The 57,671-nt window shown below is 53.5% G+C and carries 46 protein-coding genes and 1 tRNA gene; 29 read left to right on the top strand and 18 right to left on the bottom strand.

Annotation, left to right across the window (positions count from 1 at the left end; translation table 11 throughout):
• Nucleotides 1-636: 636 nt before the first annotated feature.
• From Q1A69_RS20365 to Q1A69_RS10755, 3 genes are all read right to left on the bottom strand, one after another.
• Nucleotides 637-963: a YceK/YidQ family lipoprotein gene (locus Q1A69_RS20365; protein ID WP_366525572.1), complete on the bottom strand. Its 327-nt coding sequence runs from the start codon at nucleotides 961-963 to the stop codon at nucleotides 637-639.
• A gap of 781 nt (nucleotides 964-1,744) precedes the next feature.
• Nucleotides 1,745-3,217, bottom strand: coding sequence for an aminoacyl-histidine dipeptidase (locus tag Q1A69_RS10760; RefSeq protein ID WP_299585051.1), 1,473 nt, complete (start codon nucleotides 3,215-3,217; stop codon nucleotides 1,745-1,747).
• A 118-nt stretch (nucleotides 3,218-3,335) separates the two neighbouring features.
• Nucleotides 3,336-5,303, bottom strand: a complete 1,968-nt coding sequence (locus tag Q1A69_RS10755; protein WP_299585049.1) for a VacB/RNase II family 3'-5' exoribonuclease — start codon at nucleotides 5,301-5,303, stop codon at nucleotides 3,336-3,338.
• Between the two features lie 348 nt (nucleotides 5,304-5,651).
• Here Q1A69_RS10755 and Q1A69_RS10750 point away from each other — a divergent pair, with 348 nt between their 5' ends.
• Together Q1A69_RS10750 and Q1A69_RS10745 are read left to right on the top strand one after the other, a co-directional pair.
• Nucleotides 5,652-6,740 carry a Glu/Leu/Phe/Val dehydrogenase dimerization domain-containing protein gene (locus Q1A69_RS10750; RefSeq protein ID WP_299585047.1) on the top strand — a complete coding sequence of 363 codons (1,089 nt, stop codon included), beginning with the start codon at nucleotides 5,652-5,654 and terminating at the stop codon, nucleotides 6,738-6,740.
• Nucleotides 6,741-6,992: 252 nt separating this feature from the next.
• Nucleotides 6,993-9,809, top strand: a complete 2,817-nt coding sequence (locus Q1A69_RS10745) for a pitrilysin family protein (RefSeq protein ID WP_299585045.1) — start codon at nucleotides 6,993-6,995, stop codon at nucleotides 9,807-9,809.
• Between the two features lie 131 nt (nucleotides 9,810-9,940).
• On the opposite strand, the gene Q1A69_RS10740 is transcribed toward Q1A69_RS10745, so the two are convergent.
• Nucleotides 9,941-10,552 carry a glutathione S-transferase family protein gene (locus Q1A69_RS10740; RefSeq protein ID WP_299585043.1) on the bottom strand — a complete coding sequence of 204 codons (612 nt, stop codon included), beginning with the start codon at nucleotides 10,550-10,552 and terminating at the stop codon, nucleotides 9,941-9,943.
• 90 nt (nucleotides 10,553-10,642) lie between these two features.
• Between Q1A69_RS10740 and Q1A69_RS10735 the strand changes: the two genes are divergently transcribed.
• The gene (locus tag Q1A69_RS10735; RefSeq protein ID WP_299585041.1) at nucleotides 10,643-12,004 is read left to right on the top strand and encodes an amidohydrolase family protein; all 1,362 of its coding nucleotides are present in this window, start codon (nucleotides 10,643-10,645) and stop codon (nucleotides 12,002-12,004) included.
• A 95-nt stretch (nucleotides 12,005-12,099) separates the two neighbouring features.
• Here the strand turns inward: Q1A69_RS10735 and Q1A69_RS10730 are convergent, their stop codons facing one another.
• Nucleotides 12,100-12,813 carry an SIMPL domain-containing protein gene (locus Q1A69_RS10730; protein WP_299585039.1) on the bottom strand — a complete coding sequence of 238 codons (714 nt, stop codon included), beginning with the start codon at nucleotides 12,811-12,813 and terminating at the stop codon, nucleotides 12,100-12,102.
• Nucleotides 12,814-13,018: 205 nt separating this feature from the next.
• On the bottom strand, nucleotides 13,019-14,188 hold the full coding sequence (locus Q1A69_RS10725; RefSeq protein ID WP_299585037.1) for a hypothetical protein: 1,170 nt from the start codon (nucleotides 14,186-14,188) through the stop codon (nucleotides 13,019-13,021).
• A gap of 75 nt (nucleotides 14,189-14,263) precedes the next feature.
• Between Q1A69_RS10725 and Q1A69_RS10720 the strand changes: the two genes are divergently transcribed.
• The 8 genes from Q1A69_RS10720 (at nucleotide 14,264) to Q1A69_RS10685 (ending at nucleotide 23,540) form a co-directional block, all read left to right on the top strand.
• The gene (locus Q1A69_RS10720) at nucleotides 14,264-14,704 is read left to right on the top strand and encodes a VOC family protein (protein WP_299585035.1); all 441 of its coding nucleotides are present in this window, start codon (nucleotides 14,264-14,266) and stop codon (nucleotides 14,702-14,704) included.
• 65 nt (nucleotides 14,705-14,769) lie between these two features.
• Nucleotides 14,770-15,876, top strand: a complete 1,107-nt coding sequence (locus Q1A69_RS10715; RefSeq protein WP_299585033.1) for a hypothetical protein — start codon at nucleotides 14,770-14,772, stop codon at nucleotides 15,874-15,876.
• Between the two features lie 2 nt (nucleotides 15,877-15,878).
• Nucleotides 15,879-16,544 carry a GntR family transcriptional regulator gene (locus Q1A69_RS10710; RefSeq protein WP_299585118.1) on the top strand — a complete coding sequence of 222 codons (666 nt, stop codon included), beginning with the start codon at nucleotides 15,879-15,881 and terminating at the stop codon, nucleotides 16,542-16,544.
• Between the two features lie 288 nt (nucleotides 16,545-16,832).
• Nucleotides 16,833-18,239 carry an aspartate aminotransferase family protein gene (locus Q1A69_RS10705; RefSeq protein WP_299585031.1) on the top strand — a complete coding sequence of 469 codons (1,407 nt, stop codon included), beginning with the start codon at nucleotides 16,833-16,835 and terminating at the stop codon, nucleotides 18,237-18,239.
• 122 nt (nucleotides 18,240-18,361) lie between these two features.
• Nucleotides 18,362-19,747: a glutamine synthetase family protein gene (locus Q1A69_RS10700; protein ID WP_299585029.1), complete on the top strand. Its 1,386-nt coding sequence runs from the start codon at nucleotides 18,362-18,364 to the stop codon at nucleotides 19,745-19,747.
• 583 nt (nucleotides 19,748-20,330) lie between these two features.
• The gene (locus Q1A69_RS10695; protein ID WP_299585027.1) at nucleotides 20,331-21,674 is read left to right on the top strand and encodes a glycosyltransferase family 4 protein; all 1,344 of its coding nucleotides are present in this window, start codon (nucleotides 20,331-20,333) and stop codon (nucleotides 21,672-21,674) included.
• 1 nt (nucleotide 21,675) lies between these two features.
• Nucleotides 21,676-22,428, top strand: a complete 753-nt coding sequence (locus tag Q1A69_RS10690; RefSeq protein WP_299585025.1) for a class I SAM-dependent methyltransferase — start codon at nucleotides 21,676-21,678, stop codon at nucleotides 22,426-22,428.
• Nucleotides 22,425-23,540, top strand: coding sequence for a prenyltransferase/squalene oxidase repeat-containing protein (locus Q1A69_RS10685; RefSeq protein ID WP_299585023.1), 1,116 nt, complete (start codon nucleotides 22,425-22,427; stop codon nucleotides 23,538-23,540). The genes Q1A69_RS10690 and Q1A69_RS10685 overlap by 4 nt, the downstream gene beginning before the upstream one ends.
• On the opposite strand, the gene Q1A69_RS10680 is transcribed toward Q1A69_RS10685, so the two are convergent.
• Nucleotides 23,469-24,086 (bottom strand): class I SAM-dependent methyltransferase, encoded by a 618-nt coding sequence (locus tag Q1A69_RS10680; protein ID WP_299585021.1) that lies wholly within the window; start codon nucleotides 24,084-24,086, stop codon nucleotides 23,469-23,471. The genes Q1A69_RS10685 and Q1A69_RS10680 overlap by 72 nt on opposite strands.
• A gap of 106 nt (nucleotides 24,087-24,192) precedes the next feature.
• Between Q1A69_RS10680 and Q1A69_RS10675 the strand changes: the two genes are divergently transcribed.
• Both Q1A69_RS10675 and Q1A69_RS10670 read left to right on the top strand, forming a co-directional pair.
• Complete coding sequence (locus Q1A69_RS10675; protein ID WP_299585019.1) at nucleotides 24,193-24,915, top strand: acyltransferase; 723 nt, start codon at nucleotides 24,193-24,195, stop codon at nucleotides 24,913-24,915.
• A 35-nt stretch (nucleotides 24,916-24,950) separates the two neighbouring features.
• Nucleotides 24,951-25,457, top strand: coding sequence for a shikimate kinase (locus tag Q1A69_RS10670; RefSeq protein ID WP_299585017.1), 507 nt, complete (start codon nucleotides 24,951-24,953; stop codon nucleotides 25,455-25,457).
• 50 nt (nucleotides 25,458-25,507) lie between these two features.
• On the opposite strand, the gene Q1A69_RS10665 is transcribed toward Q1A69_RS10670, so the two are convergent.
• Entirely contained in the window at nucleotides 25,508-25,978 is a 471-nt protein-coding gene (locus tag Q1A69_RS10665; RefSeq protein ID WP_299585015.1) for an Lrp/AsnC family transcriptional regulator, read from the bottom strand.
• Nucleotides 25,979-26,255: 277 nt separating this feature from the next.
• Here Q1A69_RS10665 and Q1A69_RS10660 point away from each other — a divergent pair, with 277 nt between their 5' ends.
• Nucleotides 26,256-29,813: an indolepyruvate ferredoxin oxidoreductase family protein gene (locus tag Q1A69_RS10660; protein WP_299585013.1), complete on the top strand. Its 3,558-nt coding sequence runs from the start codon at nucleotides 26,256-26,258 to the stop codon at nucleotides 29,811-29,813.
• 72 nt (nucleotides 29,814-29,885) lie between these two features.
• Here Q1A69_RS10660 and Q1A69_RS10655 read toward each other — a convergent pair whose 3' ends face one another.
• Nucleotides 29,886-31,196, bottom strand: a complete 1,311-nt coding sequence (locus Q1A69_RS10655) for a porin (protein WP_299585011.1) — start codon at nucleotides 31,194-31,196, stop codon at nucleotides 29,886-29,888.
• A gap of 330 nt (nucleotides 31,197-31,526) precedes the next feature.
• Nucleotides 31,527-32,417, bottom strand: a complete 891-nt coding sequence (locus tag Q1A69_RS10650; RefSeq protein ID WP_299585009.1) for a TraB/GumN family protein — start codon at nucleotides 32,415-32,417, stop codon at nucleotides 31,527-31,529.
• Nucleotides 32,418-32,604: 187 nt separating this feature from the next.
• Here Q1A69_RS10650 and Q1A69_RS10645 point away from each other — a divergent pair, with 187 nt between their 5' ends.
• Nucleotides 32,605-33,723 carry a glycosyltransferase family 4 protein gene (locus Q1A69_RS10645; protein ID WP_299585007.1) on the top strand — a complete coding sequence of 373 codons (1,119 nt, stop codon included), beginning with the start codon at nucleotides 32,605-32,607 and terminating at the stop codon, nucleotides 33,721-33,723.
• A 10-nt stretch (nucleotides 33,724-33,733) separates the two neighbouring features.
• On the opposite strand, the gene Q1A69_RS10640 is transcribed toward Q1A69_RS10645, so the two are convergent.
• The 3 genes from Q1A69_RS10640 to Q1A69_RS10630 form a co-directional block, all read right to left on the bottom strand.
• The gene (locus Q1A69_RS10640; RefSeq protein ID WP_299585116.1) at nucleotides 33,734-34,171 is read right to left on the bottom strand and encodes an acyloxyacyl hydrolase; all 438 of its coding nucleotides are present in this window, start codon (nucleotides 34,169-34,171) and stop codon (nucleotides 33,734-33,736) included.
• A 592-nt stretch (nucleotides 34,172-34,763) separates the two neighbouring features.
• Nucleotides 34,764-35,912: a sigma-70 family RNA polymerase sigma factor gene (locus tag Q1A69_RS10635; protein WP_299585004.1), complete on the bottom strand. Its 1,149-nt coding sequence runs from the start codon at nucleotides 35,910-35,912 to the stop codon at nucleotides 34,764-34,766.
• 209 nt (nucleotides 35,913-36,121) lie between these two features.
• Nucleotides 36,122-36,541 (bottom strand): hypothetical protein, encoded by a 420-nt coding sequence (locus Q1A69_RS10630; RefSeq protein WP_299585003.1) that lies wholly within the window; start codon nucleotides 36,539-36,541, stop codon nucleotides 36,122-36,124.
• A gap of 260 nt (nucleotides 36,542-36,801) precedes the next feature.
• Between Q1A69_RS10630 and Q1A69_RS10625 the strand changes: the two genes are divergently transcribed.
• Nucleotides 36,802-37,125 (top strand): hypothetical protein, encoded by a 324-nt coding sequence (locus Q1A69_RS10625; RefSeq protein WP_299585001.1) that lies wholly within the window; start codon nucleotides 36,802-36,804, stop codon nucleotides 37,123-37,125.
• A 64-nt stretch (nucleotides 37,126-37,189) separates the two neighbouring features.
• On the opposite strand, the gene Q1A69_RS10620 is transcribed toward Q1A69_RS10625, so the two are convergent.
• From Q1A69_RS10620 to Q1A69_RS10605, 4 genes are all read right to left on the bottom strand, one after another.
• A complete protein-coding gene (locus Q1A69_RS10620; protein ID WP_299584999.1) occupies nucleotides 37,190-37,948 on the bottom strand; it encodes a YciK family oxidoreductase in 759 nt (252 codons plus the stop codon).
• 51 nt (nucleotides 37,949-37,999) lie between these two features.
• A complete protein-coding gene (locus Q1A69_RS10615; RefSeq protein WP_299584998.1) occupies nucleotides 38,000-38,659 on the bottom strand; it encodes an HAD-IA family hydrolase in 660 nt (219 codons plus the stop codon).
• A gap of 17 nt (nucleotides 38,660-38,676) precedes the next feature.
• The gene (gene ubiG, locus Q1A69_RS10610) at nucleotides 38,677-39,378 is read right to left on the bottom strand and encodes a bifunctional 2-polyprenyl-6-hydroxyphenol methylase/3-demethylubiquinol 3-O-methyltransferase UbiG (RefSeq protein ID WP_299584996.1); all 702 of its coding nucleotides are present in this window, start codon (nucleotides 39,376-39,378) and stop codon (nucleotides 38,677-38,679) included.
• Nucleotides 39,379-39,620: 242 nt separating this feature from the next.
• On the bottom strand, nucleotides 39,621-40,946 hold the full coding sequence (locus tag Q1A69_RS10605) for a TRZ/ATZ family hydrolase (RefSeq protein ID WP_299584994.1): 1,326 nt from the start codon (nucleotides 40,944-40,946) through the stop codon (nucleotides 39,621-39,623).
• Nucleotides 40,947-41,134: 188 nt separating this feature from the next.
• Here Q1A69_RS10605 and gyrA point away from each other — a divergent pair, with 188 nt between their 5' ends.
• The 13 genes from gyrA to Q1A69_RS10540 all read left to right on the top strand — a co-directional run bounded on the left by gyrA (nucleotide 41,135) and on the right by Q1A69_RS10540 (nucleotide 57,320).
• A complete protein-coding gene (gene gyrA / locus Q1A69_RS10600) occupies nucleotides 41,135-43,696 on the top strand; it encodes a DNA gyrase subunit A (protein WP_299584992.1) in 2,562 nt (853 codons plus the stop codon).
• A gap of 167 nt (nucleotides 43,697-43,863) precedes the next feature.
• Nucleotides 43,864-44,943 (top strand): 3-phosphoserine/phosphohydroxythreonine transaminase, encoded by a 1,080-nt coding sequence (gene serC / locus Q1A69_RS10595; RefSeq protein ID WP_299584990.1) that lies wholly within the window; start codon nucleotides 43,864-43,866, stop codon nucleotides 44,941-44,943.
• Between the two features lie 42 nt (nucleotides 44,944-44,985).
• Nucleotides 44,986-46,089: a prephenate dehydratase gene (gene pheA / locus Q1A69_RS10590; RefSeq protein ID WP_299584988.1), complete on the top strand. Its 1,104-nt coding sequence runs from the start codon at nucleotides 44,986-44,988 to the stop codon at nucleotides 46,087-46,089.
• Nucleotides 46,089-48,320 (top strand): bifunctional prephenate dehydrogenase/3-phosphoshikimate 1-carboxyvinyltransferase, encoded by a 2,232-nt coding sequence (locus tag Q1A69_RS10585; RefSeq protein ID WP_299584986.1) that lies wholly within the window; start codon nucleotides 46,089-46,091, stop codon nucleotides 48,318-48,320. The genes pheA and Q1A69_RS10585 overlap by 1 nt, the downstream gene beginning before the upstream one ends.
• 71 nt (nucleotides 48,321-48,391) lie before the next feature.
• Entirely contained in the window at nucleotides 48,392-49,081 is a 690-nt protein-coding gene (gene cmk / locus Q1A69_RS10580; RefSeq protein WP_299584984.1) for a (d)CMP kinase, read from the top strand.
• Nucleotides 49,082-49,254: 173 nt separating this feature from the next.
• The gene (gene rpsA / locus Q1A69_RS10575; RefSeq protein WP_299584982.1) at nucleotides 49,255-50,934 is read left to right on the top strand and encodes a 30S ribosomal protein S1; all 1,680 of its coding nucleotides are present in this window, start codon (nucleotides 49,255-49,257) and stop codon (nucleotides 50,932-50,934) included.
• 141 nt (nucleotides 50,935-51,075) lie between these two features.
• Nucleotides 51,076-51,384: an integration host factor subunit beta gene (ihfB, locus tag Q1A69_RS10570; protein ID WP_299584980.1), complete on the top strand. Its 309-nt coding sequence runs from the start codon at nucleotides 51,076-51,078 to the stop codon at nucleotides 51,382-51,384.
• A 112-nt stretch (nucleotides 51,385-51,496) separates the two neighbouring features.
• On the top strand, nucleotides 51,497-51,805 hold the full coding sequence (locus tag Q1A69_RS10565) for a lipopolysaccharide assembly protein LapA domain-containing protein (RefSeq protein WP_299584978.1): 309 nt from the start codon (nucleotides 51,497-51,499) through the stop codon (nucleotides 51,803-51,805).
• Nucleotides 51,765-52,997, top strand: a complete 1,233-nt coding sequence (gene lapB, locus Q1A69_RS10560; RefSeq protein ID WP_299584976.1) for a lipopolysaccharide assembly protein LapB — start codon at nucleotides 51,765-51,767, stop codon at nucleotides 52,995-52,997. Before Q1A69_RS10565 ends, lapB begins: the two co-directional genes overlap by 41 nt.
• A gap of 65 nt (nucleotides 52,998-53,062) precedes the next feature.
• The gene (gene pyrF, locus Q1A69_RS10555; protein ID WP_299584974.1) at nucleotides 53,063-53,773 is read left to right on the top strand and encodes an orotidine-5'-phosphate decarboxylase; all 711 of its coding nucleotides are present in this window, start codon (nucleotides 53,063-53,065) and stop codon (nucleotides 53,771-53,773) included.
• Nucleotides 53,774-53,915: 142 nt separating this feature from the next.
• A complete protein-coding gene (locus tag Q1A69_RS10550) occupies nucleotides 53,916-54,224 on the top strand; it encodes a ComEA family DNA-binding protein (protein WP_299584972.1) in 309 nt (102 codons plus the stop codon).
• Between the two features lie 272 nt (nucleotides 54,225-54,496).
• Nucleotides 54,497-55,324, top strand: coding sequence for a glycosyltransferase family 4 protein (locus Q1A69_RS10545; RefSeq protein WP_299584968.1), 828 nt, complete (start codon nucleotides 54,497-54,499; stop codon nucleotides 55,322-55,324).
• Between the two features lie 43 nt (nucleotides 55,325-55,367).
• The gene (locus Q1A69_RS10540; protein WP_299584966.1) at nucleotides 55,368-57,320 is read left to right on the top strand and encodes a nucleoside-diphosphate sugar epimerase/dehydratase; all 1,953 of its coding nucleotides are present in this window, start codon (nucleotides 55,368-55,370) and stop codon (nucleotides 57,318-57,320) included.
• A 155-nt stretch (nucleotides 57,321-57,475) separates the two neighbouring features.
• Here Q1A69_RS10540 and Q1A69_RS10535 read toward each other — a convergent pair.
• Nucleotides 57,476-57,551 (bottom strand) — tRNA-Asn (locus Q1A69_RS10535).
• Between the last annotated feature and the right edge of the window lie 120 nt (nucleotides 57,552-57,671).

Genomic DNA, 57,671 nt, shown 5'->3' with positions numbered 1-57,671 from the left:
GTCACCCTGCGTGAGCCATTGCATTAGTTCGATTTTTAGACTAATTCCAGAAGTACAGGCACGTATGGATTTACCGACGGGAGGAAATTGCCTGGTATTGGTGGTCCTACCATCCACAGCAGAGCTATAATTAGGTGGGGTAGGCTGTAAGATAGTTCTTGCTCAGAGAAATAACCTGCTGCAATCTAAGAGTTTACGTGTGTTAACACGCTTCAGGTCTATTTTATTTTCTGATACTTATGTCAGTGTAATTCTTATAAAGCTGTCGGGTTAATATTCTCTACCTCTGTTGTAGCGGATTTTCATCAAGAATTCTGAGGCTGCTAGACGTATATTGACACTGACATATCCCGAAGGCAGTCTTGAGACCTCCAGTTGATCAACGATTACCACTGTAACTACAGTGCCTATGGCTATTTTAAGGCACGGAGTATAGGCAGGGGCACGTGATTTTTTTAAAGGCTATGTAAGTCGTTGCAAGTAAGTTTCTGCCTATTTCTTCAGGTTTTTCCTAAACGATACCTGCATTTCCCATGCAGTTATGGCTCGAAGGGGGCTGGGAACTTTTTCGGAGGTGATTTGGCTGACCAGCCCACAATGTATGAATCCTGGGTCTATATATTGATACGTGATCCGCTAGTATTGGCTGGATCTGACCAGTATGTTTCCACTTTTGTGTTGCTCATAGATTGTAAAGGGAAGTACGGCTGTATCAGTTGCAGTCGACATGACGCTGTCGATGAGATAGATACCAAGGAGTAAGTCAGCATTTATTGATTCACTCGATGAATGCATTTTGCACATGTTGTAGGACAATCCGCTGTAAACTCGTGGGATAGACTCACAGCTGGATTTCTGTTTTTTCAGGTTTGCGGCAATTTCACGGTCTGTACTGGTAAGTGTGGTGAAGGTTCCGCAATTTGTTAATATGAAGGTGCAAAGGATTAAGGTTAATATTTTCATCGAGGTGATTTTCCTTATCTATTACGGTTGGTGGCTTAAATGTAGTTTTTGTTTTTCTATATTTTTGAATGAGTCATTTTTTGTTTAGAAGTGGGGGCTTGGCCAGGTTAAAAATTTATCTTTATCGGGGGTGTTAACATGATAGCTGAAACCCCTGCGGCTTTATGTCTAGATGTCCTTTGTGTTTGGTTGGTTTGGAAATGTGTTGCCGTTTTCTGAAGTAAAAAAGATTCACTCTTTTCAGGGGTACAATATTCTCACTCTAATTCTTATACTCCTAGCATCTGCCGTGTTAGTGCTCTAGGTAAAAGGCCCTTCTAATTTGGAAGGCTTCCATATTCGTCATCAATGTTGTTGGCTAACTTATTTCTAATATAAAAGTCGTTGAGCTCATTGATTGTTTAGCACTTAATCCTTATGTGGTGATCATGTTGCTCTTTTGGGATCGAGTGGTAACTCATTGAGATTGATGTGATGGGTGGGACAATATAAGTTGAGGTCACGCTTTTCATAATTTCCTCCGTGTTTGTATAAAGCGATTGTATTGACCCGTGAGTTTAAAATAAAGTTCCAGGCGCAGGGTGCTGTTTTGTGTGAATTAGTTCGCTTCTGCTTATTGGTTAAATATTTTTAATTAACCCCTTTTTACGATCGGTATGATCAATCTCAATAGGGCAACTCTGTATCTTGGGGGGGAGTAGCCCGCCCCCAGGCAACTCCTGGCAGACGGGATAAGCACTATTCTACAGACTGCACTGTTAAGGAATAGGAAGGAAAGTCGTTATGACTGAGTGGGAATTGCCTGCACTACCTGAATAAAATAATCCCAGAAATTGGCAACACTCTGGATATGAACTCTCTCTTCGGGGGAGTGGGCGCGGCGGATGGTGGGGCCAAAAGAGACCATGTCCCAGTTGGGGTATGGCTTGGCCAGAAGGCCACACTCGAGGCCAGCGTGGATCACTTTTACCTCGGCATCTTCGCCTGTCATTTCTCTATACACATTTTTCATCAGGGCAAGTAGTGGCGATGTCGGGTTTGGCGTCCAACCCGGATAAGCATTTTCGAGCTTGGCCTGGGCGCCAGCCAGCTCGAAAGTGGCAGCGACGTCCAGCCCGTGTTGGTCGCGGGCAGTGTCTGACAGGCTGCGCACCAGACACTGGATTTGAGCTTGATGCTGGCCATCTTTTTCTACAGTTACCACGCGAGCGAGGTTGTTGGAGGTGTCAGCGATGCCGTCTAGTGCCGTGCTCATACGCTCTACGCCGTTGGGACAAGAGCGAATAGCGCGGATCAACTTCAGCTGGCTCGCCGTGTCCATAGTGTTTGCGGGCGTTTCGCAGGTTTCCAGGCGTACTTCGAGCCCCACTTCATTATCAAACTCGCGAGCAATGTGAATGCTCTCGCGCTCGACAATTTCCTGTAGTTGTGTCTGTGCACTGCTAGGTACAACCAGGGTACTGAAGGACTCGCGGGGAATAGCATTGCGTAAGCTGCCGCCATCTAGGCTGGCGATACGCAATAGAGGAAGGGCCCTCAGGGCAGAGTCAATAATGCGATTAGCGATTTTATTGGCGTTGCCGCGGCCTTTGTCGATGTCCAGCCCGGAGTGTCCACCACGCAAGCCGCGCACTATGAGCTTAAAAGCTCGGTCGTTTGCCTCCAGGGGCTCTACAGAGTAAGGCAGAGTAACATTAACATCTACGCCACCGGCGCAACCAATATAGAGCTCGCCTTCATCCTCTGTGTCGAGGTTTAGCAGCAGATCTGCTTCGAAATAACCTGGCTTGAGGTTCTTGGCCCCGGTCATACCCGCTTCTTCATCTATGGTCAGCAACGCTTCCAGAGCCGGGTGGGGAATATCTCTAGATTCCAGTAGGGCGAGGATGGCAGCGACGCCGATACCATTGTCGGCACCGAGGGTAGTGCCTTCTGCGGTAACCCACTCGCCATCCACATAGGGTTTAATGGGGTCGATAAGGAAGTCGTGACTCGTGTCGGCATTTTTTTGCGGCACCATATCTACATGGCTTTGCAAGGCCAGGGTTTGACGGTCTTCCATGCCGGGTGTGGCCTGTTTTTTAAGAATCACATTACCGATTTGGTCGAGCTGTACTTCCAGACCGCGATTCTTGGCAAACTCCACGATGTATTCGACAACCCGGTCTTCGTGTTTGGAGGGGTGGGGGATTTCACAGAGTTTGGCGAAGTGTTTCCACAAGGGGCTAGGGTTCAGCTCAGCAATATTGCTCATTGGTGGCCTCGACTAATTATTACGGGTTGGCTGTTAGGCATTGTCCTGAGTTGGGACGGTTTGCGTGCAACAGTAAAGAGCCCGGCGAATGCCGGGCTCTTTGGGGGTCTCTAGCGACTTATTCTTTCGCCGCTTTTTCGCTTGGCGAATTCTTGGTTAATAACTCGAGAGATATGCGGCGTTTATCCACGTCCACGGATGAAACTTTGACGCCAATAGTCTGCTCCAGCTGGAAGCTATGCTCGTTGTAGATGAGGGTCAGGTGCTTGCCGTCAAAACTGGGCAGGTTCTTTTTGTCGCCGTTTAGGCGAATGAATCCATCGATTCCGAATTCATTAAGGCGCACGCCGAGCCCTGCACCATTGACCAGGGCGATTCTTCCCGTGAATTCCTGGCCAACTTTATCCTGCATAAATTGTGCGTAGAGCCATTGTTCGAGGGCGCGATTGGCTTGGCGGCCACGGATCAGGCTTTCCTGAAGGGATTCTATCTGTTCATCACTCAGGGACTTGGCGGTATCGCTCTCCAGTGCTGCGCGCAATACCCGGTGGTTGTGCAGGTCGTTGTACTTGCGAATTGGTGAGGTCACGGTGGCATAGGCTTCGAGCCCCAGCCCAAGGTGGGCACCGGCTTGGTTGTTGAGCTGGCCGGGACGCAACATGCGCTTCAGTACTGCCAGAAGGTTCTGCATCTGGGAGTCTTCATGCTGCTCCAGGTGTTTTACCAGGGCCAGGTAGTGCTGCAATTCACTGAGATCTTTCTCCGCGTGCTCTGGCAGCATCTCTTTGAGTAGGCTGCGCACTTCGCCCATACGCTCCTCGCGGAATCCCAAGTGTACTGAGAAGCAGCCCTGTTGTAGTTCAGCCAGTTTAGAGCCGATGCTGATATTGGTGGCGAGCATCGCCTCTTCTACCATGCGCTGGGCGATATTGCGTTCCTGTTTCTCGATACGTGCAATTTTACGTTTGTCGTCGAGGTGGATCTCGTAGTCAGGGCGGTCTTCCATCGCCAGGGAGTGGCTTGCACGATAGGTGGAACGGGCCTCAAAAACAGCAGCCAGGTTGCGTAGACTCTGTTTCTGTTCCTCTGGAACCGCGGATTCGTCGCCCTCGATAAACCGGCTGACCTGGATATAGCTCAACTTGTGCTGGGAGCGAATCGCGGCGAATTCATAGCGGCTCTCGCCAAGTTTGCCGTCGGTCTCGATATCGACATGTACCACCAGGGATGGGCGCAGTTCTCCGGGGACCAGCGAGAAAAGGTCTTCACACAGGCGGCGCGGCAGCATCGGAAGGGTTTCGCCCGGCAGATACTGGCTGTGGGCGCGCTCGAAGGCCTCTTTATCCAGAGCGCTGCCTTCGGTAATTACGCTGGAGGGATCGGCAATGGCGATGTGCAGAGTCCAGCCATCGTCGCGGGCAGTGACCGAGAGGGCATCATCCATATCGCGGGTGCTCTCCGCATCAATGGTGGCAAAGCCCAGCTCGGACAGGTCCTGACGCTCAGCCGCGATAGAGGCGAGTTGCTCGCTTATTTCTTGCGCTTGTGCTTGCGCCGCCTGACCAAATTGTTCCGGCAGCTTGAACTGGGCGACGACATAGGCGTGCTCAATCCCAGGAATATCGGGCTTGCCAATAACCGTCTCTACTTTTGCCTGGGCGCGACCGTCCTTAAAGGGATGTCGGTTAATCTTGCAGGCGATGAACTCGCCGGGTTGGGCCTTGCCGCGGGCTTTGGGGGGCAAGAAGATCCAGCGTGAGAGGCCGTTCTGGGTGGGCTGTATAAAATGCCCCTGGCCCCGTTGAACGTACTGTCCAACCAGGTAGTCGAGTTGACTGTCGATTAAGGAGTCCAATTCGGCACTGAGCTTGCCTTTTTTCTCTTCGGAGAGACTGACGCGAACCCGGTCGCCGGGGAATACCCGCTCCATTTCGTTGGGAGGCAAAAAGGCCTCGCGTCCATCTTCCAGCTCCACGAAGCCAAATTTGCCGTTGCTGCCGCGAATCCGGCCCTCGGCAAACTCCTTACTGGAGCGAATATCTGTTTTCAGTTGTGAAAGTTGTTTCAGAGCGTCGGCATTCAGCATCGAGTTTATCTCTCGGGTCGATTTAGGCGCGGATTCTACCAGACCAGGATGATGCGGGTAACGGGGTTCTGGCCGTGAAGAAACTATCCCCGTTTGATTAGGCGCAAAGGTGCCAGGTTGGAGCTGCCCCCAAGTTTACTGACCATATGGACTACAATATTTCCACGGGGCTTGCTGTCCTAAAAAAAAATATTTTGTGTGAAGATTTAGCTATTACTGCGCCGTTATGTGCAAAATATGCAAACTTTATCTGGCGAAGCTAGATATAATCTTACTCTTAAATAAAAACAGATAAGGGCTGTGGTTGTTCCCCAGCTGTAGAACCGGCTTTCCGGAGAGGAACAGTTAATGAGTATTTTTTCCCATTCCGCCTACGATAAACACGAACAAGTGGCGTTTTACCAAGATGCTAAGAGCGGTCTCAAGGCAATTATCGCGGTACACAATACGAATTTAGGTCCCTCCCTGGGTGGCTGCCGCATGTGGCCATACGCCGACGACGGCGAGGCGTTGAATGATGTCCTGCGCTTGTCCCGCGGTATGACTTATAAGTCTGCGATGGCCGGTTTGAAACTCGGCGGCGGTAAATCCGTGATTATCGGCGATCCGCGCAAAGAAAAGACCCCTGAGCTGCTGCGCGCTATGGGTGAGTTCATCAATACCCTGGGTGGTCGCTATATCACGGCAGAGGATTCCGGCACCAGTGTTGCCGATATGAGTGTTATCGGTGAGACCACCGAGTACGTATCCGGCCTGTTTGCGGGTTCTGAATTCGGAGGCGATCCCTCGCCCTCCACAGCTTACGGCGTGTTTGTGGGCCTCAAGGCGGCTGTAGAGCATCGCTGGGGCAAAACAGACCTCACGGGGCTGAAAGTCTCCATTCAGGGGGTTGGTAATGTGGGCTTCCGCCTGGGCAAACTCCTTAAAGAGGCCGGTGCGGAGCTATTTGTAACCGATATCTTCCAGGACAATATCGACCGCGCGGTAACCGAGCTGGGTGCAATCGCGGTTACCGCTGACGAGATTTTTGACCTCGATGTAGACCTCTTCGCCCCCTGCGCGATGGGCGCTATCCTCAATGACGATACGATTTCTCGCCTGAAAGTGGGCGCGGTGGCTGGTGCGGCCAACAATCAGCTGGCTGAGGAGCGCCATGCGGTGGCTCTGCGCGAGAAGGGCGTTCTTTACGCTCCAGACTATGTGATTAATGCCGGTGGCATCATCGATGTCTACTATCAGCAGAGGGGCGACTACGATGCCGCTGAGGTGCGTGCACATATTGAAGCGATTGGCAGCACCATGAAAGAAGTCTTTGAGCGAGCGGATGAGACCGGAGAAACCACGGCACATGTGGCGGACCGTATCGCTGAGGAGCGCTTTGGACACCACTCTGTGACTGGTGGTACGGAGAATAAGTCCGGCACTGTCGCGGCATAACCGAATTCGGCACGAGAGGCGTGCCGATGACCTGATCCCTGGCGATTGGTATCATCGCTTCTCTCTGTGATGTATTTATTTGGGCACTTTAGTGCCCATTTTTTTGTCTGAAGGTTATCTTAGTGGCCTGGCACCTCGCAGGTGCACTAGGTTTGTGGTTTGATCTTGCGGGTGGATATTGCCGATAAGGGGAATGGATCTTCCCCGAAACTTGCCATTCTGAATCCGCGGTTACTAATAGGGAGTGACAATATGGACTTGCGTCCAGTGCTCATCAGTGTCGTTATTGCTACCGCCGGTCTCGCCGGCTGTAACAAGTCTGCCGACAATACACCCCACGCACTTTCTGTGGACAAGGAGGCTGCCGCCAGCAGTAAAGATGCGGCGATTGATAAAAAAGCCTATGTGCCACCGCCCCAGCTGGATATTCCTTTTCACAAAGAGGTTTTACCTAATGGCCTGACGGTAATTGTGCACGAGGATGATAAGGCGCCGGTTGTCTCCACCAATATTTGGTACAAGGTGGGTTCCAAGGATGAACCGGAGGGTAAAACCGGCTTTGCGCATTTATTTGAGCACCTGATGTTTAACGGTAGTGAAAATTATTCGGGTGAGTATTTCGAACCCTTCCAGCGCTCCGGTGCCACCGATATGAACGGCACTACGAGTAACGACCGCACGAATTATTTCGCGACTGTGCCCAAAGGCGCCCTGGATATGGCTCTGTGGATGGAGTCTGATCGCATGGGTCACTTTAAGGGGGCTATCACCCAAGAAGTGCTTGATGAGCAACGCGGGGTTGTGAAAAACGAAAAACGGCAGGGTGAAAATGCGCCCTACGGTAAAGCTTTCGATATTATTGCCAAGAGTACATTCCCCACGGATCACCCCTATTCCTGGACCCCCATTGGCTCTATGGAGGACCTGGATAATGCCAGTCTGGAAGATGTTAAAAAGTGGTTTGCCGATCATTACCAGCCAGCCAATGCCACTTTGGTGATAGCCGGTGATGTTACTGTCGATGAAGCTATGGCCAAGGCCCGTAAATATTTTGGCGATATTCCCAGCACGGGGGTGCAGCCCCGAATCAAAAATTGGGAATTGCCCACGCAGGTGAAAAAGCGGGAAGTCGTGCGCGATCGGGTTCCACAAACCCGTATTTATAAGGTTTGGAATGTGCCGGCGGTTGGTAGTGAGGAGGAGCAGGCTCTGGAGTTGATGACCTCATTGCTGGCGAATCGCAAAAATTCCTTGCTCTATCGCCGCTTAGTGCGGGATGACAAGGTGGCGACCAGTGTGAGTGCCTTTTATTACGGGCGCCAGTTGGCCGGGCAATTGATTATTGTGGTCGATGTAAAACCCGGTCAATCTGTCGATAAAGTTGAAGAGCTTTTAAATAACGAATTGCGGCAGTTTGCCAAGAACGGTGTTAGCGCAGAAGAGTTACGCCGGGTTAAGCAAGGGGAATTTGCCGGACTGGTTAAAGGGCTGGAGAAAACCGGTGGCTTTGGTGGTAAGAGCGATATTCTCGCCCGCTCGGAATTTTACTTCGGTGATCCCGGCGCACTGTTGAAGGGCATTGATGATTACGCCAAGGTTTCTGCACGTGAGGTACAGGATGTTGCCGAGCAGTGGTTGAAAGACGACTCCTACACCTTGATTATCGAGCCTGAACAGCAGTATACGGCCGCGACAGAGGGTGCGGACCGCAGTAAATTGCCGGAGGTCGATAAAAAAGTAGAGTTGGAGCTGCCGAAACAGAAGACGTTCACCCTGAAAAATGGCCTCAGGGTGGTGATGGCGGAGCGCCACGATACACCGGTAGTGCTGATGAACTTACAGTTTCGCAGCGGCACAGCCGCAGATAGCACTAAGCCCGGTCTCGCCTCAGTGGCTGCACAGATGTTGAATGAAGGTGCTGGAAACTTGGACAGCCTCGAGTTTAGCGCTCGGGCTGAGGAGTTGGGCGTGAGTATCAGTGGCGGCAGCGGGTTGGATTACAACTCAATCAGTATGAGCGCACTCAAGTCACAACTTAAGCCCTCCCTGGAGTTATTTGCCAAAGTGGTGACTGAGCCCCGCTTCCCGGAATCCGACCTAGAGCGGGTGAAGTCCAACCGCCTGGATGCAATTGCGCAAGAAAAAGCGCAGCCCCAGGGGTTGGCTCTGCGTGAATTACCGCCATTGCTCTTTGGTGGAGAGCATCCTTATGGTGCGCCCCTGACGGGTTCTGGCACACCTGAGGGTATCAAGTCGATTACCCGCGAAGATCTGGTTAATTTTCAGAAAACCTGGGTGCGCCCGGATAACGCCACCCTAACCGTTGTTGGCGATGTGACCGAAAAAGAGATTGAGCCGCTGCTTAACGAAACGCTGGGAGGCTGGAAGGCACCAAAAGAGGAGTTGCCGAAGATCGATGTGGCTAAAGTGGAGCGACCAGAGAAGGCCCGGGTTTATCTCTTGGACCGCCCCGGAGCTCAGCAGAGCTATATTATGGCCGGGTTGGTAATGCCGCCTTGGCAGCCGAAGGGTGCCGAGGCCTTCGATGCCATGGCGAATACAATTGCTGGCAAGTTTACCTCCCGGGTCAATATGAATTTGCGCGAGGATAAGCACTGGTCTTATGGTGCCCGTGCGGTCTCTATGGATACCGAAGGGCAGCGCCCGTATATTCTTTTCGCACCGGTACAGACAGATAAGACTGCCCCGGCGATTAAAGAGCTGATCAAAGAATACCGGGAATATCTGGCTGGTCGGCCGATTACGGAAAAAGAGTTAGAAGATTACCGTAACGACGAGGTACTTAAGCAGAGTGCCCGCTTCCAGACGAAAGGACAGTTACTTTCCAGTATTAACTGGCAGGTGGAAAAAGGTCTTCCGGAAGATTACATTGCCGAGTACCCGCAGCGGGTAGCTGCACTCGATAAGGGTCAGGTCGAGGCTTCGGCACAGGAGTTTCTGGCTCCAGATCAATTTACCTGGGTCATTGTGGGTGACCTCGACAAGATTAAAGGTGAAGTTGAGGCTCTGGATATTGGTCCGGTAGAGGTTCTCCCTTCAAAAGATTAATACCGAATCAAAAACTGCCCCATATCCAGGCGGGTTGGGGCAGTTTTTAAGGTTACTTTCCGGTTCGGCATAAACTAACAGAGCTTTTCTAAAAAATTCGCCGTTCGCGTAGCCCTTTCAAAAATATACCGTTAGGCCTTGAAGCTGGGGCGCTGCTTAAGTTGTTCGCGCCAGCGAATCAAGTGGGGGTGTTTTTCGGTATCTGGGCGCAGGTTTTGTACCTTGCCAAAATCCAGACTGCAAACCATGCTGATATCGGCTGCTGAAAAGTAATCGCCCAGCAGATATTCGTGGTCTGAGAAATGATCGTTTAAGGCATCCATAAATTTCAGTGCATGTTTGCCGGAATCCTCACCGAACTCTGGATAGACGTTCATGCGGTCCTTGAAGAAACCAGAAACATGCTGAAAGCACATGCCCACAGGAAACATTAAATTGAAGTCTGCACGGCGGGTCCACATCTCGACTAACGCTTTTTCTTTAGCATCTCGACCGAAGAGTGCAGGCTCCGGATGTAGTTCTTCGAAGTAGCGTTGAATGGCTACGGATTCGGAGATGTAGGTACCGTCATCTAATTCCAGTATAGGCACTTTTTTGTTGATATCTTTGCTGCGGAACTCCGGGCTGAGGTTTTCTCCCTTGGTAATATCTACATGGACAAATTCAGTGTCGATCCCTTTTTCTGCCAGGTACATGCGGACTCGGCGGCAATTCGGGGCACTTGCAAATTCATAAATTTTCATAGGGCTTCCTCTCGCCTTGGCGATTGCGGTAAATTGGGGAACTTTCAATAAAAACGATACCAATCTAAGAGAGACTTACCGGTGACGACAATGACAACAAGTACCAAGAGAAGCTGCTTCTTTCGCCGTGCAGCCACCGCTCTGGCGGTTTTAATCGGATTTTTTTGCCAGTTGGCTTCGGCAGAAGAGTTGGCTATTTATGCGGGTAAGCTTTTCAATAGTAGTAATGGAAAGTTGTTGGAGAATCGCACCATCCACATTGTGGATGGGCGTATTGAGTCGGTGCAAAAAGGGTTTGCTAAGCGCGACCGCGAGGTTTTGGTCGATTTGCGCAATTTCACGGTATTGCCTGGGCTGATGGATATGCACAGCCATTTGACCTACGAATTCGGCCCTAGCGCTTATATGGAATCCTATACCTGGAACCCGGCGGATTTCGCCTTGCGCGGAGTCGATGCTGCCAGCCGCACCCTACAAGCGGGCTTTACCACGATTCGCAATTTGGGTGACCACGACAATGTTACCGTGAGCCTGCGCCATGCCATCGAAGCGGGCACAATTGAGGGGCCGAGGATTTACACCGCGGGTAAATCCATTGCCACCACCGGTGGTCATGCCGATCCCACCAATGGCCGTCGCCAGGATTTGGTTGGGAACCCCGGCCCTGTTGACGGTGTTGTCGATGGGCCTATCTCCGCGCGCAAGGCGATACGCCAGCGCTATAAAGATGGTGCCGATCTGATCAAAATCACCGCTACTGGCGGGGTGCTGAGTGTGGCTAAAAGCGGGCAAAACCCACAGTTTATGCACGATGAGCTGGAAGCAATTGTCTCCACCGCTAAGGACTACGGTTTTACTGTGGCGGTACATGCGCACGGAAGAGAAGGGATGATCCGGGCCATTCGTGCTGGGGTAGACTCTATTGAGCACGGCACTTATATGGATGAAGAGGTTATGGACTTGATGCGCCGGAATAAAACCTGGTTCGTTCCGACGTTGATGGCCGGTGAGTGGGTAACGGAGAAATCTGCCATTGAAGGTTTTTTGCCGGAAATCGTGCGTCCTAAAGCGGCCACTATGGGGCCATTGATGCAGGAAACTTTTTCCAAGGCCTATAAGCGTGGAGTCAACATCGCGTTTGGTACCGATACCGGGGTGACTCGACACGGTGAAAATGCACGGGAATTTGTTCTGATGGTGCAGGGCGGTATGACGCCGGCCGATGCGATCCGCTCGGCGACCTGGAATGCTGCAGAGTTATTGCAGGTGCAGGACGAGCTGGGGAGCATCAGTGAAGGTAAACTTGCCGATATTATTGCGGTAGCGGGTGACCCATTGGAGGATATCTCTGAGTTACAGCGTGTGCAGTTTGTGATGAAAGAGGGGAAGATTTTCAGGGCGCCCAGTGAGCCGGCCGTCGAAGTATTTCTGGAAGCGGATACCAATGGCTGAGCGGTAAACTTGAAGGCGGTGTTCTAAAGACTCAATTCGAGACGCTAAGGCGGGTTTACAAGGGGCAGCGGCCTCGCGAGGCCGGTACAAAGTGGCTATTTTTCTAGTTCGAATACCAGGTCCAGGTTGACCGAGAGGGTGGTTTCACCGGGGGCGATCGGCGTTGAGGCGCTTTCTTTCATTGATTCCATCTGGCCTCGCAGCATCATTGGGCGGGGTATGCCGCCACTACCCTGCTCAGAGATACTGACAATCCGACGCACCTTCATGCCCAGCGCTTTTGCGTAAATGGTCGCGCGCTCCTGGGCGTCCAGCAATGCTTTTTCTCGGGCCTCGGCTTTAACGGGGCCGGGTTCGCCAATCTCAAAGCTGGGGCCGTTGATTTGGTTGGCGCCGGCGGTTGTTAGATCATCCAGTACTCCACCCAGCTCATCCAATTTACGCACCTTGATGCTGACGGTGTTACGTGCGGTATAACCGACAATTTGAGGTTTCTGGTTTTTTTGGTAGTGATAACGGGGGGAGAGGCTCACACCACTGGTTTGGATATCTTTCTTGGCAATACCGGCTTTTTTAATGGCTTTTAGTAATGACTCCATCTGCGCGGCATTGTTACGCATGGCTTTTTTGCTATCTTCGGCTTCGGTTACCACACCGACAGAGAGATTGGCGACATCGGGAGTCTGACGGGCTTCTCCTTCGGCTGCGATAGAAACAAGTGTGCCGCGCTCGGAGGGTATTTGGCCGTTGTCACAGGCGGTAACCAGTAAGGCGAGCAGTGTCACGGTGGAGAGTTTAACGAACTTCATAATTTTTCCTTATCTATCGCTATGGGGTTGGCAATATAGCAATGCATCATGTGCCAAAATGCTATCAGCGTGTATCTGAACCGCAGCTGAGCAAGTATTTCAGCATAACGGATTCACCGGTTGTGCTATAGGGCTGTGATCCTGTTGAGGTTGGCAATAGAGGCGACCCTCCAGCGTCCAAATGAAACCTTTCTTCTTTAAAGTGCTATTCAGAGCCGAACACCTGCTGGTAAGTTTCATCTTGGTCGTGGTAGATGGCAAAACCTAGCCGCAATAGTTGCTGGCGTTTGTCGCATAAAACAGCACGGGTTTTCAGCTCACTTTGCAGTCTCCCAGCATTTTCGGCACTCTGACAGTCAAATGTGAAAAAGTGCCCATGGCCCTGCTCTAGGTCGTGGTGGATTAAATGTTTCCGATTGAGGATAGGGTGGTCGGCATTGTCCATGCTGTGCAGGAATCGCCGCTGAGCGGCGAGCACAAAGCGGTGGATCTTATTAACGGTAATGCCTTCACGCCGAAACAAGTCAAAAATTGCCAGACCCTTGTAAAGGCAGGAGTAGTCCATGGTGGCTCCCGCAAACCTGAGCCAGTTGTCCGCATAACCGACCTTGCCGGAGCGGTTGTCAAGCGCTGAAATCTCAGCGAACCAGCCGGTGTTTAGGGGGCGCAGGCTGCAGTGGCGGGGTACACTCATAAAACACATCCCCTCACCGGCGCCCAAGTATTTGTAGGAGCCGGCGGTAAAAAAAGCCTTATCGGCAATCCTGCTCAAGTCGATAGGGAGGGCGAAAAACCCGTGATAGCCGTCGATTACAAATTGGGTTTTCTCTGGTTTTTGCTCGGCGATGCGCACGAGCTCCGGAAATACTACGCCGGCGTCGAAGAACACCCAGCTGGCATAGGCCAGTTGGTAGTCTTGAGCATGTAATTCCCGTTCGAAGCGCTCGGCCAGTGTGGAGTAAGGCGCCCTGGGGATACGCGTCACCCGTACATTGGGGAGTTCTTCCAGCCTCCGCAGTTGGTGTGTGAAACTGTAGAATTCCCCATCGGTTGTGAGGATATGCAGCGGTTCGCTGGGATTGAAGGTGCTAATTAGCCGGTAAACCAGTTCGTGTGTGTTCGGGGCGATGGCGATTTGACCGGCATCCGGCAGATTCAGTGTCTGTGCGACAGCGCTTTGCCAGGACGGTATTTTCTCTTGGAAAATAGGCCCCCACTTTTCATCGGCGAGCAGCGCGGCATCATGCCAGTACTGCCTGGTTGCCTCCAGAGTAACATCGGGCCAGTAGTGGTGTGAGTGGCAGGCCATGTGCAGCATGGAAGATGGGCTGCCACTGGGCGCCTGTGAAAATGCTCGATAGAATTTTTTATACATTTGCTTTTCGCCGGGCGAAGCTGAATTATTTATTATTCCGCGATTGTAGATCCTGGCAACAGGAAGGAGTAGAGAGTGAGATATCTGCACACAATGGTCCGTGTGGCCAACCTGGAAGAATCTTTAAAATTTTACTGTGAAAAACTCGGTTTACAGGTGATGAGCCGCAATGATTATGACAAGGGGCGCTTCACCCTGGTATACCTGGCTGCACCAGAGGATGTTGATGCCGCTCGCGAGAAAAAAGCGCCTACATTGGAGCTCACCTACAACTGGGATCCGGAATCCTATGACAGCGGGCGCAACTTTGGCCATTTGGCCTATGGCGTTAATGATATTTACGCCGTTTGCCAGCGCATGATGGACGCAGGGGTCACCATAAACCGCCCACCCCGCGATGGCCATATGGCCTTTTTCCGCTCACCCGATGGCATTTCGATTGAACTATTACAAGATGGCGAGCCTCTGGAGCCAAAGGAACCTTGGCAGTCGATGGAAAATACTGGCGAGTGGTAAGTTTTCCAGGGAAGCTCTCAATATTTTTATTTTTGGCCTGTAGGCAAACCTTTTAAGGAAATTATGTGAAGAACAGCAGTTGCATTTTGCTGGCCGGTGCTGTTGCGGCGCGCAGGATTCGCGAGGAAGGATTGCACCAGGAGCAGTTTTCCACTTTGCTGGGGGCCTCTGGCGGTCCTAAATGGCTGGTTCTCAGTCAGTTGGATCGTGTGCTGATGGGGGAGTTTTTTAAAGGGCGTTGCGAACCTATGGCGACACTGGGCTCTTCCATCGGTAGTTTTCGCAACATGTGCTATGCCATGCAGGCGCCTCTGGCAGCACTGGAGCGCCTGGAGTATGGTTATATCCATCAGAGTTATGGCACTTCAAAGCCCACTCCCGCGGAAATCACCGCGGCGGGGGAGGCTATTCTGCTTGAAGTATTGGGTGAGCGTGGCGCGAGTGAGGTGGCGGAAAATCCTCTGTGGCACAGTCATTTTGTCACGGTGCGAGGACGTGGTCCTCTCGCGAGTGAGCGGTGGGCCCTACTGGCACCAGCTCTCTTTACATCGGCGCTCGCCAATGCGTTTTCCAGGCGCAGCCTGAAAGCCTTTTGGGAGAGAGTGGTGTTTCACTCGCAAGAGCAAGCTGCGGTGGCGTTCGATAACCTGAGCACAGTCAATTCGCCGCTCACTAGACAAAACGTCTGCGCAGCAGTTTTAGCCAGTGGCTCTATTCCACTGGTGATGGCCGGTGTTCAGAATCCTGCTGGTGCGCCACAGGGCAACTATCGCGATGGGGGCATTACCGACTACCACTTTGATCTGCGCTTTAAGCACCCACCGGGTCTTGTGCTTTACCCCCACTTCTTCCCATTTATGGTGCCCGGATGGTTCGATAAAGGGTTGTCCTGGCGGCGGGTGCGCGGTGATGCCATGGCCTCTGCACTGCTGATCGCACCATCTCCTGGGTTTGTTGCAAAACTCCCATTCGGCAAGATACCGGACCGCAATGACTTTTATAAGTTGAATCAGGATGAGCGAGTGCGCTACTGGAACAAAGTGGTGGATTTGAGTCGGCAGGTGGCCGAGGACTTCCATGAAATCTGGCAGTCAAGCCGTGTGGCCGATTATCTGATCGAAGTAGGTTCTGATGAGCTGCCCCACAAGTTGCAACAGGTTGGGGCCGCGTGAAGATGGCATTGGAATTTAGCCCTCCCCAAGAGGAATTTCGCACGACCCAGGAACGCGTTTACTTCCAGGTGCGCGATGCCATCCTGCGCGGTAAGTTTCTGCCGGGGCATGCCATCACCATTCGCGGTCTGGCGGCAGAACTGAACTGCAGCCCCATGCCGGTACGTGAGGCCCTGCGGCGGCTAACTTCTGAGCGGGCGTTGGAGCTTTCCGACACCCGTCGTGTCACTGTGCCCACTATGACCCCAGAGAAGCTCGCAGAGATCTGTGCGGCTAGGGTTGCGCTGGAGTGTCAGGCCGCAGAGCAAGCCCTGCCTTTTGTAGGAAAGGGAGAGTTTGAGCAGCTGCGAGAGCTGGATGGGCGGGTAACCGCTGCACTACAGCAAAAAAACATCGAGCAGTATGTGACTGCCAATCTCGACTTCCACTTTACGCTTTATCGCCTGGGGCGTCCCCATATCATTCTCTCCCTGATTGAGAGTCTCTGGCTGCAAACTGCCCCTCTGCAGCACCTGGTATTCCAGCGTTTTGGTGTGCAGGAACTGCCGGATCGCCACGAAGACCTACTCGAGGGTATGGCCGATGGGGATGTAGGAAGAGTGCGCCAAGCTATTCGCCAGGATATTGAGGAGGGGCTCGGCTCCATCTCTGCCGAGGAGCTTCATTAACTCCCTGATCTCGGCCTCTTGTCTCTCAGATTCGTTTGAATAAGTCCCGTGCCATCCCGGTGTGGGATTATCTCCCCTTCAGAAGCGTATTAAGGCTGCTCAGTTTACTCGGGGGAAGTGGCTCCGCTGACCCTATTGTTGTTCTGAGGCATAGATAGATCTTGCGCTTTCGTGAGTCTCACCACTAGAATGTGATCACAAATTTTGAAAGCAATGCGGCATCCCTAGTGTCTGCGTGTAGGCAGCGTATGGGGTGGAAGACAAATTGCGGGACTATTCATTCGATGCATGCGGATTCCTTGTCCGCAGCTATGGAGAGCCCCAGAGCAAAGCCAGGAGCGAAATATGAACAAAAGTGAGCTGCAACAACACGATCGCGAGCACCTGCTGCACCCCTTTACTGACTTCAATGATTTGGGGCAACAGGGCACCCGCGTGATCACTCGTGCCGAAGGCGCTTATATCACCGACATTGATGGCACCCGTTTGCTCGACGGTATGTCCGGCTTGTGGTGCTGTAACCTGGGTTACAGTCGCAAAGAGATTAGTGACGCCATCTACCAGCAGTTAAATACACTGCCGTTTTACAACAGCTTCTTCCAGTGCACCACGGTGCCATCTATCGAGCTGGCTGATGCCCTGGCAGAGGTAACTCCGGCGCACATGAACAATGTGTTCTTCACCGGTTCAGGTTCCGAGGCGAACGACACAAATTTACGTTTGATCCGTCGTTTCTGGGACCTGCAAGATAAACCCGAAAAGCGCATTGTGATCTCCCGCAAGAACGGTTACCACGGCTCCACGATTGCCGGAGCCAGCCTGGGTGGTATGAGCGGTATGCACAAGCAATTCCAGCCGCTGGATTATATTGAGCACGTGCAGCAGCCTTACTGGTTTGCCGAGGGCGGTGATATGTCCCCGGAAGAGTTTGGTATCCAGGCGGCGCGCAGCCTCGATGAAAAAATCCAGGAACTGGGCCCGGAAAAAGTCGCCGCCTTTATCGCCGAGCCGATTCAGGGTGCCGGAGGTGTGGTGATTCCACCGGAAACCTATTGGCCGGAAGTGAAGAAGGTCTTGGAGCAATACGATATCCTGCTGGTGATGGACGAAGTCATCTTCGGCTTTGGCCGCACCGGGGAGTGGTTCGGCGCTGATTACTACGGTATCAAGCCCGATCTGATGACTTTCGCCAAAGCGGTCACTAATGGGTACTTCCCCCTGGGCGGCACTATGGTGAGTGACCGTGTCGCTGAGGTGATCAAGAGCAAAGGCGGTGAGTTCACCCACGGCTATACCTACTCCGCCCACCCGGCGGCCTGTATGGCGGGTCTGGCGACTATCAATATCCTGCGCAATGAGAAAATCATCGAGAATGTGCGCGATGTGACCGGCCCCTACCTGGCCAAGCGCTGGGCTGAGCTGGCGGAGCATCCAATTGTCGGTGAAGCGCGCAGCCTGGGCATGGTTGGTGCCCTGGAATTGGTGAAAGACAAGGGCAGCCGCGCCCGCTTTGATGACGACTGCACCGCCGGTAGCGTGTGCCGCGACCTGAGCATCAAGCACGGATTGGTCATGCGTGCCGTCGGTGATGCAATGGTGATTGCACCGCCACTGATTATTACGACCGAGCAGGTGGATGAGCTGGTTGAAAAAGCGCATCGCGCGCTGGACGACACGGCCAAAGCTCTGGCGTAAACTCGGGTCTTACCCCCTTGTTGGAAGCGGCTCTAAGCGGCCAACCACTATCTGCCCTCGGCGGATGCGGTCGGTGGATCGGGGCCGCTTCTGCGATTTGACTGGACTACCTCAGGCTATATATGTCACAAGAAAAAGAATTTTCCGCTCAGCCGGAGCTGCTGGAGCAGTCGCGCAAATTTCTCTCAGAGCACCCAGACCTAAAGTGGATCGAAGGCTTTATATTCGATATCAATGGCGTGCCTCGGGGCAAGTGGTTGCCAGCAGAGGCGGCAGAGAAACTGCTCAAGGGCAGTCTGCAAATGCCGCGCAGTGCGGTTAGCCTGGATATCTGGGGGCGGGATATTGAAGATAGCCCCCTGGTGTTTGCCAGTGGTGATAGCGACGGGGTTTGCCTGCCGGTTTCACCGGTCAGCCTCGCGCCCTGGCATCGTGAGGAGACGGCACAGCTGCATATGCAGTTGCACGAGGCCGACGGCTCTCTTCTTTATGCCGACCCGCGCGCGCAGCTACAGCGTGTGGTGAGTAGATTGCAGAAACTTGGTTACACCGCAGTTTGTGCCACTGAGCTGGAATTCTACTTGTTGCGTGATGAAGTGGACCATTTGGCGCGTCCACGTCCAGTGAGTGACAACGACACGGAACTGGTGCCCTCTACCGATGTATACGACCTGTCAGAGCTGAATGCACAGCGCCACTTTTTTGCCGATGTACGGGCTGCCTGTGAGGAGCAGGGTATCCCTGCGGATTCGGTGCTGTCCGAGTGTGCGCCCGGTCAATTTGAAATTAACCTGTTGCATAGCCCCGATCCCGTCAAGGTTGCAGACCAAACTCTGTTGTTCAAGCGCCTACTGAAAGGGGTGGCACGCAGCCATGGTTTCCGTGTGAGTACCATGGCCAAGCCCTTCGGTGATCAGGCTGGCAACGGTATGCATGTGCATATGAGCCTGATTGATGGCGCAGGCAAAAATGTTTTTGACGACGGCAGTGCGGAGGGCTCAGATTTGTTGCGTCAGGCGGCCGCGGGCATGTTGGCAACTGCCAATGATGCAATGGCATTTTTCGCGCCGCACAGCAATTCCTATCGCCGTTTCCAGGAGGGCTCCCACGCGCCATTGAATCTTTGCTGGGGTTACGATAATCGGACCACCACATTGCGGGTTCCCGCCAGTAACCCCGAGGCGCGTCGCATCGAGCACCGTATTGCCGGTGCCGATGTAAATCCTTATCTGGTGTTAGCGGGTATTCTTGCCGGGGTTTGTCACGGTCTTGAAAATCAGTTACAAGCTCCCGCTCCGGTGGAAGGTGATGCCTATCAGGCGCAAAGTGCACAGTTGACTAACACCTGGAGCGGTGCCCTTGAATGCTTTGAAAAGAGCACCTTGTGGCGCGAATACCTCGATCCGCGTTTTATCGAGTTATTCCTTTTGTTGAAACGTCAGGAGCAGGCGGAAATTGGTGCGCGGGTGACCGATGTGGAGTATCAGAGTTATTTACACCGGGTCTGAGATGGTTCTCTGTGGCGAGGGCGTTCTAAATATTGAAAGGCTTTTACGACAGGGGCGCTGGAGAGTGGCAATACTCTGCTATACCTAAATTTAAGTGCGTAAAGTGCTTGAAACTCTCCTCCTGAAAGTGTGTTCGAGAAACCTGGCCCGCCATCTGGCGGGCATTTTTTTGTTCCGGTAAGCAAAAAACACTACTGCCATTTTTGGCAGAATTCCTATCGCTCCCAGCGTAAAAACCAGTTGTTACTTTTCTCTTCCGGTATCATCGGCTGCCAGCTGTTGGGCTAGTCGGATGCGGGGCGGAGAAACAACAGCCACTTCGTCGATTTGCGCCAGTTTTCATTGAAGGCTCAATCAAGCCTGCAGGGGCCGCATTTTTATTTGGCCTGTGAAGCCACAAGGAGGTCACACTGGCCAATAGTGTGGATTGCTTCTGCCTAGCAGTCATTTCCCCGCCAGTGTATTCTTCCGCTTTACCAGCGTAGGGCCCCGGATTGGTCGACTGCCACAGCCTGGCTTTACAGCTCGGCGCTGCCTTTTTGATTAATGTATGTGGGTCTCAGAACAAGCAGATGGGGAATCTATGACCGCCTTGGGAAATTGTGCAGACGGTCCAATGGCTGGCGAGGCACGGCCACTAAAAATATGTCTACTCGGTTATCGCAGCCACCCGCACAGTGGTGGCCAGGGAATTTACCTCCGCTATTTGAGTAAGGCACTGGTTGATGCTGGTCATTCCGTGGATGTCATATCCGGCCAGCCCTATCCTGAGCTTGATGAACGAGTCAAGCTCATCAAGATGCCCGGACTCAACCTTTATGAAGTAGAAAAGCCGACTCGGGCGCTCAAGGTTAAGCACCTATTTTCCTGGGCGGATTTTTTCGAGTGGTGGAGTAAGCTGACAGGCGGTTTTGCCGAGCCCTACACGTTTGGTCGTCGGGCGCATAAATACCTGCGTCAACACGGCCACCATTACGATATCGTTCATGATAATCAGTCCCTTTGTTATGGCTTGCTAGATATCGAGCGCAGTGGTTTACCGGTTGTCGCCACCATTCACCATCCTATTACTCGCGATCGCCAGCTGGCCCTAGATGCGGCCCCAGACTGGCGCCTTCGTCTATTAGTGCGCCGTTGGCATTACTTTCTGAATATGCAGATTAAAGTCTCGAGAAAGTTGCGTCACATTGTGACGGTTTCGCGCCAGTCAGAGCGGGATATCATCGAGCAGTTTGGAGTGGCGCCAGAACAGGTGCACCTGATTTACAACGGTATCGATACGGAAATATTTAGTCCAAGCGATACGGTAAGCCGTAAACCATTGCGCATAATGACAACCTCGTCTGCGGATCAGCCTCTCAAGGGACTGGGAATACTGCTGCAGGCTCTGGCCAGTTTGCGCGGGAAGTTCCCCGGCCTGGAATTGCTGGTAGTCGGGCGTTTGCGCGAGGGTGGTGCTACGGAAAAGCTACTGCAAAAACTGAATCTGCAGGATGCGGTGCGGTTTGTCTCTGGTATTTCCAACGAAGCACTGGTGAATTATTACCGCAGCGCCACCGTAGTTGCCTGTCCGTCACTGTACGAGGGGTTTGGCCTCCCGGCGGGTGAAGCTATGGCCTGTGGGGCTCCGGTGATCTCCAGCGATGGCGGTGCGCTGCCGGAGGTTGTCGGTGATGCCGGTATCGTTGTGGCAGCCGGTGACAGTGAGGCATTGGGTGAGGCTCTCGGCCGCGTGCTTGCGGATAAAGCGCTGCAGGCAGAGCTGAGCGCTCGGGGCAGGGCACGTATCGAGAATAAGTTCTCCTGGAGTTTGGCCGCGGCGAGCCTGGTGGCTTACTACCGCGCCATACTTGGGGAGTCCACCGCGCCGACTAGCACCCGGCAGGATCTGGGTGATGCCGGGGTTAGCGGCGCGGAGGCGGCTTGAGATGATTACTGTTAATCCACGACATTTAAACCTTTGTTCTGGGCAAAAGGTGCTCGATTTGGGGTGTGGCGAAGGGCGCCACTCTATCCATTTAATGATCACTGATGACGTCGATGTCTACGGTATCGATCTGTGTCTCGATGATGTGCGTACTGCCAGTGAACGCGCAGAACCGTTTAATAATCCAGAGCACGCCAAAGGGCGCCTACTACTCGGGGTTGCCAATGGTTTGCAGTTGCCATTTGTCGATGCCACCTTCGATGTGGTGATCTGCTCCGAGGTGCTGGAACATATCCCTGAATTCAAGGCTGTCCTAGCGGAAATTGACCGGGTGCTGAAGCCTGCGGGCGTATTTGCCGCCACGGTGCCTGCGTACTTCCCCGAGTGGATATGCTGGAAGCTCAGTGACGAATACCATCAGGTGGAGGGTGGGCATATCCGTATTTTTCGCGAGCGTGAATTGCGCCAGAGCATTGAAGCTTTGGGGCATCATCATTTTGCCCGCCATAAGGCCCATGCTCTGCACGCACCCTACTGGTGGTTGAAGTGTCTGTTCTGGAACAAGCCCAACTCCCGTCTTGTGGCGGCCTATCACCGTCTGCTGGTATGGGATTTGATGAAGCGACCTGCGCTCACTCGCGTGGTGGAAAAACTATTAAATCCGCTGTTGGGTAAGAGTATTGCCCTTTATTTTGTTAAGGCGGAGCAGAAAGCGCCGGAATCGCTGCGCCTGGTAGGGGAGGTGAGTTCGTGAGTGATTTGGCGATACCGCAGGTAAAGAGTACCAGCCTGTTTCCCTCTGGTTTTGTGCGCGATAGTGCCGCCTATATCCTCTCCCAGCAATTGCCCGATGGTTCTATTCCCTGGTTTGAGGGGCACTTTGCCGATCCTTGGGATCATGTCGAAGCCGCTATGGGGCTGGCCATTGCCGGTGAGTTTGCGGCCGCGGAAAGAGCCTATCGCTGGTTGGCAGATATCCAATTGGCCGATGGCAGCTGGTGGGCGGCTTATAAAAATGGAGCGGTCGATAACGGCGAGCGTCGGGAAACCAATTTTGTCGCCTATGTGGCCACCGGTATCTGGCACTACTACTTGATCAGCGGGGACAAGAAGTTTCTGCAGCGATACTGGCAAATGGTGGAGCGCGCTATCGATTTTGTGCTGGGGCTGCAGACAGAACATGGGGAAATCCACTGGGCCGTGGATGCCGATGGAAAGCCTAGAGAAGATGCTCTTATTACCGGGTGCGCCTCGGTTTACAAAAGCCTTGAGTGTGCAATCAATATTGCCTGCGAGCTGGATTGTGCACGACCGGAGTGGCAGCGGGGGCGCTCAGCTCTCGGTGAGGCCCTACAGCACAAGCCTGAGCGATTTGATCGCACCTGGGAGAGTAAAGCGCGTTTTTCCATGGACTGGTTTTATCCGGTTCTGACGGGTGCAATTTCCGGTGAAGCGGCTCGTGCGCGTATACAGCAGCGTTGGGACGAATTTGTAGTGACCGGCTTGGGGTGTCGCTGTGTCAACGATGAACCCTGGGTGACTGTGGCGGAGTCTTGCGAGTTGACCATGGCATTACTCGCTTCCGGACAGCGGACGCGAGCCGAGATTATTTATCGAGGTCTACATCGCTGGCAGGACAGCGACGGAGGTTACTGGACCGGGTATGTCTACCGGGATGAAGCGGTTTGGCCGGAAGAAAAAACCACCTGGACGGTGGGAGCGATGCTGCTTGCGGCAGATGCGCTCGCCGACCTGACACCGGCGAGCGGACTGTTTACCTCGGTGCGCCTGTTGTCAGATACGGCGCAGGATGCCCAGCGTGTCGACTGTTTCGACCAGCTCGAACTGAGCGGAAGCCAAGGCTAGTTTGTAAATATCGTAGGGGGCCTGGCCGCCATCGGCCGGGTCGGGGAAAATATCGTGAATGGCCAGGTAGCCACCTGGGACTATGTGTCGAGACCAGCTGCGGTAATCAGTCATTGCGGCCTCCAGTGAGTGACCACCGTCAATAAATACCAGCCCCAGAGGAGTATTCCAGTGGCGTGCGGCCACTGCTGAAGAGGCAACCACCGGCACAACCCAATCTTCCAGTTCTGCCGCACGCATATTAGTGCGAAAAGTCCGGAAGCTGTCCATGAGTTTCACCTGTTGGTCAAACAGGGCTGGATCGTGATACTCCTCGCCCGGCTGGTGTTCCTCAGAACCGCGATGGTGATCTACGGCAAACACAACGCTGTCGGTCAGTTTGCAGGCTGAGGCCAGGTAAATGGTGGATTTGCCGCAGTAGCTACCTACTTCGAGGCAGGGGCCAAGACTGCTGGCCTCTGCGGCGAGATGGTAGAGGGCCTCCCCCTCGTGGGCGGCGAGGAATCCCTTGATGGCTCGGATATCGATGGGCAAATGAATGGACATAGTTTACTGCTTGCTTTTTTACTTGACCGAAACACTAAACCGGGGCTTGCACAAAAGCAATTGCGATTTTATAGGGGCAGCGTGCCTAAACAAATAGAAGTTAACTATGCGCAAGGATCATAGGCCTTACTGGCTAAAGCGCCTGCAGTTACGTTGGCGCAACTGGCGGACAAACTATTTTCTGATTCCACAGTTTGATGCCATTGGTGTCGAACCAGAGGTTATGGACCCCACTTCGGTACACGTATTTGGGAGTAATGTTCGCCTGGGTAATTATCCCCACCTGATTTCCAATGCGGAAAAATGTATCCGTTTTACAACTTTCGGGCACAAGGGCGGCGAGGCTTTTATTACCGTTGGGGACTATGTATTGATTTCTCCTGGGGTGCGTATTTCAGCGGCGCAGTCTATTGAAATTGGTGATGCCTGTATGATTGCGGCCAATGTCTATATTTCCGACTCCGATTGGCACGGCCTCTACAATCGCACCAGACCTTTTCGTTGTACTGCACCCGTGTGCCTCGGCAACAATGTCTGGATTGGTGATAGCGCGACGATTTGTAAGGGGGTAAGCATCGGGGACAATTCCGTTGTCGGCGCGGGCAGTGTTGTCACCAAAGACGTGCCGGCAAATACGGTAGTGGCCGGAAATCCGGCTAAGCCGGTAAAAACACTTAACCCCAAGCGGAGAATGATTACCCGCGAGGCGCTCTTTGCCGATGCTTTTCGCCAGGCGCACAATATGGATGAACTGGATAAATTAATGTTGAAAGACAATAGTTTGCTCGGCTGGCTGCGCGCGTTATTGTTTCCCCGGCGCGGCGATTAAAGGCCGGCCCGTTTTCCCTGCGGACAGGTGAGCTGATGAAAAAAATAAAAAGTATTATTCTGATCGGTATGCCCGGTGCCGGGAAGAGCACTCTGGGCGTTCTACTGGCAAAGGAATTGGCCCTGGATTTTATTGATACCGATGTGTTGATCCAGGCCCGCGAGGGTAAAACTTTGCAGGAAATAATAGCGGATAGTGACTATCTCAATCTGCGAGCTATTGAGGGCGAAGTCATCGCTACTGCTCAGTTGCCCAGGCACGTGGTTTCCACCGGGGGCAGTGCGGTGTATAGCGCGGAGGGGATGGCCAATTTGCGCGAGCAGGGAACGGTTGTTTTTTTGCAGTGCTCCGCAGATGAGCTGCGTCGGCGAATCCACAACTATGAAAGCCGTGGGATAGCCAAGGCACCGGAGCAGAGTTTTGAGGATTTATTTGCCGAGCGTCAGGCCCTGTACCGCAAATATGCAGATATTACGTTGAGCTGCGATGGACTGGATTTACAGCAGGCACTGGATGAGTTGCTGCAGAGGTTGCAGGGATAGTCTTTAAGGGTTTTGAGCCCCTTAGATAGGGGGCTCGAATTTGCGTTATTCTACAGCGGTAACTGGGTAGTATATTTTACTTGCTTAAGGGCAAAAGTGGAGTTTACTGAAGCGACATTGGGCAAATGCACCAGTGAGCGCTTCAGCAGTTGCTCATAGTGCTCAACGCTGTCTACTACTACACGCAGTACGTAGTCTTTGTCGCCACTGGTTGAATAGCACTCAACGACCTCCTGTACATCCTGCACTGCGGTTTCAAAATTGTTCAGGGATTCTTCATCGTGGTTGTGGATGGTCACATAACAGTATACGGTGACACCTAGGTCCAATTTTCGCGGGTCCAGCAAAGTGACGCGGCCGCGAATAATGCCATCTGCCTCCAGTCTCTTGATGCGTCGCCAGCAGGGCGTGTGGGAGAGACCAACTTTGTCTCCGAGTTCCGCCATGGAATAATCGGCGTTCTCCTGCAGCGCTCGTAGAATCTTGCGGTCAAAATCATCCAGGTCTGTCGAACGCTTCATAAAGACTCCTATCCTATAAAAATTAGCTCGATCGAGATTTTCATCACAAATTTACGCACATTTACGTAAATAAAGCAATGCTCTGTTGCGCTTAACGAACTAGTATGACCTGACTAATCCGTTTCAGGCTGAAAGCTTTTTGTGATTCCCCGCCAAAAGACTTTTCAGGGTGGTGAAAAAATGTGCGCTTGGCTGATGCGGTGAAGTGATTCGGAAGAATAATGACTCATAACTCGAACCGGGTTTCGAGAAGAATAAATGACCGGAAATTAGGTGTATGACTGATAAAGTAGCCAGTCCCCAGCGCGTGGTGGACCCCCAGGTAAAGAAACAAATATCACTGGATGATCGCTATACCACTCTCAAAGGCCGTGTACTCCTCTCGGGAATACAGGCCCTGGTGCGCCTGCCTATTGACCAGATGCGCATGGACCAATCCCGCGGTCTGAATACCGCGACTTTTATTTCCGGTTATCGCGGCTCCCCCTTAGGTGGTTACGATTTACAGCTCTCCCGGGCCAAGAAGTTGCTGGACCAACACAATATTCGTTTCCAGCCTGGGGTGAATGAGGAGCTGGCCGCCACAGCTGTGTGGGGCTCCCAGCAAGTTGGCTTGTTCGACGGGGCCCGGGTGGATGGGGTCTGTGGTATTTGGTACGGCAAGACACCCGGTGTAGACCGCTCCTGTGACGCTTTCCGCCACGCTAATGCTGCGGGTTCCTCTCCAAAAGGTGGCGCATTGATTGTCGCCGGCGATGATCATGGCTGTAAATCCTCTTCCTATCCGGGCCAGTCAGAATTTGCTTTCGTGGATATGCATATTCCGGTGTTGAACCCCGCGACAGTGCAAGAGGTTTTGGATTATGGCCACTATGGCTTAGAGCTTTCCCGCTTTAGTGGATGTTGGGTAGCAATGATTACCTTGGCGGAAAATATGGACAGCTCCGCCACCGTGGAAGTGGATCCACAGCGGGTGCAGTTTCACTACCCGGAGATCGAGCGCCCCACGGGCGGCCTCAATATTCGCAAACAAGATAATCCCCTTGAGCAGGAAGAGCGCCTTTGGCGCCACAAGCGTCCGGCGGCACTGGCGTTTGCCCGGGCTAACAAGTTGAATAAAGTGGTGCTGGAAAACCCCCAGGCCAGCCTCGGTATCGTCACTGCCGGCAAGGCTCACTTGGACCTGTTGCAGGCTTTCGAGGATATGGGTATTGATGAGGGGCAGGCCAGGCAGCTGGGTATCCGCATCCTCAAAGTTGGGATGACCTATCCCCTCGACGTACCCGGCATCCAGGAGTTTGCCCGCGGCCTGGATACCCTGCTGGTGCTGGAGGAAAAGCGCAGCCTGATGGAGGTACAGCTCAAAGAGGAGCTATACAACGTACACCTTAAAGATCCTAACTTCCCGCGTATTCTCGGCAAAGTGGACGAGCACGACCAACCTCTGATGCCGGCTTATGGAGAGCTGTCCCCGGCTATTATTGCCCAGGTATTGGGCCTGATCCTGGATCAGGACAAGCTGGGCGAGCGCGGACAACACCGCTTGATGCGTCTCGATGCCCTGGCTCGGCGTATTGCTCAGCAAGCAGGTTCCAGTGTGTCGCGCCTGCCTATGTTTTGTGCTGGCTGTCCCCATAATCGCTCTACCAAGGTCCCAGAGGGCAGTCGCGCCCTCGCCGGTATCGGCTGCCACTATATGGCCCAGTGGCTGGATCGCGAGACCTTCACCTTTACCCAAATGGGCGCCGAGGGCGTCAATTGGGTGGGCCAGGCACCGTTCACTGATGAGAAACACGTGTTTGTGAACCTGGGGGATGGCACCTATTTCCATTCGGGTATCCTGGCGATTCGCGCTTCTGTCGCCGCCAAGGTGAATATCACCTACAAGATTCTCTTTAACGACGCCGTGGCTATGACGGGCGGTCAGCCCCACGACGGAGAGTTGGCACCGGATATGATTTGCCGTCAGGTGCTGGCGGAGGGCGTAGAAAAAGTCGTTCTGGTAATGGATAACCCGGATAAGTATCAGGGTGCTCTGAGCTTCCCCTCGGAAGTGGAGATCCGCCACAGGGATTACATGCCGGCGGTGATGGAAGAGCTGCGTGAAGTGGAAGGCTGTACAGTCATTATTTACGACCAGACCTGCGCCACTGAGCTGCGCCGCAAGCGCAAACGGGGGCTGTTGCCGCAGGCGGAGGGGCGCCCCTATATCAACGAACTGGTCTGTGAGGGGTGTGGCGATTGTGTGCAGCAGTCGAGCTGTATCGCTGTGGAAAAGGTTTCTACCACCCTGGGTGACAAGCGCCGCGTTAACCAGACCGGCTGTAACCAAGATCTGTCCTGTATCAATGGCTTCTGTCCCTCGTTTGTGACGGTAAAAGGCGGCCGCCTGGCTAAGGGGGCACGCGTTGGCGATGTGCTGCGTACAGAGGCGGATAAATTGCCGGCGCCGCAGCTTCCCGGTCTTGGCGAACCCTATAACTTCCTGGTAACAGGAGTTGGTGGTACGGGTGTTGTGACGATTGGTGCGCTATTGGCAATGGCTGCACATATAGAAGGCAAAGCCTGCAGTACCCTCGACCAGACCGGCCTTGCGCAAAAAGGGGGCGCGGTGTATTCCCATATCCGTTTTGCCGCCCAGCCCGATGCGTTGCAGGCGGTTCGGATTTCCGACGGCCGCGCCGATGCGCTGATGGCTTGTGATCTGATTGCTGCCGGTAACCTTGCCGCCTGTCTGGCCAAGCTGGATGAAACCCATAGCCGCGCGGTAGTGAATACTCACCTGAGCCCAACCGCCGCTACTGTTTTGGGGCGTGAAGATGCCCACTCCCCCCAGGCGGTTCTCGACACACTGAGCGACGCAGTTCGCGAACTGGATTCCATCGAGGCCCATCGTCTAACCAAATCTGCGTTGGGTGATACTCTTGCGGCCAATATATTCATGCTGGGCTTTGCCTGGCAAAAAGGCCTACTGCCACTCTCAGAGGAATCGCTGCTGCAGGCGATTGAGCTCAATGGCGTAGCGGTGGAGGCCAACCAGCAAGGGTTTGCCGCGGGGCGACTAGCCGCTGCGGATCGCAAGGTCTTGAATCGTCTTCTTGCCCATGACCGAAAGCCAGCGGCCTTACCGCAGGGGCTCGAAGAAGTGATGGCCCACCGGATTGAACACCTGGCTGGCTACCAAAATGAGCAGTTGGCTAGGCATTATCAGGGGCTGGTGGATAAGGTTAAAACCGCCGAGACTCTCAGGGTACCAGGAGGCCAGGCGCTTGCTGAGGTCGTCGCGCGAAATTATGCCAAGTTGCTCGCCTACAAAGATGAGTATGAAGTGGCGCGCCTCTATACGGATGGTCGTTTTACCCGGTCGCTAAAGGAAAACTTTAGTGGGGACTTTGAGCTCGAATTTAATCTGGCTCCGCCGCTGCTGGCGCGTTTCGATAAGGTACTTGGGCGCCCCCGCAAAATGAAATTTGGTGGCTGGATGTTTAAAGCATTTAGCTTGCTGGCCAAGCTGAAGTTCCTGCGCGGAACAGCCCTGGATATTTTTGGCTATACTGCCGAGCGTCGAATGGAGCGGGCCTTGATTACAGAGTATGAACAGCTGGTTAACAAGGTAGTGAGTGGGTTGAACGAGCAAAATCACCAGGCGGCTATTGAATTGCTCAGCTACCCGGAGACGATTAAAGGCTACGGACATATCAAGGAGGCCAATGTGCTGGAGGCCAAGCAGCAGAGGGAGCAAGCGCTTAGCCGTTTTGAAAACCCCGCGCATAACACCGAGCGAGCTCGAAACGTTGAAATTTTCGATCCAGCCAAAGCCCAGCAAGTAGGCTAAATCGTTTTCCGGTAGCCGTTCTTGGTGATTTTCACCGAGGATGGCTTGCCGGAAACAGGAAGTTAATACTGCCTACCAGAACCCTTGCATACGCACGGCAAACTGTTTGGTTTGATCGCGGATAAAACGGTCATTTCCCAGTGTCACATTCACCATCAGACGCACCTTGGGATTGAAATAATAATTAAACCCAAAAACGAAGTTGCTGACTTTCATGTTGGGAATATCTTTATTTTCGATGATGTCGTAGCGTGCGGTAACCTCGAAAGCCCCCTCGGGCGGTCTAGGTTTGATAGATCTGAAAACTCCACTTTTCTCATCGTAGGGTTTGTGCTGACCGGTGATGGCCCAGCTGCCAGTGATGTACCAGGTGTGTACGCTCTGGTCGCCAATAAAGCAGCCAGTGATGGGGTCGCAAAGAAAACTGGGTGGGCCGCCAAAGAAATCCCCGAAGGTGATTTCTGAGAGGTAAATATCGCCGGAAAAATTACCAAAAGCGTACTCTGATTGAGCGTAAAAAGGTCCGTAAGTACCGGCTAATTCCAGTCCTAGAATCCATACTTCTCCGCCAGGTTTGCCCTGATAAAACTCATCGTCACCGAATTCGCCGAAGAAAAATTCTACCCCGCCGGGGCTCAGGGCTACCAGCTGCTCGGGGCCGCGACGCCCGGCATACTCAATCAAAGCCTCTCGTGGGAGAGTATCTTCATTGGCATCCTCATAGCTAAAAGATGCCCCCAGGTGTACTGTGCTGTCGAAATCGTTGATTGGTGCCCAGGTAAAGCGGGAAGCGGCCCCTACGCCTTCATTGCGGGGATCGCCGGGGTTGCGCAGGTTGAATAGAGTGATCCCAAAAGTATGGCAGCACCAGTGGGTGTTCCAGCCAATTCCCTGTTGCCTGCCGCGATTGTCGAAAATACCGGCTGAGGAGCCAAAGGATCGCTCCATCATGGTGGTTTGATTGGAGGAGGTCAGCTGGCTCATAGAGCGACTTGGCTTAAAATTTCCTATACGAAGATCGCCGTCAAAAATTTCCGTGCCCAGAAACACATCGCGAAGTCCCCCTGTTCCAGAAGAGGCGAAGTCTCTCTCCAATTTGTATTTCCATTCCCATAATTTCCCCCTCATTGTTAGTCGCACACGGCGAAAATCTGTGGTGTTTACCGGTTCTTCAAAGTTGTCGATAATTAAGAGCCTTTGTAGTTGGCCATCGTCCTTGTCAAAAAAGTACGTATCAAAATGGATACGTCCGCCGAGCTCAGCGGAAAAATTATCGTCTTCGGAGGTGATCTTGAGCCCGCCCTCGGTTTTAGCCTTATCGGCAATACTGGGTAAGGGGAAAAATACACAGGCTAGGGCGCAATATAGGCCGTAGTATTTCATTGGGTGCTCTCTGAAAACTGTTCTATCTACAGCGGCGTGTTGTTGCAGTTTAGCAAGCCCGTATGATCAGCTATTGGCTTTGCGCGGGTGGCGCACCAAAGTAGGCAGTGGTGGTGTGTGACTGGCGTTGATCCGCGACCTTGGTTCCAGGGGTGAGTCGATTTGGCTGCAGCCTGGTCATTAAACTAGATAAGCTTTCATCTCATTCATTGTTGCCAGCGCAACCTAGGTTTAGGTGTGCGCCTCAAAGGGTATTCATTGCCCCGCGCCGGCCAGTGGCCGGCGCGGTAAGCTCTTATGCTGAATTACTCTGGTTGATTAGCGGATAACTCAGATGCGTTCCAGTTTATAACCCTCTTTTTTCATCCGTTCCACGATGCTGCCTTGCCCAACTAGGTGACCGGCACCGACAATTACAAAGAAAGAGGAGTAGTTCGGTGCCTTGGACATAATTCGCTCGGCCATCTTTTCATTACGTTGGAAAAACAGTTTGTCGTAAAGTGGTTTGTATTCGGGGTTTTCTGTGAGTCCATCGAGAATGATCAGGCGGTTGAGGGTGTCCTGATCCCCCGCTTTCCAGGCATTGGTGACCTGTGGCAAGAAGGTAGAGATGTCTTCCAGTTGCTCAAGGGTTTGCTGTAGCAAGAGGGCGGGATTATCCAGGCCGTTTAAAAGCTGGAATTGCTGCAATACGCCTTCCAGCTCCAAAACTGGTTTGCCATCTTTTTTGGCTTTACTCAAAAAGTGTCGGTCGATACCCAGTTCCGGGTTGAGGCCGTAAGCCTGCATTTCAATCATGCTCATGGTAATCATGGCGATAGCGGGACGCTGCCGAATAAATATAGCTTCGGGTATATTGCGTTTGTGCATCCACGCCTGCAGTTTCTTGTATAAATCTGGGGGTAGATCGTCGCGCAGACTGCGCTCTCCATGGTAAACCGATTCCATCCTGATTTTTTGTTGCGTTATCACGTCAGTTTCAACCGCGAGGACATCGGCTTCAACGGCAATGGCATCGCTGTTGGCATAGGCGCGTTCAATTCGGGAGCGCATCGGATAAAAATCCTCTGTTGCCAAGTGGATGGATCCGAGCAGGTAGACAGTTTTTTCCTTTTTGGTGGCTTTCCATAAAATACCTTGGTCAGTCTCGGCGGCAGAGGCAAAACCAACAAACACAATAAGAGCAAGAGTGATCGACAGCTTTAGATAGCGATGAAACATTGCTTTTCCCTGAATATATTGAAGCAAAAGATATTAGCACTGGTTAAGCCCGCCTCACACCTGGCGATGGAAGAAGGCAAATTGGCCGTAAAAGACGATTTTGTTGCAAGTCTGTGTGGAATTTACTGGGAAATTATTCTTGTGAGGGTCAAAATGCATCCTTTGTTCCACTTTTGCGGTATGTATTTTGAGAATTGTACAAGTCTGGCCTGAATTAGAGCCTGGGGATACAGGAAAGGCCGCACTGGAATTTATACAGGAGTTGACCCGGCAGGGCGTCAAGCCTGTTGTCATCTCGGCTGGTGGGGCGTTGGTAGCGCGTCTCGAGTTACATGGAATTCAGCATATTCAACTGCCTTTGAACAAGAGGCCCATTTTAGCTATAGCCATGGTGCGTCGCTTACGTAATGCTCTGCAGGGTTTAAATGCCGATGTTATCCATGTGCATGGCCGCTTGGCGGCCCAACTGGTTTGGCGTGCTTGGCGCGGCATGGAGGAAAGTGCGCGTCCCAGTCTTGTTACCCATGTTGACCAATATTATTTGCCCAATCGCAGGGATGCGGGGCTGACTGGTGGTCACTCCGTAATCGTATCCTCTCAGGGAATTGCCGATCATTTGCGGGAGCACTACGGAGAGAAGTTGGCAGAGCCGGTAGCGGTGGTGCACCAGGGAATCAGCTCCCGGGAGTTCGATCGCAGCAAGCCTATTCCGAGCCAGTGGCATTTGCGACTTCTTAATAGCTACCCGCAACTGGAAGGTAAAAACTGGTGGCTTTACTCGGGCTCTCTATCGGAAGAGGGGGAGCTGGATGTGTTTTTGCAGGCTCTGGCACACGCTGTCAATCGCAGTGAAAATTTGTTCGGTCTGGTAGTGGGCGCGCTGCGAGAAGACGATTTGCGCTATGTGCGTAAACTCGAACAGCAGGCCCGTGAACTGGGACTGGAGGGGCGGGTGTTATTTCTGGGGGATAGGAAAGATTTGCGGGAGCTCTATGCTTCCTCACAACTGACCTTTTGCCTGGACGGTGCAAAGGAACCAAGTGGCAAGAGCGCTATACAGGCTTTGGCAATGGGCTGCCCGGTACTTGCCTATAGGGATAGCTGTGCGGGAGAGATACTTGCGCGCTGTTTCCCTGAAGGGATGGTTGAGCGAGAGAGCCCTTCGACTTTATCCGAAGTGGGCCTGGCTCTGATGGCGCGGGGCGCTAAGGCGGAGCTGTATGGTTTTTTCTATGAGGATGCCGTGAAGCAGACGGTGAGCTTTTACCGATCACTGCGTGATTTTTCATTGATGAGTGAGGCCTAACCTTTGCTCTCTAGAAACTAAAATGACCATTGATTGAGGCGAAATCAAAACCAGGGTTGGGGACATTGGTATAGCCATTGGAAAAGTGGCTGTAGCGCAGGGACAACGTATGACCACTGGTAAATCGGTAGCCGAGAGCAAAGTGCAGGGCAAAATTTACTTTGGTGCTGAGTTGAATATCGCCAAACTCGCGCTGACTTAAATAGGAGGCCCCGACACCGGCTTCAGCAAAACTGCCCAGGGGTTCGTTTTGCGGATACCAGCGCAGCACTGGTTTGATTTCGATGATGTTTTGCTGTTGAGTTTCACCGAGGTGTTCCAGGCGCAGATATGAATAACTGCCTTGGCCCCACCACTGCCAAGAATTATTTGCGCTGTTGGAAGAGCTGAACAGGTAGGAGTAGTTCACACCAGCCGCTTTCGCCGTAGAGTTGGCATCCCGTTGCATCAGCACACTTCCCAACCCCTTCCCGGCGCTGATGATTATTTCCTGCCCCGCAAAAGCAATTGGTGAGCAGGAGAGGGTGCAGGTGAAGAGAAAAATACAGCCAACTACTGTATTGTCACTTACGCGCTTTAAAAAATATTTGTTCATGGATTGTGGGGTGATAATTACACAAAAACGTACCTAAGGTGACTCTGCAAAATTCCGAAGTATTTCTGCGGAACTTTAATACCGCGTCTCACGTCTTTAGCTGCCAAGCCACACCCGGTTGAGCTTTCAGGGGGAATCACGCCCAATATTACGGCTTCATGAAAGGTCTGGGTATTCCTGCGAAGCCACGTCCCGATTGTGAGCAGCGCTGAAAGCCAAAAAAGTATTACGGAATAATTTAGAGCTTCTCTAAGACTAGTGGGAAAGTGATTGATGGCAAGCGCACTGGGTGCCGTTCGCCATCGGCTTCCTCTTGTTTGATTAGGCTTGAAATCCGCCCTCATTTTTTATGGCTTGGGGAGCCTCTGAACAAGTCCTTAATTTCTTCGCAGCCTGCAGGGCTACCCTTTCCTATTCCTAAATTATTCAGAGGCTTCTCGAGCTGCTAGCGCCACTGTCGCTTTAGTTGACGGATAGCATCGGAGTGTAATTGACGCGCGCGCTCCTGGCTAAGACCCAGCTGCTCACCGATGACACGGAAAGAGCAATCCCTGTCTGAGATCAGTCCATAGCGCAGATTTAGAACCGTCCTCTGGCGAGCGGGTAGTCGGTCGACCGCTTCGCGTAGACGCTCAGCCAGTTCTTGATTGGTTACCAGCTCATCGGTGTTGTAGAGTTCATCGGCGGGGGCGTAATCCAGGCGGGTGCTGCTCTGGTCGTCTGCGACAGGGTCGTCCAGGGAGCCTGTGGGACCAGGCAGCTTGAGTAAGCTCTGGATACGTTCGAGATCCAGACCTGTGTGTCTGGCTAGGTTTTCATCCGAGGCGGGTTGTCCCAGAGCGCGGACCTCACCGATTGCCCGGTAAATCGCCCGCAGGTCATCCTGGACATTGGCTGGCTGGCGAACCAGGTCCTCATTGCGGCGCATAGCCAGCTGTATTTCTTGCTGAATCCACCAGTATGCATAAGTTGAGAAGCGGTATCCCATTTGCGGTTTGAAACGCTCAATCGCTTTCATCAAGCCGACATTGCCTTCCTGAATTAAATCAATAAAAGGCACGGAGGGATTGCGGAAGCGTTTGGCTATGGCGATAACCAGACGCAAATTGCACTGGATGAGTTTTTTGCGTTGCGCCTGAAAACGCCTGAGTAGCCCGCCAAGTCTGCTTCTTTCCCGCCGTGTGAGCTCGTCGAGAGTCAGTACCTTCTCCGTATGGGCTATGATCAAACCGTGATCATAGGCGCCAGTGCTACCGCGTTGCTCCACTCCCTCGCTGCGCAACTGCACAAGCTCGGTACCACTCTGTTGCAATCTCTCGATGAGAGTATCCTCAAGATCACGCAGCAGGCAGGTGGTGCTGTGTTCCTCCTCGGGGGTGAGTAATTCAAGCCGGTAGAGGTGCTTGAGGTAGCTCTGCATTGGGGTACTGCCGCTTTCGCTCAGTGGTTCCCCAGTTGAATGAATCTCTTCGACATCGGGTCCGGAATCTTCTGCCGGGCCACGACTTTCCGCATTGGAGCAGGAATCGGAGAGGGCGTTGTCTGTATCCTTCAGCCAGTCTTCATCCCTTGAGTAGAAATTTTCTCGGGACAAGTGCTTTAACCTTCTGTTGACTGCGTGAACGATATGTCTCGTTTGGTCTCTCCAGGCGCTTTGGCGTTCATTTCACCTTAACAATAGTTGAAGGTTGAATATGACGCCTGAATAAGGCTGACTCGCGGGTTTTTTGGTTAAGGTGGAGTATCGCTGGGTGGCGCGGGTGCTGCCCTGAAGCGTCAGCACCTTGGTGTGGGGAAGAGGGCCTATTTCAGGCGCCTGACCCGCATTTTCTTCCCGCCTTGGGTAGGCTTCATAAAGAAGGAGCCGAACATGGCGCGCTCCACTATAACGAGATCGCCGGCTTGCCAGAATATGCGGCCAGTATCATTCTGCTTCCAGATTTGGCCGTTCTCCAGGGTGACGATCTTTTTATCGTGGGCGCCGTCCTGGATATCTGCGATTTTTGCTTCGATCGACTCTGGAGCTTCGGCAATTTGCTTCAATTCCTGACCAAAATCTTGTTCGGCGAGTTTCTCCAGGGAGAGGCTCAACTTGTCATAGCAGGACAATCGGTCCGTATTGGTTGTTATTTCAGAGCACTCTTTGAGTTGCTTGCCAAGGGAATTGGCGTAAATGGTGGGGGCGAGTAGGGTCAGCAGGGAGGCTATAAAAATTCGTTTCATGACTATTTATCGCATTATTTGCCAAGTGTGGCCTTTATTTTGCCGGAGCCGCCCGTGATGGACAATTGGATTTGTGCGCCTCAGCACGCTTTTAACGGAACCCGCATGGAAAAATAGCTTCAATAGCGTTGTGCCGATTAGCCGCGTAAAGGCTTCAATTCGGCTCAGCTGCCATAGCGGTACTTGCCTTGAGGGTTTCGCAAGTATCTGGCTATTGGTTGGGTTTAAACTATAGACAAAAACTATCCAGGGGCGGAAAAATGAAAAGTCTTATCACTCCCGCAGTGTTATTGGCTACTGCAGGTTACCTCGGTATGGAGGGGTTGCGCCTCTCATTTTCAGGCGAGGCTTTTGCCTCGGCGGGAGTGGTCACGGCGTCCCAAACTCAACAGGGGCAGGGTGTGGAGCGGGAATTTTCCGGCAGCGGCGGCAAGAAGGGCGAGATACTCGGCGGCAGTGAGATGATGGAGTTTGATGGGGATATTTTTGCCGATGTTCCTGAGCAGACTGAAATAGGCGATAGAGCAGGGCAGGGGCAGGGGAGCCAGTCGGGAGAAGATTCCCCAGGTAAGCGCCAGGGTTAATATTTACCGCTATTGATCACAATAAAAAACCGGGTGCCACCCGGTTTTTTATTATTGGTATTATTTAGCGCTTTTGGGCGCTGAAATGTTTGCCGCTTTGGTTCCGGCTGTCATCGCCCATCAAATATAAGTATGTGGGCATAATTTCTTCCGGGGTGGCTACGGATTTGGGGTTTTCTGCGGGATAGGCCGTTGCGCGCAGGGCAGTGCGTGTGGCGCCTGGGTTGAGGCTGTTTACCCGAATATTCGAGACCCCTTCCAGTTCATCGGCGAGCACCTGCATCAGTCCTTCCGTGGCGAACTTTGACACAGAGTAGGCGCCCCAGTAGGCCCTTCCTTTCACGCCAACACTGGAACTGGTGAATATCACCGATCCAGCTTCAGATTTTTCCAGCAGTGGTAACAGCGACTTGGTGAGTCCAAATGCTGCGTTCACGTTAACCTGCATCACCTGTTGCCATGTGGAAAAATTGTAACTAGTCAAGGGGGTGCGCTGTCCGAGCAGGCCTGCATTGTGTAGCAGGCCATCGAGGCGGCCAAACTCCTGATCGATCGCCTCGGCGAGATTTTCAAAATTTTCTATGCGGGCTTCACTGAGGTCCATGGGGAAAATAGCCGGCTGCGCCCCTCCGGCGGCTTCAATCTCGTCGTAGACCATTTCGAGTTTGGGGGTGGTGCGGCCCAGTAGTATCACGGTGGCCCCGTGAGCAGCGAAAGTTTTCGCGGCTGTTTTTCCAATGCCGTCCCCGGCGCCGGTAACGAGTATGATTTTATCTTTCAGTAGGTTGGAGGGCGCGACATAGTCGCCGGCAAATTCAGACATGAAAAATCCTGATGCTGGCGCCCAGCATCGGGCCGGGCATGATTTCGAAAGTTAAATATAGTGTTGCTGTAGCAGGGGCCAGATTTCATCCACTGAGCTGACCAGGTGATCGGCACCCCAGTTGGCGGGGTTGTCAGAGGCATCGATATAACCGTACGCACAGGCAATGGTGGGCATGCCCGCACGCTGACCGGCAATAATATCCCGCTGGTGATCGCCGATATAGACCGCCTCCCCTGGAGTGCAGCCTATTTTGCTGCAGGCGAGCAAAATCGCTTCGGGATCCGGTTTGGATTTGCTCACATGATCGGGGCAAATAACCGTGGAGGCCGGTGGCAGGTATTCAAATGCCTGCATAAGTGGGACAGTGAATGCCTCTGGTTTATTGGTAACAATGCCCCAGGGGATTTCATTTTGTGCGAGTGTGTCGAGCAAGGGTTCTATGCCGGGGAAAGGCACGGTTTGCTCAGCTAGGTGGGCCAAGTAAAGGTCTAGTAGGCGCTGCAATAGGCTGGAAAATTCGGGGTCGCCCTCCTGCTTACCAAACCCGAGGGTAACGAGGGCCCGAGAGCCGCTCGAAACGGTGCCGCGGATAACCTGATCGGGCAGGGGGGGCAGCTGCTCCTGCTGTCGCAACTGGTTGAGCACGACGATAAAGTCCGGTGCGGTGTCGAGGAGAGTACCATCCAGGTCAAATAAAACAGCTTTCATTGTATGGTTCACTTCGCTTACTCGGGTTTGCTGGCATACATCAGGTAGTTGACGTCGACATCGCGGGGATTGAGTTTATAAGTGCGTGTCACCGGGTTGTAGGTCATGCCGGTCATATCGCGCAGCTCCAGGTCCGCCTCGCGCAACCAGGCCCCCATTTCTGAGGGGCGGATAAACTTGCTGTATTCATGGGTGCCTTTGGGTAGTAAGCGTAGGATATATTCCGCTCCCACCACTCCGAAAAGCCAGCCTTTGGGAGTGCGATTAATGGTCGAGAAAAATAGGTGGCCGCCTGGTTTGACGAGCTTCGCACAGGCGCGGATTACCGAGGATGGATCGGGTACATGTTCGAGCATTTCCAGGCAGGTAACGACGTCATAGCTACCCGGTTGTTCCTCGGCAAGTGCCTCCACGGCGATTCGTTGGTAATCCACATTTACGCCGCTTTCGAGTGCATGGAGTTTGGCGACGTTGAGAGGCGCTTCCCCCAAATCAATACCTGTAACGGTTGCGCCTCTTTGCGCCATGGCCTCGGTTAGAATGCCCCCACCGCAACCGACATCCAACAGTTTTTTTCCGGCCACTAAAGCATGCCTATCAATATAGTTGGCACGCAATGGGTTGATTTCATGGAGCGGTTTAAACTCGCCTTTTTTATCCCACCAGCGGCTGGCGAGCTGCTCGAATTTGGCGATTTCCGCGGGATCTACATTACTCATGAATTTCTCTGCAAACTCCGTCGCTGTTAACCCGGCAAATAAGCCAGCGGGTTAAGGCGGCACAACAGCGTGCCCTCACCGGCTGCTGGCCGGCGCAAGCCTGTGAAATACCGGTAGGTTCGCTTGGCGGCGCCAGTACTTCGCGGGCGGTAATAAAGCCGGTGAGGGTTCATCGGTTTTATTGTCTGATTAATGGATAGCCGGTTGTTTTCAGTGGCTGAAACGCGGCGATCAAATCGCGGCTAGCGCGAATGGCCGGAGATTCTATCACGCCACAGTTGTGCCCGCTGGATTACCTCTGTCTCGTTCAGGGTGAGCAACTGGCGTTCTCTCAATAATTGTTTTCCCGCCACCCAAACATCGCTGACATTGTGGCCTCCGCCGGCGTAAATGAGTTGAGACATGGGGTCGTGTACTGGTTGTTGCTCCAGGCCGGCCAGATTGATTGCGGCGATATCGGCGCTCTTGCCGATTTCCAGGCTACCGGTCTCCTCTTCAATGCCCAGTGCGCGGGCACCGTTGATGGTGGCCATTGCCAGGGCCTGGTGTGCGGGTAGTGCGGTAGCCTTGCCGCTGACAGCCTTGGCCAGTAGCGCGGCGGTATTGGCTTCGGCAAACAAGTCCTGGCTGTTGTTGCTGGCGGCACCGTCAGTGCCCAGTGACACATTGATACCGGCATCGAGCATCTCCATGGTGGGGCAGAAGCCCGAGGCAAGTTTGAGGTTGGATGATGGGCAGTGGGCCACGTGCGCACCGCTGGTTTTTAACAGTTCTATATCCCGCTCATTGGTCGCAACCATGTGCACACAGAGGGTCTGTGGATTCATCAGGCCCAGGCGCTGCAGTCGCTCGGTGGGGCGTACACCATTTTGCTTTAAGGCCGTTTCCACTTCCTGGTAAGTCTCGTGCAAATGTATTTGCACGGGAATTTGTGCCTCGGCGGCGCACACAGCAATCTTTTCCAGGGTCTGGTCGCCAACCGTGTAGGGCGCATGTGGCGCAAAGACGACTTCGATGCGTTCATGGGCGCGGTAATCGTCGCGCAGGGTCAGCCCCTTGTGCAGGGCCTCTTCGGCGTGTCGGCTCCAGGGGGTGGGTACATCCAGCACGGGGAAGGCGATGTGCGCGCGGATACCGGTTTCCCGCGCGGCGATAGCAACGGCCTCCGGGAAAAAGTACTGGTCAGAGAAGGTCGTGGTGCCCGAGCGCAACATCTCGGCAATGGCGTGGCGGCTGCCATCGGCGACAAACTGGGGTCCAACCCAGCGCTGTTCCGCGGGCCAGATGTGCTGTTCCAGCCACTCCTTGAGCGGGCGGTCATCGGCATAGCCGCGCAGCAGTGTCATTGGAGCGTGGTTGTGGGTATTGATTAGCCCCGGAATCAGGGCGTGCTGCCCGAGTTCCACTTCCTGTTTTGCCTTGAAGCGAATCTTGGCCTCTGAAGAAGGCAGCAGGGCGGTGATGCGTCCCTGTTCTATGGCTAGAGAGCAATTTTCGTACACTTTTTGTGTGGGGATCACTGGGATAATCCAGCGTGCGTGAATCAGGGTGTCTATGGGTTGGAGCATGGGAACTTGGCAGCGGCGGTTAGGGTGGGGTTTTACTTTAGCGGCAGAGTTGACCTGCGGCAACAGGGGCCTGGAGACGCTTCAGAAGTGCGTGGGGGCAGCCTCCAAAGGCGTCAAACTGTGCTAGAATCGCCCGCTTATCCGGGCTCAGTACTCATGCCCGCGCTATAAAAGGAACGTCGTAAGCCATGGGCGAATTAGCCAAAGAAATCTCTCCGATTAATATCGAAGAAGAACTCAAGCAGTCTTATCTCGACTACGCCATGAGCGTGATTGTCGGGCGCGCGCTGCCGGATGTGCGCGATGGCCTCAAGCCGGTACACCGTCGTGTGCTCTTCGCTATGAGCGAGCTTAAAAACGACTGGAACAAATCCTATAAAAAGTCAGCGCGTGTCGTTGGCGATGTAATTGGTAAATATCACCCGCACGGGGATACCGCGGTCTACGACACCATTGTGCGTATGGCCCAGCCGTTCTCTATGCGCTACACCCTGGTGGATGGCCAGGGTAACTTCGGTTCTATTGATGGCGATAGCCCGGCCGCCATGCGTTATACAGAAATTCGCATGGATAAGTTGGCCCACGAGCTGCTGTCCGATCTCGATAAAGAAACCGTCAACTTTGTCGACAACTACGATGGTTCCGAGCAAATGCCAGAGGTGTTGCCCTCTCGCGTGCCGAACCTGCTGGTCAATGGCTCCTCTGGTATTGCGGTGGGCATGGCCACGAATATCCCCCCACACAACTTGGGTGAGGTTGTCAGTGCCTGTCTGGCACTGATTGGCAATCCCGAGCTGTCCGTCGACGACCTGATGGAATATATACCCGGGCCTGATTTCCCCACGGGTGCAACCATTAATGGCCGAGCCGGTATCCTGATGGCCTACCGGACCGGCCGCGGGCGTATTTATGTCCGCGCCAAGGCCGATGTGATTCGCGATGACAAGACCAATCGCGAAACCATCATAATCACCGAGATTCCCTTCCAGTTGAACAAGGCGCGTTTGATTGAGCGCATTGCTGAGCTTGTGAAAGAGAAGAAGATCGAGGGTATCTCTGAACTGCGCGACGAGTCCGATAAAGACGGTCTGCGCGTGGTGATCGAATTGAAGCGCGGTGAGCTGGGTGATGTGGTTCTGAATAACCTCTACTCCCAGACTCAGCTGGAAAGCGTATTCGGTATCAATATGGTCGCTCTGGTCGACGGCCAGCCGAAGGTACTGAACCTGAAGGAGCTGCTCGAGCACTTCGTGCGTCATCGCCAGGAAGTGGTTACCCGTCGTACGGTTTACTTGTTGCGCAAGGCGCGTGAGCGCGGCCATATCCTGGAAGGTCTGGCTATCGCCATTGCCAATATTGACCCGGTCATTGAGTTGATCAAATCCTCCTCGACTCCAGCGGATGCCCGCGAGGCGCTGTTGGCCAAAGGTTGGCCGGTGGGCAATGTACAGCAGTTCCTGGAGCGTGCCGGCGCCGATGCCTGTCGTCCGGATGACCTGCCGAGTGAGTTCGGTTTGCGCGATGACGCTTACTATCTCTCCCCGGCCCAGGCTCAGGCCATTCTCGAGTTGCGCCTGCACCGCCTCACCGGTATGGAGCACGATAAATTATTGGCGGAATACCAGGATCGACTGGAGCAGATCGCAGAATACCTGCATATCCTTGGCAGCTTCGAGCGTCTAATGGAAGTCATCCGCGAAGAACTGGAGCAACTGTCAAAAGACTTTGGCGATGAGCGTCGCACGGATATCGTTGCGTCCCGCCAGGATCTTACTGTGGAAGACCTGATCACCCCGGAGGATAAAGTAGTAACCATCTCTCACGGGGGTTACGCGAAGAGCCAGCCGCTCACCGATTACCAGGCCCAGCGCCGCGGTGGTATGGGCAAATCCGCCACCCAGGTGAAGGACGAGGATTTTGTCGAGCACCTGCTGATCGCCAACTCCCACGACACTATTTTGTGTTTCTCCAACAAGGGCAAGGTGTACTGGCTTAAGGTGTACGAAGTCCCCACCGCCGGCCGAGCTTCTCGTGGGCGCCCGGTGGTTAATATGTTGCCGCTGGAAGAGGGTGAGCGCATCAGCAGCCTGATGCCGGTTTCCGAGTACGATGAGAAGCACTTTATTTTCTTTGCTACTGCCAGTGGCACGGTGAAGAAGACCCCGCTCACCGCCTTTGCCCGTCCGCGCAGCGTAGGGTTGCGCGCCATCGAGTTGGAAGAGGGAGATCGTCTTGTTGCCACGGCAGTGACTGATGGCGAGCGCGATGTATTGCTGCTCACCAGTGCCGGTAAGGCCGCACGCTTCTCTGAGGCGAATGTGCGCTCCATGGGGCGTGTCTCTCGGGGTGTGCGCGGTATCCGCATGCAGGAAGGCCAGGAAGTGATCGCTATGGTGATCCCGGAAGAGGGCGGTTCTGTCATGATGGCGACCGAAAACGGCTTTGGTAAGCGCACCGCTATTAGTGAGTTCCCCACTAAGGGACGCGGTACTCAGGGCGTTATTGCGATTGCAGAGAGCGAGCGCAATGGTGCCCTGGTTGGCGCCTGTCAGGTGCACCCCGGTGAGGAGATGATGTTGATCTCCGACCAGGGTACTCTGGTGCGCACCCGTGTCGATGAGGTTTCCGTTCTGGGCCGCAATACCCAGGGGGTGCGTGTCATTCGTCTTAAGAGCGGTGAGAAACTCGTGGGACTTGGGCGCATCGAAGAGACCGAGGATGAGGGTGAAGATAACGGTGGGGAGGAGTGATCCACCCTTCGGTATCATTAAGAAAGGCTGCGATTATCGCGGCCTTTCTTGCCTCTGGCGCCCTAAAAAAAGCCTGAAAGCGTGATGCTTATCTCCCTGAAGGGCGGTTTGTGCGTCGGCACATCTAGTTGAATTTGAAACCATTTTGAGTTTTTGGAAATCAGATCATGAGGAAATATAACTTTTGCGCCGGCCCCGCCGCTCTGCCGGAACCGGTTTTACGGCAGGCACAACAGGAACTGCTGGATTGGCGCGGGTTGGGCTGCTCGGTAATGGAGGTGAGTCACCGCTCGCCGGAATTTGTCGAGGTGGCGGAGCGCGCTGAGCAGGACTTACGTGACCTGCTGACGGTGCCAGATAATTATAAAGTGCTGTTTCTACAGGGCGGGGCCACGGGGCAATTCAGCGCGGTGCCCTGGAACTTACTGGGTGCGGACTCTAAGAGAGCCGACTTTATTCACTCTGGGCAATGGGCAGCCAAAGCGATTAAAGAAGCTAGGCGCTATGGCGAGGTCAACGTGGTGGCGTCCAGTGAGGATCGCAACTTTAGCTACGTACCGGCCAGGGGTAGCTGGCAGCAGTCTGAAGGGGCGGCCTACCTTCACTACACTCCCAACGAAACTATTGGCGGTATTGAATTCGACTATGTTCCAGAGGTGGATTGTCCTCTGGTTGCGGATATGTCCTCGAATATACTCTCCAGCCCTATCGATGTAGAAAAATTCGGTGTGATCTATGCCGGCGCACAAAAAAATATAGGGCCTTCGGGGATTGCCATCGCCCTTGTGCGCGAGGACCTGCTGGATAGGGCCATGGACAATATACCCCGAAGCCTCAGCTGGAAAGTGGCGGCGGATGCGGGCTCTATGGATAACACACCGCCGACCTTCGCCTGGTATCTTTCCGGGCTGGTTTTTCAATGGCTAAAGGCTCAGGGTGGGGTCGAGGCCATGGCTGAGCAGGCTATGAAAAAATCCACTCTGCTCTACGAGTTTCTCGATGCCAGTGATTTCTATTCCAGTCCAGTAGAGAAGTCGAGCCGCTCGCGTATGAATGCTCCCTTTGTTTTGGCGGATGATCGTCTCGACAAGCAGTTTCTATCAGAGGCGGAGAAGGCTGGGCTTCTCAGTCTAAAAGGGCATCGCTCCGTCGGGGGGATGCGTGCTTCGTTATACAACGCAGTCCCTTATGAGGCGGTAGAGGCCCTGGTGGCCTTTATGGCGGACTTTGAAGCCCGCCGAGGCTAGAGATCAGGCAATTATCAAATATCAGGAAAAGTAGAAAAGCGGATGAAAGAGGAAACCGTGAGTGGCGATCAGCGCCTGCTGGAGCTGCGCAATCGCATCGACAATATTGACTCCGAGATTGCCCGACTGATCAGCGAGCGGGCCAGCTGCGCGATGGAGGTGGCTGGGGTAAAAAAAGCAACCGGAGAGGATGCGCTCTACTATCGACCCGAGCGCGAGGCGCAGGTGTTGCGCCAGGCTATGGAGCGAAATACAGGCCCCTTGACCGATGAGGAAATGGCGCGGTTATTTCGCGAGATTATGTCCGCCTGCCTCGCTTTAGAGGAGCCCGTCAAGGTGGCTTATCTCGGACCGGAAGGGACCTTTACCCAGCAGGCGGCGCTGAAGCACTTTGGCAATTCGGCCCAAAGCCGTCCACTTGCGGCGATCGATGAGGTTTTCCGTGAGGTTGAGGCGGGGGCGGTGAACTATGGCGTTGTACCCGTGGAGAACTCCACAGAAGGTGTGATCAACCACACCTTGGACAATTTTATGAACTCCAACCTCAGTATTTGTGGTGAGGTTGAGCTGCGTATTCATCACCACCTGATGATTTCCGACGTGACCCGCCCGGAATCGATCACCCGTATCTACTCCCATGCACAGAGCCTGGCCCAATGCCGCAAGTGGTTGGATGCGCACTACCCCAATGTAGAGCGGGTTGCCGTGTCCAGCAATGCAGATGCCGCTAGGCGTGTCAAAGGGGAGTGGAATGCCGCGGCAATTGCCGGCGATATGGCGGCGGAGCTCTATGGTTTGAAAGTGTTGTCAGAGAAGATTGAAGATCGCCCTGATAATTCTACCCGCTTCCTGATTATCGGCACTCAGCGGGTTCCCGCCAGCGGGGATGATAAAACTTCCTTAATGGTTTCTATGCGCAATGCGCCAGGAGCGCTGCACGATATGCTGGAGCCGTTCCGTCGCTACGGTATCGATCTCACCAGAGTGGAGACGCGCCCCTCTCAATCAGGTAACTGGACCTATGTATTTTTTGTCGATCTCAAAGGACATTGCGATACAGCGGATATTGCCGAAGCGTTAAAAGAGGTTGGTGCCTGCGCCTCTGACCTCAAGGTGCTCGGCTCCTACCCGCGCGGTGTGCTGTGATGGGGCAGGGACAGGTTGGCCGGCTGCTGGTGATTGGAGTCGGTCTTATTGGCGGCAGCTTTGCGCTCGCGCTCAAAGCTGCGGGTGTCTGTCGTGAGGTAATTGGCGTCACGCCGCAGAGAGAAGCGGGCGAACAGGCAAAGACACTTGGGGTTGTCGATCGCGCTTACACCCACCTTCCGGAGGCGCTCGGCTTGTTACAGCCTGGAGACCTGGTTTTTGTTGCGGTGCCGACACTCGCGGTGGAGTCGGTGTTTGCCCAGTTGAAGGACTTTTTGCCCACTGGTGTTACGGTAACTGACGGCGCCAGTGTCAAGGGCAGTGTGCGGTCGGCAGCGGAGAAAGTGTGGGGGGAGATGCCCAGCTTCCTGGTGCCGGGGCATCCTATTGCCGGCTCCGAGAGGAGTGGTGTGAGTGCTGCTCGGGATGATCTGTATCGCGATCACCGCATTATCCTCACGCCAGCACCCGATACCGGCGCCGACCACCTGCGCCGGGTGGTGCAGGCATGGCAGGCGGCTGGAGCTGAGGTGCTGGAGATGTCTGTGGAGGAACACGATGAAGTGCTGGCCGCAACTAGTCACCTTCCGCATGTCATTGCCTTCAGTCTCGTGGATACACTGGCTCACGATGCCGAGAATGAAAATATTTTCCGCTATGCCGCCGGAGGTTTTCGCGATTTTACCCGTATCGCCTCCAGTGACCCGGTGATGTGGCGGGATATTATGCTGGCCAATCGGGAAGCCATCTTAAAAGCTATCGATCTATACAGTCTTAACCTCTCCTCCCTGCGCAGCGCCATTGCCTCCGGTGATAGCGCCGCGCTGATGGGGGTATTTACCCGTGCCAAAGCGGCGCGGGATCACTTTACAAAAATGTTGGCGAAACAAGCGTACTCAGAAACTATGCAAGCACAGGAAGTTACATTTATCGCGCAGCCGGGCGGTACCGTTAGTGGCAAACTCCGCGTTCCCGGAGACAAATCCATGTCGCATCGCTCAATTATGCTGGGCTCCCTCGCAGAAGGTGTGACTGAGGTGCAGGGGTTTCTAGAGGGGGAGGATGCTCTCGCTACCCTGCAGGCTTTCCGCGATATGGGGGTGGTGATTGAGGGACCACACGATGGCCGGGTGACAATACACGGAGTCGGCCTGCATGGCTTGAAGGCGCCACCGGGGCCTCTTTATCTGGGTAACTCGGGGACTTCTATGCGCTTGCTGGCGGGCCTGCTTGCCGGGCAGGGTTTCGATGTGAGCCTGACCGGTGATGAGTCTCTCTCCAAGCGCCCCATGAACCGAGTTGCCAATCCGTTGCGTGAGATGGGGGCGATTATCGAAACTGGCCCGGAGGGGCGCCCACCGCTCTTGGTTAAAAGCGCTGGTCAACTTAGTGGTATCCAGTATCAGCTGCCAATGGCCAGCGCCCAGGTGAAATCTGCAGTACTACTTGCTGGCCTGTATGCCCAGGGGGAGACCTCCACAGTGGAACCGGCGCCAACTCGGGACCATACTGAGCGCATGCTGCAGGGGTTTGGGTATTCCGTTGAGAGGGATGGTGCCCGAGCGACCGTGTGTGGCGGTGGGGAGCTAAAAGCTGCTCGAATTGATGTGCCGGCGGATATTTCTTCCGCAGCTTTCTTTATGGTGGCTGCCGCTATTTCTCCGGGGTCGGATGTGACTCTGGAGCATGTGGGTATCAACCCCACTCGTGATGGCGTCATACATATCCTGCGCGCTATGGGTGGTGATATAGAGCTTCAGAATACGCGTACGGTGGGTGGTGAGCCTGTAGCGGATATTCGTGTTCGCTATGCGCCGTTAAGAGGGATTCTTATACCCGAAGCTCAGGTGCCCCTGGCAATCGATGAGTTTCCCGCTCTGTTTATCGCTGCCGCTTGTGCTCAGGGAGAGACAGTCTTGACTGGTGCCGAGGAATTGCGGGTAAAGGAGAGCGATCGCATTCAGGCGATGGCCGATGGCTTGTCTGTCCTGGGGGTGAGTGCCAACCCCACCAAGGATGGGATTGTGATCGCCGGCACCTCAGGGGGGGCGGTATTTACTGGGGGCACTGTCGACAGCCTTGGGGATCACCGTATCGCCATGGCGTTTGCGGTGGCATCATTGCGTGCAAGGGATACAATTCGCATCCTGCACTGCGCCAATGTGGCGACCTCATTTCCCAACTTTGCCGAGCTGGCGGTAGGCTCAGGCCTGAAGCTACAACAGCTGTGATCTGAAGTGTCGGTTACGGGGTAGGGTTTAGGGTTGCGCGGCTTAAGAAGAAGTAGAGTTGTAAAAAGAATATGAATGACACAAACAGGCTGCCCCCGGTAGTCACAATCGATGGCCCCAGCGGCTCGGGAAAAGGGACTATTGCAAAGCTGTTGGCGGATAGGCTCGGTTTCACCCTGCTTGATTCGGGGGCGCTCTATCGGGCTGCCGCACTGGCCGCCCTACAAAAAGAGGTGGACCTTGCCGATGAGGCCGTATTAACCCAGGTTGCCAAAGACCTGGATGTGCGCTTTTTGGTGAGTGACGGTCGCCTTCAGGTTCTACTGGAGGGGCGCGATATTACGAATGAAATTCGTATGGAACGGGTGAGCATGGCGGCCTCTACGGTGGCCGCTATCCCCGGGGTGCGAGCGGCGCTACTGCAGCGCCAGCGAGATTTTCGCCTGGAGCCGGGATTGGTAGCGGATGGCCGCGATATGGGCACCACAGTGTTTCCGGATGCGCCGGTCAAGGTGTACTTAACCGCTACCGCAGATGAGCGCGCCAGAAGACGCGAGGCGCAGTTGCGGGAGAAGGGGGTTTCTGTTAGCCTCCGCGACCTGCTGGACGACATCCGTGCCCGAGATGCACAGGATATGAACCGAAAAGCTTCACCCCTAGCTCCCGCTGAGGATGCGGTAGAGCTCGATAGCACCGGAGTGGGTATCGAAGAAGTCCTCCGGAGAGTGTTGGCATTGGTACAGGAGCGGACTTCTTCCTGAGCCACGGTTATCAACAGTAGATAGTTTTTAACGACAGCGGCCGGGTTTTGCCAGAATTGCCCGGCCGCTGTTGTAATCCGACCCGCGTTCTGGCAGCGCGGTTGGGGTCACGGCTGGCGGTTGACTAAACTCAATAGTTACCAACGGCTGGACCCAGCACTATAGGTATTGTAATGAGCGAGAGCTTTGCTGATCTATTTGAAGAGAGCCTAAAAAGCGTTGAAATGGCACCGGGCGCTATTGTCACTGGTGTTGTAATCGACGTAGATAAAGACTGGGTAACCGTTCACGCGGGCCTGAAGTCTGAAGGCGTTATCCCTGCTGCACAGTTCGCCAACGACAGAGGCGAAGTTGAACTGCAGGTGGGCGACGAAGTACAGGTTGCCCTGGAAGCTGTTGAAGACGGTTTCGGTGAAACCCGTCTGTCCCGTGAAAAAGCCAAGCGCGCTGAAGCCTGGAAAATCCTCGACGCTGCCCATGCAGCTGACGAAGTGGTTAAAGGCGTTATCAGCGGCAAGGTCAAGGGTGGCTTTACTGTCGACGTTGCCAACATCCGCGCGTTCCTGCCCGGCTCTCTGGTCGATGTTCGTCCGGTTCGTGATACTGCGCACCTGGAAGGTAAAGAACTCGAGTTCAAGGTTATCAAGCTGGATGCCAAGCGTAACAACGTAGTGGTTTCCCGTCGCGCCGTAATGGAAGCTGCGACTTCCGAAGAGCGTGAAGCGCTGTTGGAAAGCCTGCAGGAAGGCATGAGCATTAAGGGTATCGTTAAGAACCTGACCGACTACGGTGCTTTCGTAGATCTGGGTGGTATCGACGGCCTGCTGCACATCACCGATATGGCTTGGAAGCGCATCAAGCATCCGAGCGAAATCGTAAACGTTGGCGACGAAATCGAAGTAAAAGTACTGAAGTTCGACCGCGAGCGCAGCCGTGTATCCCTGGGCCTCAAGCAGTTGGGCGAAGATCCTTGGGTATCCATCAAGCAGCGTTACCCAGAGAACAGCCGCGTGAAGGCGGTTGTAACCAACCTGACCGACTACGGCTGCTTTGCCGAGCTGGAAGAGGGTGTGGAAGGTCTGGTACACGTTTCCGAAATGGATTGGACCAACAAGAACATCCACCCGTCCAAAGTTGTCCAGGTGGGCGACGAGGTCGAAGTGATGATCCTGGATATCGACGAAGAGCGTCGTCGTATCTCCCTGGGTATCAAGCAGTGCCAGGAAAATCCGTGGGATGCCTTCGCGCGTAAATTCGCTAAGGGCGATAAGATCTCCGGTAAGATCAAGTCCATCACCGACTTCGGTATTTTCATCGGTCTCGACGGCAGCATCGACGGCCTGGTGCACCTGTCCGACATCTCCTGGAATGAAGCTGGCGAAGAAGCTGTTCGCAAGTTCAAGAAAGGCGACGAGATCGAGACTGTTATCCTGGGTATTGATTCCGAGCGCGAGCGCATCTCTCTGGGCGTGAAGCAGCTGGAGTCCGATCCGTTCTCTGACTACGTATCCACCAGCGATCGCGGCAGCATCGTCAATGGTATCGTGAAAGAAGTGGATGCCAAGCAGGCTGTAATCACCCTGGCGGGTGAAGTTGAAGGTATCCTGCGCGCTTCAGAGATCAGCCGCGATAAGGTTGAAGACGCTCGCAACATCCTGAAAGAAGGCGAAGAAGTAGAAGCTAAGATCACTAGCGTGGATCGCAAGAACCGCGTGATCAGCCTGTCTATCAAGGCCAAAGACCAGGATGACGAGAAGCAAGCCATGAAGGATCACAGTAAGAAGCAGTCTGACCAAGTTCAGCCCGCTACTATCGGTGACCTGATTAAGGCGCAGATGAACAATAAAGACTAATCATCTTTAAGTGTTCACCACCCCAAATACTGTATCTGGGGTGACTCGAAAGCCGGACTGGGGTTGCCCAGTCCGGCTTTCTATTAGATGATTGGCGCTCTAGTCCAGAATAATCAATGACTTACAAAGGTTGCGGAGCGCATGACCAAATCCGAACTGATCGAAAGGATTGCGTTGAGGTTGGATCAGCTGCCAGTTAAGGATGTCGAGCTGGCGGTGAAGGTGATGTTGGATACTATGTCTGATTCCCTGGCGCAGGGGGAGCGTATTGAGATACGCGGTTTTGGTAGCTTTTCTTTGCACTATCGTGCACCGCGTACTGGGCGCAATCCCAAGACCGGAGATGCCGTAGCGCTGGCCGGTAAATATGTACCTCATTTCAAGCCCGGAAAGGAATTGCGCGACAGAGTGAATCGCAGCATGCACAATATGGCCGGGATCGAAGTATGATGCACCTCTGATGCTGCCGAAATTAGGGCGGCTTTCTGATGGTTGTATAGCCTGTCTGAATACCCTTGTGGCTGCGAGATAGAGCCAACTTTAGTGGAACGCGGAGGTTCCCTTGTCATTTCTGCGCTGGCTGATGCACTTTATGTTCGGCCTTTTGGCCCTGGCCTGTGTCGCTCTCGGCATTTATTTTGCTGTGGAAAATTCCCAGATAATTTCGCCGGTTGTTGCCGGTTACGCCTTGCAGTCTGGTAGTGTCGGCGTTTGGCTTGTCTGCGTGTTGTTACTGGGTATTTTGCTCGGCTTCCTCGCTAGCCTTTTACCTATTTTTTCCCAGCGTCGTCGTGTGAGGGGTTTGAGCAAGCAGCTCAAGAAGGTGGAGCGTGAGCTTCAAGCCGCCCACCGCAAGGCATCCGGAGACTGACTTGCTGGATCTCGCCTATTTCTTCTTCCTGTTGACGGCCGTTGCTATTGGTTGGGTGTTGGGCCGTGGTAGCTCCAGGAAAAAGCCTGATTTTAGTGAGCAGGAACAGTCCTTGGCTCGCTCCTATGCGCAGGGTCTCAACTATCTGCTGAGCGAGCATCACGACGATACGATTGAGAAGTTTATCGATTCCCTTGAAGTGAGCCCAGTCACTTTTGATACGCACCTGGCACTGGGAAACCTGTTGCGCAGGCGCGGTGAGTACGATCAGGCAATCCGAGTCCATCAAAACCTACTGGCTCGTCCGAGCCTCTCAAGGCAAAGTCAGCACAAGGCCCAGTTTGAGCTGGCCTGTGATTATATAGCGGCCGGCTGGCTGGATAGGGCTGAACGTCTTTTACAGGAGTTGGTGGAAACTTCGCAGGAGTTGCGCGCTACCAGTCTCGAGCACCTGATAGAGGTTTACCGCGATGAGCGGGAATGGGCCAAAGCTATTCATGCGGTCAATCTTTTGCACGGCCGTAGATTTAAGCGCCTATCGGCGGATTGGGCACCTATACAAGCACACTTTTGCTGTGAGTTGGCTGAGGAGGCTATTGCCTCCAAAGACTACTTAAGTGCGCGCAAGCATCTCGATGCGGCTTTGGGGTATGATCGCAGCTCGGTCAGAGCCTCTCTGCTGTGGGCGCGCCTCGAGTATTTGCTCGGTAAAAAGCGAGATGCAATTAAGGTTTTGCAGCGAATCCCCAAGCAAAGTCCCGACTATATTCCAGAGATTTTAGAGTTGTTAATTACCTGTTACGTCGAGCTCGATGACGGAGCGGGGTTGGATGGCTACCTTGAGTCGCTTCTCAAGGAGTATCCCTCTAACAGTGTGCTGATCGCTTTAACTCGCAGGATCCAAGAGCAAGATAGTGAAGCTGCGGCAGCGGCTTTTATGGGTAAGCAGTTGGCCCTGCGTCCCTCTTTGCGTGGGCTTGGGCGGTTTTTGGATTTGTATATTGGCACTGCTCAGGGGAGGTCGAGGGAAAATCTCTCCCTTTTGAAGACGCTGATTGATCAGTTGATTGCCAGTCGTCCGCATTATCGCTGCAGCAATTGCGGCTTTTCTGGTAATCAATTGCACTGGCTGTGCCCCAGTTGCAAGCACTGGGATTCTGTCCGTTCAGTCAAAGGGATCGAAGGTGAATAGGTGCCCCTCTTAGGGTATGTCATTACCTGGGCCCGCTTTGTAATCTAACTCAATGAGGTATTTCTTTGCAGTCTCAAGTTTCCTCTCCAATCGTTGTGGCGCTGGACTATGACAGTGCCGATGCCGCCCTCGCTATGGCCAGTCAGCTCGACCCCTCTCTGTGTCGGGTAAAGGTCGGTAAGGAATTATTCACTATTGCGGGGCCAGACTTGGTCCGCACTCTGGTGGATCGCGGTTTTCAGGTTTTTTTGGATCTTAAGTTCCATGATATCCCCAATACTGTCGCCGCGGCGGTAAAGGCAGCTGCGCGATTGGGTGTCTGGATGGTTAATGTACATGCCGGTGGTGGAGAGCGCATGATGCGAGCGGCAGCAGAGGCTTTAGCTGAATTTGGTGAACGAAAGCCGCTACTTATAGGTGTGACAGTGCTAACCAGCACTACCCCGGAGGAGTTGGCTGCAGCAGGAGTGGTAGCGCCCTTGGGAGAGCATGTGCTGGATCTGGCGGTTAAGGCTCGTTCCTGTGGTCTTGATGGTGTCGTTTGTTCCGCGCGAGAGGCCAAATCGCTAAAAGCTGCCTGCGGTTCGGATTTTAAGCTGGTAACCCCGGGGATTCGCCCGAGGGGCAGTGATACGGGAGACCAGCGACGTACTCTGACACCCTCCGAGGCCCTGAGCCAAGGAGCGGACTATTTGGTGATCGGCCGGCCAATTACGGCTGCGGATAACCCTCTGGTAGCGTTGCAGGATATATTGTCTGAAATTACAGGAAAATAAGGTTTGTTTGCCTAGGTCGGGTGTTATGTAGTGTAATAAGCGTTTGCAGCAGTCTTACACGACCTATTGGTATCATGGCTCGGCTTGGGGAGGTAAAAGCAGTCCCAATGTGAAACTAGAACACTTTCACTGGGAGTCGATCATGATAAAAACTCATGCACTATTTACTGCGTTACTGGTAGTTGCGCTTTCACTTTTCTCTTCATCTGCAGTATATGCCAATGAGGGTGAGTTAATAGGCGCGGAACAAGTTGAACTTGAGGTCAATGTTAACAGTGCATCTGTGACTGAGTTGGCCGATAAACTTGTTGGAGTCGGTGAGGCAAAGGCGCAGTTGATCATAGAGTATCGGGAGAAGCATGGCCCCTTTACGTCGCTCGATCAGCTACTCAATGTTAAAGGGATTGGCACGGCAACACTTGACAAGAATCGCGAGCGGATTCGTTTATAGCACCCGCATTTGGCACGGTTTGGCGGCGAGTAAGCCGCCTTCCTTGCTCCCTATAGCTTGTCGAGAATTACCCGGTCTATCGGCAAGCCTCTCAGGGCCGCTGCCTGCCTTTACTCCCTTCAATGCTGCAAAATTGGTGTCTGCGCTTATTTCGTTTGTGGTTTTAGCGCTTAGTGTGGCGTCAATATAAGGTTTTGAGGGAAAAAGGTTTGATTGGTCAAATTTCAGGGTGGCTGCTCCCTTTGCTATTGGGGGGCGGGCTTAGTTATTGCATGACGTCAGTCCTGCTATCGCGTATGCAAAATTTGGCTTTGGATATTCCCAACCACCGCTCAATGCATAGCGCCCCGGTTCCACGCACGGGGGGATGGGCATTGTTGGCAGGTTGCGGGTTAGGCTTGGCGGTAGGTCCAATTTCCCTTCCGATGCTTGTCTATGTGTCTTTCTTCCTCCTCCTTGCCGTGTCGGCTCTGGATGACATTCGGCATGTCACTGCTCCGTTGCGTTTCGCGGCTCAATTGACCGCGGCTACATGGGTTGTTCTCGCGCTACCCGCAGGGGTGGATTGGTGGTGGCTTCCTCCACTTGTTTTATTGGGTGGGTGGGTGATCAATCTGTACAACTTTATGGATGGCATGGATGGTTTGGCTGGGTGCATGACGGCAGTCGGCTTTTTGTCCCTCGGTGCTGCCTGTCTTCTGGGGGGCGACTGGGAGCTTGCCGGTGTGTGTGCCTTGTTTGTGCTTTGCGCGGTGGTCTTCCTGCACTTCAACTGGCCTCCCGCAAGTATATTTATGGGCGATGCGGGATCGACGGGCATTGGCTTAGCAGTATTTACCCTAAGCCTGTTTGGCTGGCAGAGAGGCGCTTTTGAATTGTGGTTCCCGGTTATTGTATTTAGTCCGTTTTGGCTGGATGCCAGCTATACGCTATTTCGGCGTATGATCGAAGGGCAGCGTTGGTGGGAGGCTCATCGAGAGCACTTTTATCAGCGTTCCGCTATGCGTTTAGGGGTGAAAAAGATCCTACACCTACAGCTGACTCTTATGGTTGCCGCATCTGCCGTGGCGTTCGCTTTTATTGGTTTGACGGCTGCCTGAAAATGTATCAGGGGTTGGTTGGTTTCCTTTTTGGGGTGCTCGTGTGATAGGTATTTGGCGAAAGTTTGAAAGAGCCCAGAAGCCGGCGTTGATGTTGCTATTTGACTTGGCAATGCTGAGTGTTGCGTTTTTTTTGGCAATGGCAATTCGACTTAATGGTCTGACCGAAGCTCTGACACTGCCAATGCTGGCCTGCCTGGTAATAACTATCTGCTCCAGCAGTTTTATATTTCTCAAGCTTGGTCTCTATCGTACGGTCATTCGCTATATGGGGCAGAAAGCGGTTGTCGCTGTGCTCCAGGGGGTCACCGCATCCTCAATTTTGCTTGCGGTGGCTTCTTATCTGACGACGGCTGGAGTTCCCCGTTCGGTTCCAGTTATTTACTGGTGTTTCGCCCTGATTGCTGTTGGTGGGTCTCGCTGGCTGGTTCGTATTTACTACCAAATGGCGCTGGAGATCCATAAAACCCGCGTGGCCATTTATGGCGCCGGTACAGCGGGACTTCAGGTTTATAAGGCATTGTTGCACGGTGAGCTTTATAAGCCGGTCGCTTTTTTTGACGATAATATCTCGAAGCAGAAGACGCTAATTGATGGAGTAATGGTTTACTCGCCGGGAAATATTCTTGGGGTGGTTGCCGAGAAAGATATTGCTGAAGTGTTGCTGGCAATGCCGGGTGTGCCCAAGCGCCGCCGCCGTGAAATTGCGCGGAGCCTTCGCGAGCAGGGCTTGGTGGTGAAGGCTATTCCTGGTGTCGAGGAGCTTGTTGATGCCGCAGGCCGCACCGAGGGCATGTCGCAAACGTATGAAAATATTTTAGGGAGGGCTCCAGTCGAGCCAGAGAAAGCTTTAGTCGCGGGCTCTATCAGCGGTAAAGTGGTTCTTGTTACTGGTGCTGGAGGGTCGATCGGATCAGAGTTGTGTCGGCAGATTGCCCAGTGGGGGCCGGCGCACCTGGTTTTGGTGGAGTCCTCTGAGTTTGCGCTCTATCAGATCGAGCGTGAACTTCGCCAGCAGCAGCTGGATGAAGGGTATCAGCTCCGGATGAGTGCACTTCTCGGGGATATTCGGGATGGTGTGCGAATGACCGAAATTATCAGGGAATTTTCGGTAAACACTATTTACCATGCGGCGGCTTACAAGCATGTTCCCCTGGTTGAGCAAAACGTTGTTTTAGGGGCGGATAACAATGTACTGGGCACCTTGTCGGTCTTGGAGGCTGCCGAAGGTTCCAGGGTAGAGCAGTTTGTCCTCATTTCTACCGACAAAGCCGTGCGCCCAACCAATGTAATGGGGGCAACCAAGCGCTTTGCTGAGTTGATATGCCAGGATTATGGGCGTCGCTCCGGCAAAATGCGGGTTTGCATGGTGCGCTTTGGCAATGTTTTGGGCTCCTCCGGGTCGGTCATCCCCCTATTTACTGATCAGATAAATGCGGGTGGCCCCGTAACGGTCACGCACCCCAAGGTAACCCGTTACTTTATGACCATTCCGGAGGCCGCTCAGCTTGTACTGCAGGCCGGTAGCATGGGGCGTAACGGCGATGTATTTGTTTTAGATATGGGTGAGCCTGTTCTTATCCACGATCTTGCTGAGCGCCTTATTAGAATTATGGGGCACTCGGTTAAGGACGATAAAAACCCCGATGGGGATATTGAGGTCCAGGTGACCGGGCTGCGCCCCGGGGAGAAGCTCTACGAGGAATTGCTGCTGGGCGACAATGTGTCGGGCACCGATCACCCCATGATACTGCGGGCAGAAGAGGAGTATCTTGAAAGTGATATCTTGCGCTCTTTAATTGCGGAGCTGAAGCAGGCTTGTGCAGAACATCGCTGTGAAAAGGTTCACCAGGTTTTATCTTTAGCGGTGAGCGGTTACACCTCAAAGCAGGGGTTGGTGGATGCTGTGTGGTCTCGCTCCCGCAAAGTAAAGCCCGCGGTAAAAATGGCTACCGTGGAGCGACTTCCGGTTACCAGTGAGGGTGGCCTGAGCTAGTGCGCTCGAAAGTGGGCTCCCGAGTTTTAAGTTGGGTGGGGCCCGTTCTTATGTAGGCTTTAGGGGGCGCGAATTTTTCAGGGGTAGGGGCGACGGAAAGCATATTGAGCAGATAAGAAAAAACCCTGCATAGTGAACTATGCAGGGTTTTTATTTGGCTCCGCCTGCTGGGCTCGAACCAGCGACCCAATGATTAACAGTCATTTGCTCTACCAACTGAGCTAAGGCGGAATTTAATCTAACTTGTATAGCGCAAATTAACCTGCGCTTTGGAATTTGGCTCCGCCTGCTGGGCTCGAACCAGCGACCCAATGATTAACAGTCATTTGCTCTACCAACTGAGCTAAGGCG

It is taken from the genome of uncultured Microbulbifer sp., assembly GCF_947498635.1.
GTDB classification, from domain to species: Bacteria; Pseudomonadota; Gammaproteobacteria; order Pseudomonadales; family Cellvibrionaceae; genus Microbulbifer; species Microbulbifer echini.
Note: the sequence above shows the minus strand (reverse complement) of the source record. Positions and strands in the feature narration are given on the sequence as shown.

Bases quoted from the DNA above. Each gene is read 5' to 3' on its own strand.
- Q1A69_RS20365 (WP_366525572.1), bottom strand. From the start codon at position 963: ATGAAAATATTAACCTTAATCCTTTGCACCTTCATATTAACAAATTGC.
- Q1A69_RS10760 (WP_299585051.1), bottom strand. From the start codon at position 3,217: ATGAGCAATATTGCTGAGCTGAACCCTAGCCCCTTGTGGAAACACTTC.
- Q1A69_RS10755 (WP_299585049.1), bottom strand. From the start codon at position 5,303: ATGCTGAATGCCGACGCTCTGAAACAACTTTCACAACTGAAAACAGAT.
- Q1A69_RS10750 (WP_299585047.1), top strand. From the start codon at position 5,652: ATGAGTATTTTTTCCCATTCCGCCTACGATAAACACGAACAAGTGGCG.
- Q1A69_RS10745 (WP_299585045.1), top strand. From the start codon at position 6,993: ATGGACTTGCGTCCAGTGCTCATCAGTGTCGTTATTGCTACCGCCGGT.
- Q1A69_RS10740 (WP_299585043.1), bottom strand. From the start codon at position 10,552: ATGAAAATTTATGAATTTGCAAGTGCCCCGAATTGCCGCCGAGTCCGC.
- Q1A69_RS10735 (WP_299585041.1), top strand. From the start codon at position 10,643: ATGACAACAAGTACCAAGAGAAGCTGCTTCTTTCGCCGTGCAGCCACC.
- Q1A69_RS10730 (WP_299585039.1), bottom strand. From the start codon at position 12,813: ATGAAGTTCGTTAAACTCTCCACCGTGACACTGCTCGCCTTACTGGTT.
- Q1A69_RS10725 (WP_299585037.1), bottom strand. From the start codon at position 14,188: ATGTATAAAAAATTCTATCGAGCATTTTCACAGGCGCCCAGTGGCAGC.
- Q1A69_RS10710 (WP_299585118.1), top strand. From the start codon at position 15,879: ATGGCATTGGAATTTAGCCCTCCCCAAGAGGAATTTCGCACGACCCAG.
- Q1A69_RS10705 (WP_299585031.1), top strand. From the start codon at position 16,833: ATGCGGATTCCTTGTCCGCAGCTATGGAGAGCCCCAGAGCAAAGCCAG.
- Q1A69_RS10700 (WP_299585029.1), top strand. From the start codon at position 18,362: ATGTCACAAGAAAAAGAATTTTCCGCTCAGCCGGAGCTGCTGGAGCAG.
- Q1A69_RS10695 (WP_299585027.1), top strand. From the start codon at position 20,331: ATGACCGCCTTGGGAAATTGTGCAGACGGTCCAATGGCTGGCGAGGCA.
- Q1A69_RS10690 (WP_299585025.1), top strand. From the start codon at position 21,676: ATGATTACTGTTAATCCACGACATTTAAACCTTTGTTCTGGGCAAAAG.
- Q1A69_RS10680 (WP_299585021.1), bottom strand. From the start codon at position 24,086: ATGTCCATTCATTTGCCCATCGATATCCGAGCCATCAAGGGATTCCTC.
- Q1A69_RS10675 (WP_299585019.1), top strand. From the start codon at position 24,193: ATGCGCAAGGATCATAGGCCTTACTGGCTAAAGCGCCTGCAGTTACGT.
- Q1A69_RS10670 (WP_299585017.1), top strand. From the start codon at position 24,951: ATGAAAAAAATAAAAAGTATTATTCTGATCGGTATGCCCGGTGCCGGG.
- Q1A69_RS10665 (WP_299585015.1), bottom strand. From the start codon at position 25,978: ATGAAGCGTTCGACAGACCTGGATGATTTTGACCGCAAGATTCTACGA.
- Q1A69_RS10660 (WP_299585013.1), top strand. From the start codon at position 26,256: ATGACTGATAAAGTAGCCAGTCCCCAGCGCGTGGTGGACCCCCAGGTA.
- Q1A69_RS10655 (WP_299585011.1), bottom strand. From the start codon at position 31,196: ATGAAATACTACGGCCTATATTGCGCCCTAGCCTGTGTATTTTTCCCC.
- Q1A69_RS10650 (WP_299585009.1), bottom strand. From the start codon at position 32,417: ATGTTTCATCGCTATCTAAAGCTGTCGATCACTCTTGCTCTTATTGTG.
- Q1A69_RS10640 (WP_299585116.1), bottom strand. From the start codon at position 34,171: ATGCAACGGGATGCCAACTCTACGGCGAAAGCGGCTGGTGTGAACTAC.
- Q1A69_RS10630 (WP_299585003.1), bottom strand. From the start codon at position 36,541: ATGAAACGAATTTTTATAGCCTCCCTGCTGACCCTACTCGCCCCCACC.
- Q1A69_RS10625 (WP_299585001.1), top strand. From the start codon at position 36,802: ATGAAAAGTCTTATCACTCCCGCAGTGTTATTGGCTACTGCAGGTTAC.
- Q1A69_RS10620 (WP_299584999.1), bottom strand. From the start codon at position 37,948: ATGTCTGAATTTGCCGGCGACTATGTCGCGCCCTCCAACCTACTGAAA.
- Q1A69_RS10615 (WP_299584998.1), bottom strand. From the start codon at position 38,659: ATGAAAGCTGTTTTATTTGACCTGGATGGTACTCTCCTCGACACCGCA.
- ubiG (WP_299584996.1), bottom strand. From the start codon at position 39,378: ATGAGTAATGTAGATCCCGCGGAAATCGCCAAATTCGAGCAGCTCGCC.
- Q1A69_RS10605 (WP_299584994.1), bottom strand. From the start codon at position 40,946: ATGCTCCAACCCATAGACACCCTGATTCACGCACGCTGGATTATCCCA.
- gyrA (WP_299584992.1), top strand. From the start codon at position 41,135: ATGGGCGAATTAGCCAAAGAAATCTCTCCGATTAATATCGAAGAAGAA.
- serC (WP_299584990.1), top strand. From the start codon at position 43,864: ATGAGGAAATATAACTTTTGCGCCGGCCCCGCCGCTCTGCCGGAACCG.
- pheA (WP_299584988.1), top strand. From the start codon at position 44,986: ATGAAAGAGGAAACCGTGAGTGGCGATCAGCGCCTGCTGGAGCTGCGC.
- Q1A69_RS10585 (WP_299584986.1), top strand. From the start codon at position 46,089: ATGGGGCAGGGACAGGTTGGCCGGCTGCTGGTGATTGGAGTCGGTCTT.
- cmk (WP_299584984.1), top strand. From the start codon at position 48,392: ATGAATGACACAAACAGGCTGCCCCCGGTAGTCACAATCGATGGCCCC.
- rpsA (WP_299584982.1), top strand. From the start codon at position 49,255: ATGAGCGAGAGCTTTGCTGATCTATTTGAAGAGAGCCTAAAAAGCGTT.
- ihfB (WP_299584980.1), top strand. From the start codon at position 51,076: ATGACCAAATCCGAACTGATCGAAAGGATTGCGTTGAGGTTGGATCAG.
- Q1A69_RS10550 (WP_299584972.1), top strand. From the start codon at position 53,916: ATGATAAAAACTCATGCACTATTTACTGCGTTACTGGTAGTTGCGCTT.
- Q1A69_RS10545 (WP_299584968.1), top strand. From the start codon at position 54,497: ATGACGTCAGTCCTGCTATCGCGTATGCAAAATTTGGCTTTGGATATT.